This is a genomic window from Glaciecola sp. G7-5 (assembly GCF_055808975.1).
Genome location: NZ_CM147892.1, coordinates 3,517,960 through 3,575,630 on the forward strand (window position 1 = coordinate 3,517,960; position 57,671 = coordinate 3,575,630).

At 41.3% G+C, this 57,671-nt stretch carries 48 protein-coding genes and 4 pseudogenes (1 of these 52 running past the window's edge); 22 read left to right on the plus strand and 30 right to left on the minus strand.

Annotated elements, in window-relative coordinates:
- Nucleotides 1-1,464 carry the 5' portion of a copper resistance system multicopper oxidase gene (locus AC0L6H_RS15480; RefSeq protein ID WP_473390012.1) on the minus strand. It extends 375 nt beyond the left edge of the window, so only the first 1,464 of its 1,839 coding nucleotides appear in the window; it begins with the start codon at nucleotides 1,462-1,464; its stop codon lies off the left edge, out of view.
- A gap of 212 nt (nucleotides 1,465-1,676) precedes the next feature.
- Here AC0L6H_RS15480 and AC0L6H_RS15485 point away from each other — a divergent pair, with 212 nt between their 5' ends.
- From AC0L6H_RS15485 to AC0L6H_RS15505, 5 genes are all read left to right on the plus strand, one after another.
- Nucleotides 1,677-2,132 (plus strand): hypothetical protein, encoded by a 456-nt coding sequence (locus AC0L6H_RS15485; RefSeq protein WP_208805455.1) that lies wholly within the window; start codon nucleotides 1,677-1,679, stop codon nucleotides 2,130-2,132.
- Between the two features lie 63 nt (nucleotides 2,133-2,195).
- Nucleotides 2,196-3,506 (plus strand): APC family permease, encoded by a 1,311-nt coding sequence (locus AC0L6H_RS15490; protein ID WP_473390014.1) that lies wholly within the window; start codon nucleotides 2,196-2,198, stop codon nucleotides 3,504-3,506.
- Between the two features lie 193 nt (nucleotides 3,507-3,699).
- Complete coding sequence (locus AC0L6H_RS15495; protein ID WP_473390015.1) at nucleotides 3,700-4,938, plus strand: tyrosine-type recombinase/integrase; 1,239 nt, start codon at nucleotides 3,700-3,702, stop codon at nucleotides 4,936-4,938.
- Nucleotides 4,939-4,941: 3 nt separating this feature from the next.
- Nucleotides 4,942-5,637 (plus strand): hypothetical protein, encoded by a 696-nt coding sequence (locus AC0L6H_RS15500; RefSeq protein ID WP_473390017.1) that lies wholly within the window; start codon nucleotides 4,942-4,944, stop codon nucleotides 5,635-5,637.
- A 165-nt stretch (nucleotides 5,638-5,802) separates the two neighbouring features.
- Nucleotides 5,803-6,543: a glucosaminidase domain-containing protein gene (locus AC0L6H_RS15505; protein WP_473390018.1), complete on the plus strand. Its 741-nt coding sequence runs from the start codon at nucleotides 5,803-5,805 to the stop codon at nucleotides 6,541-6,543.
- 110 nt (nucleotides 6,544-6,653) lie between these two features.
- On the opposite strand, the gene AC0L6H_RS15510 is transcribed toward AC0L6H_RS15505, so the two are convergent.
- From AC0L6H_RS15510 to AC0L6H_RS15535, 6 genes are all read right to left on the minus strand, one after another.
- Nucleotides 6,654-7,025 (minus strand): hypothetical protein, encoded by a 372-nt coding sequence (locus tag AC0L6H_RS15510; protein WP_473390020.1) that lies wholly within the window; start codon nucleotides 7,023-7,025, stop codon nucleotides 6,654-6,656.
- Nucleotides 7,026-7,203: 178 nt separating this feature from the next.
- Complete coding sequence (locus tag AC0L6H_RS15515; protein ID WP_473390021.1) at nucleotides 7,204-7,830, minus strand: protein-methionine-sulfoxide reductase heme-binding subunit MsrQ; 627 nt, start codon at nucleotides 7,828-7,830, stop codon at nucleotides 7,204-7,206.
- A 6-nt stretch (nucleotides 7,831-7,836) separates the two neighbouring features.
- A complete protein-coding gene (gene msrP, locus AC0L6H_RS15520; RefSeq protein WP_473390022.1) occupies nucleotides 7,837-8,838 on the minus strand; it encodes a protein-methionine-sulfoxide reductase catalytic subunit MsrP in 1,002 nt (333 codons plus the stop codon).
- 126 nt (nucleotides 8,839-8,964) lie between these two features.
- Entirely contained in the window at nucleotides 8,965-10,290 is a 1,326-nt protein-coding gene (locus tag AC0L6H_RS15525; protein WP_473390024.1) for an anti-phage deoxyguanosine triphosphatase, read from the minus strand.
- A gap of 8 nt (nucleotides 10,291-10,298) precedes the next feature.
- Entirely contained in the window at nucleotides 10,299-12,818 is a 2,520-nt protein-coding gene (locus AC0L6H_RS15530; protein ID WP_473390025.1) for a CheR family methyltransferase, read from the minus strand.
- Between the two features lie 298 nt (nucleotides 12,819-13,116).
- A complete protein-coding gene (locus tag AC0L6H_RS15535; protein ID WP_473390026.1) occupies nucleotides 13,117-14,334 on the minus strand; it encodes a pyridoxal phosphate-dependent aminotransferase in 1,218 nt (405 codons plus the stop codon).
- A 188-nt stretch (nucleotides 14,335-14,522) separates the two neighbouring features.
- Here AC0L6H_RS15535 and AC0L6H_RS15540 point away from each other — a divergent pair, with 188 nt between their 5' ends.
- Both AC0L6H_RS15540 and AC0L6H_RS15545 read left to right on the plus strand, forming a co-directional pair.
- A complete protein-coding gene (locus AC0L6H_RS15540) occupies nucleotides 14,523-15,053 on the plus strand; it encodes a hypothetical protein (protein ID WP_473390028.1) in 531 nt (176 codons plus the stop codon).
- A gap of 149 nt (nucleotides 15,054-15,202) precedes the next feature.
- Nucleotides 15,203-16,030 (plus strand): DUF2189 domain-containing protein, encoded by an 828-nt coding sequence (locus AC0L6H_RS15545; protein WP_473390029.1) that lies wholly within the window; start codon nucleotides 15,203-15,205, stop codon nucleotides 16,028-16,030.
- A gap of 81 nt (nucleotides 16,031-16,111) precedes the next feature.
- On the opposite strand, the gene AC0L6H_RS15550 is transcribed toward AC0L6H_RS15545, so the two are convergent.
- The 6 genes and pseudogenes from AC0L6H_RS15550 to cmoA form a co-directional block, all read right to left on the minus strand.
- Nucleotides 16,112-17,887 carry an alpha-amylase family glycosyl hydrolase gene (locus AC0L6H_RS15550; RefSeq protein ID WP_473390030.1) on the minus strand — a complete coding sequence of 592 codons (1,776 nt, stop codon included), beginning with the start codon at nucleotides 17,885-17,887 and terminating at the stop codon, nucleotides 16,112-16,114.
- A gap of 7 nt (nucleotides 17,888-17,894) precedes the next feature.
- Nucleotides 17,895-19,117: pseudogene (locus AC0L6H_RS15555) on the minus strand (glycosyltransferase family protein).
- A gap of 15 nt (nucleotides 19,118-19,132) precedes the next feature.
- The gene (locus tag AC0L6H_RS15560; RefSeq protein WP_473390031.1) at nucleotides 19,133-19,957 is read right to left on the minus strand and encodes an HAD-IIB family hydrolase; all 825 of its coding nucleotides are present in this window, start codon (nucleotides 19,955-19,957) and stop codon (nucleotides 19,133-19,135) included.
- Nucleotides 19,957-20,889, minus strand: coding sequence for a kinase (locus AC0L6H_RS15565; RefSeq protein WP_473390033.1), 933 nt, complete (start codon nucleotides 20,887-20,889; stop codon nucleotides 19,957-19,959). Before AC0L6H_RS15565 ends, AC0L6H_RS15560 begins: the two co-directional genes overlap by 1 nt.
- Nucleotides 20,890-21,022: 133 nt before the next feature.
- Nucleotides 21,023-21,991 carry a tRNA 5-methoxyuridine(34)/uridine 5-oxyacetic acid(34) synthase CmoB gene (gene cmoB / locus AC0L6H_RS15570; RefSeq protein ID WP_473394558.1) on the minus strand — a complete coding sequence of 323 codons (969 nt, stop codon included), beginning with the start codon at nucleotides 21,989-21,991 and terminating at the stop codon, nucleotides 21,023-21,025.
- A 22-nt stretch (nucleotides 21,992-22,013) separates the two neighbouring features.
- Nucleotides 22,014-22,760: a carboxy-S-adenosyl-L-methionine synthase CmoA gene (cmoA, locus tag AC0L6H_RS15575; RefSeq protein WP_473390034.1), complete on the minus strand. Its 747-nt coding sequence runs from the start codon at nucleotides 22,758-22,760 to the stop codon at nucleotides 22,014-22,016.
- Nucleotides 22,761-23,012: 252 nt separating this feature from the next.
- Here cmoA and AC0L6H_RS15580 point away from each other — a divergent pair, with 252 nt between their 5' ends.
- Both AC0L6H_RS15580 and add read left to right on the plus strand, forming a co-directional pair.
- Entirely contained in the window at nucleotides 23,013-23,648 is a 636-nt protein-coding gene (locus tag AC0L6H_RS15580) for a response regulator transcription factor (protein WP_473390035.1), read from the plus strand.
- A gap of 9 nt (nucleotides 23,649-23,657) precedes the next feature.
- On the plus strand, nucleotides 23,658-24,665 hold the full coding sequence (add, locus tag AC0L6H_RS15585; RefSeq protein ID WP_473390036.1) for an adenosine deaminase: 1,008 nt from the start codon (nucleotides 23,658-23,660) through the stop codon (nucleotides 24,663-24,665).
- 37 nt (nucleotides 24,666-24,702) lie between these two features.
- On the opposite strand, the gene fadE is transcribed toward add, so the two are convergent.
- The 4 genes from fadE to purM all read right to left on the minus strand — a co-directional run bounded on the left by fadE (nucleotide 24,703) and on the right by purM (nucleotide 29,904).
- On the minus strand, nucleotides 24,703-27,171 hold the full coding sequence (gene fadE / locus AC0L6H_RS15590) for an acyl-CoA dehydrogenase FadE (RefSeq protein WP_473390038.1): 2,469 nt from the start codon (nucleotides 27,169-27,171) through the stop codon (nucleotides 24,703-24,705).
- Between the two features lie 207 nt (nucleotides 27,172-27,378).
- Entirely contained in the window at nucleotides 27,379-28,155 is a 777-nt protein-coding gene (locus AC0L6H_RS15595) for a DUF3108 domain-containing protein (RefSeq protein ID WP_473390039.1), read from the minus strand.
- Nucleotides 28,136-28,840 carry a phosphoribosylglycinamide formyltransferase gene (purN, locus tag AC0L6H_RS15600; RefSeq protein ID WP_473394559.1) on the minus strand — a complete coding sequence of 235 codons (705 nt, stop codon included), beginning with the start codon at nucleotides 28,838-28,840 and terminating at the stop codon, nucleotides 28,136-28,138. The genes AC0L6H_RS15595 and purN overlap by 20 nt, the downstream gene beginning before the upstream one ends.
- 26 nt (nucleotides 28,841-28,866) lie before the next feature.
- Nucleotides 28,867-29,904 (minus strand): phosphoribosylformylglycinamidine cyclo-ligase, encoded by a 1,038-nt coding sequence (gene purM, locus AC0L6H_RS15605; protein WP_473390040.1) that lies wholly within the window; start codon nucleotides 29,902-29,904, stop codon nucleotides 28,867-28,869.
- Between the two features lie 110 nt (nucleotides 29,905-30,014).
- Here purM and AC0L6H_RS15610 point away from each other — a divergent pair, with 110 nt between their 5' ends.
- The gene (locus tag AC0L6H_RS15610; RefSeq protein WP_473390042.1) at nucleotides 30,015-31,433 is read left to right on the plus strand and encodes a DUF2066 domain-containing protein; all 1,419 of its coding nucleotides are present in this window, start codon (nucleotides 30,015-30,017) and stop codon (nucleotides 31,431-31,433) included.
- Complete coding sequence (gene hda / locus AC0L6H_RS15615; RefSeq protein ID WP_473390043.1) at nucleotides 31,434-32,141, plus strand: DnaA regulatory inactivator Hda; 708 nt, start codon at nucleotides 31,434-31,436, stop codon at nucleotides 32,139-32,141.
- Between the two features lie 34 nt (nucleotides 32,142-32,175).
- Here the strand turns inward: hda and AC0L6H_RS15620 are convergent, their stop codons facing one another.
- From AC0L6H_RS15620 to arsC, 4 genes are read right to left on the minus strand one after another with little or no spacing between them, the layout of a single operon-like run.
- On the minus strand, nucleotides 32,176-34,161 hold the full coding sequence (locus AC0L6H_RS15620; RefSeq protein WP_473390044.1) for a hypothetical protein: 1,986 nt from the start codon (nucleotides 34,159-34,161) through the stop codon (nucleotides 32,176-32,178).
- Nucleotides 34,151-34,630 (minus strand): DUF2069 domain-containing protein, encoded by a 480-nt coding sequence (locus AC0L6H_RS15625; protein ID WP_473390046.1) that lies wholly within the window; start codon nucleotides 34,628-34,630, stop codon nucleotides 34,151-34,153. Before AC0L6H_RS15625 ends, AC0L6H_RS15620 begins: the two co-directional genes overlap by 11 nt.
- Before the next feature lie 35 nt (nucleotides 34,631-34,665).
- Nucleotides 34,666-35,259 (minus strand): NAD(P)H:quinone oxidoreductase, encoded by a 594-nt coding sequence (wrbA, locus tag AC0L6H_RS15630; protein ID WP_473390047.1) that lies wholly within the window; start codon nucleotides 35,257-35,259, stop codon nucleotides 34,666-34,668.
- Nucleotides 35,252-35,620 (minus strand): arsenate reductase (glutaredoxin), encoded by a 369-nt coding sequence (gene arsC / locus AC0L6H_RS15635; RefSeq protein ID WP_473390048.1) that lies wholly within the window; start codon nucleotides 35,618-35,620, stop codon nucleotides 35,252-35,254. The genes wrbA and arsC overlap by 8 nt, the downstream gene beginning before the upstream one ends.
- Before the next feature lie 39 nt (nucleotides 35,621-35,659).
- Here arsC and AC0L6H_RS15640 point away from each other — a divergent pair, with 39 nt between their 5' ends.
- The gene (locus tag AC0L6H_RS15640; protein ID WP_473390050.1) at nucleotides 35,660-36,139 is read left to right on the plus strand and encodes a TlpA family protein disulfide reductase; all 480 of its coding nucleotides are present in this window, start codon (nucleotides 35,660-35,662) and stop codon (nucleotides 36,137-36,139) included.
- Between the two features lie 15 nt (nucleotides 36,140-36,154).
- Here AC0L6H_RS15640 and bepA read toward each other — a convergent pair whose 3' ends face one another.
- Nucleotides 36,155-37,648: a beta-barrel assembly-enhancing protease gene (gene bepA / locus AC0L6H_RS15645; RefSeq protein WP_473390051.1), complete on the minus strand. Its 1,494-nt coding sequence runs from the start codon at nucleotides 37,646-37,648 to the stop codon at nucleotides 36,155-36,157.
- 156 nt (nucleotides 37,649-37,804) lie between these two features.
- Between bepA and AC0L6H_RS15650 the strand changes: the two genes are divergently transcribed.
- Nucleotides 37,805-38,866, plus strand: coding sequence for an AI-2E family transporter (locus AC0L6H_RS15650; protein WP_473390052.1), 1,062 nt, complete (start codon nucleotides 37,805-37,807; stop codon nucleotides 38,864-38,866).
- 59 nt (nucleotides 38,867-38,925) lie between these two features.
- Here AC0L6H_RS15650 and AC0L6H_RS15655 read toward each other — a convergent pair.
- Nucleotides 38,926-39,051 (minus strand): annotated as a pseudogene (locus AC0L6H_RS15655) (thioredoxin-dependent thiol peroxidase); the annotation flags it as partial.
- A gap of 286 nt (nucleotides 39,052-39,337) precedes the next feature.
- Here AC0L6H_RS15655 and AC0L6H_RS15660 point away from each other — a divergent pair.
- Both AC0L6H_RS15660 and AC0L6H_RS15665 read left to right on the plus strand, forming a co-directional pair.
- On the plus strand, nucleotides 39,338-40,609 hold the full coding sequence (locus AC0L6H_RS15660) for a hypothetical protein (protein ID WP_473390054.1): 1,272 nt from the start codon (nucleotides 39,338-39,340) through the stop codon (nucleotides 40,607-40,609).
- A 591-nt stretch (nucleotides 40,610-41,200) separates the two neighbouring features.
- The gene (locus tag AC0L6H_RS15665) at nucleotides 41,201-42,004 is read left to right on the plus strand and encodes a DUF5677 domain-containing protein (RefSeq protein ID WP_473390055.1); all 804 of its coding nucleotides are present in this window, start codon (nucleotides 41,201-41,203) and stop codon (nucleotides 42,002-42,004) included.
- Nucleotides 42,005-42,458: 454 nt separating this feature from the next.
- Here the strand turns inward: AC0L6H_RS15665 and AC0L6H_RS15670 are convergent.
- Nucleotides 42,459-42,581, minus strand: a pseudogene (locus tag AC0L6H_RS15670) (IS110 family transposase); the annotation flags it as partial.
- Between the two features lie 271 nt (nucleotides 42,582-42,852).
- The gene (locus tag AC0L6H_RS15675) at nucleotides 42,853-43,818 is read right to left on the minus strand and encodes an integron integrase (RefSeq protein ID WP_473390056.1); all 966 of its coding nucleotides are present in this window, start codon (nucleotides 43,816-43,818) and stop codon (nucleotides 42,853-42,855) included.
- Nucleotides 43,819-44,184: 366 nt separating this feature from the next.
- Here AC0L6H_RS15675 and AC0L6H_RS15680 point away from each other — a divergent pair, with 366 nt between their 5' ends.
- Together AC0L6H_RS15680 and AC0L6H_RS15685 are read left to right on the plus strand one after the other, a co-directional pair.
- Entirely contained in the window at nucleotides 44,185-44,559 is a 375-nt protein-coding gene (locus tag AC0L6H_RS15680; protein WP_473390058.1) for a hypothetical protein, read from the plus strand.
- A gap of 118 nt (nucleotides 44,560-44,677) precedes the next feature.
- Complete coding sequence (locus AC0L6H_RS15685; protein ID WP_473390059.1) at nucleotides 44,678-45,136, plus strand: DUF6174 domain-containing protein; 459 nt, start codon at nucleotides 44,678-44,680, stop codon at nucleotides 45,134-45,136.
- 69 nt (nucleotides 45,137-45,205) lie between these two features.
- Here AC0L6H_RS15685 and ltrA (AC0L6H_RS15690) read toward each other — a convergent pair whose 3' ends face one another.
- Nucleotides 45,206-46,540 carry a group II intron reverse transcriptase/maturase gene (ltrA, locus tag AC0L6H_RS15690; protein WP_473390060.1) on the minus strand — a complete coding sequence of 445 codons (1,335 nt, stop codon included), beginning with the start codon at nucleotides 46,538-46,540 and terminating at the stop codon, nucleotides 45,206-45,208.
- 598 nt (nucleotides 46,541-47,138) lie between these two features.
- Between ltrA (AC0L6H_RS15690) and AC0L6H_RS15695 the strand changes: the two genes are divergently transcribed.
- Nucleotides 47,139-47,501 (plus strand): hypothetical protein, encoded by a 363-nt coding sequence (locus tag AC0L6H_RS15695; protein ID WP_473390061.1) that lies wholly within the window; start codon nucleotides 47,139-47,141, stop codon nucleotides 47,499-47,501.
- A gap of 77 nt (nucleotides 47,502-47,578) precedes the next feature.
- Here the strand turns inward: AC0L6H_RS15695 and ltrA (AC0L6H_RS15700) are convergent, their stop codons facing one another.
- Entirely contained in the window at nucleotides 47,579-48,913 is a 1,335-nt protein-coding gene (ltrA, locus tag AC0L6H_RS15700; RefSeq protein ID WP_473390062.1) for a group II intron reverse transcriptase/maturase, read from the minus strand.
- A 588-nt stretch (nucleotides 48,914-49,501) separates the two neighbouring features.
- A complete protein-coding gene (ltrA, locus tag AC0L6H_RS15705; RefSeq protein ID WP_473390060.1) occupies nucleotides 49,502-50,836 on the minus strand; it encodes a group II intron reverse transcriptase/maturase in 1,335 nt (444 codons plus the stop codon).
- A 979-nt stretch (nucleotides 50,837-51,815) separates the two neighbouring features.
- Between ltrA (AC0L6H_RS15705) and AC0L6H_RS15710 the strand changes: the two genes are divergently transcribed.
- Nucleotides 51,816-52,073, plus strand: coding sequence for a hypothetical protein (locus AC0L6H_RS15710; RefSeq protein WP_473390063.1), 258 nt, complete (start codon nucleotides 51,816-51,818; stop codon nucleotides 52,071-52,073).
- Nucleotides 52,074-52,643: 570 nt separating this feature from the next.
- Here AC0L6H_RS15710 and AC0L6H_RS15715 read toward each other — a convergent pair.
- Together AC0L6H_RS15715 and AC0L6H_RS15720 are read right to left on the minus strand one after the other, a co-directional pair.
- Nucleotides 52,644-53,829, minus strand: a pseudogene (locus tag AC0L6H_RS15715) (IS91 family transposase).
- Nucleotides 53,830-53,839: 10 nt separating this feature from the next.
- The gene (locus AC0L6H_RS15720; RefSeq protein ID WP_473390064.1) at nucleotides 53,840-54,712 is read right to left on the minus strand and encodes a tyrosine-type recombinase/integrase; all 873 of its coding nucleotides are present in this window, start codon (nucleotides 54,710-54,712) and stop codon (nucleotides 53,840-53,842) included.
- Between the two features lie 397 nt (nucleotides 54,713-55,109).
- Here AC0L6H_RS15720 and AC0L6H_RS15725 point away from each other — a divergent pair, with 397 nt between their 5' ends.
- The 3 genes from AC0L6H_RS15725 to AC0L6H_RS15735 are packed head-to-tail and all read left to right on the plus strand — an operon-like array spanning nucleotide 55,110 to nucleotide 57,630.
- Complete coding sequence (locus tag AC0L6H_RS15725) at nucleotides 55,110-56,144, plus strand: protein kinase domain-containing protein (RefSeq protein WP_473390065.1); 1,035 nt, start codon at nucleotides 55,110-55,112, stop codon at nucleotides 56,142-56,144.
- Nucleotides 56,144-56,965, plus strand: coding sequence for a hypothetical protein (locus tag AC0L6H_RS15730; protein WP_473390067.1), 822 nt, complete (start codon nucleotides 56,144-56,146; stop codon nucleotides 56,963-56,965). Before AC0L6H_RS15725 ends, AC0L6H_RS15730 begins: the two co-directional genes overlap by 1 nt.
- Before the next feature lie 38 nt (nucleotides 56,966-57,003).
- Nucleotides 57,004-57,630: a hypothetical protein gene (locus AC0L6H_RS15735; protein WP_473390068.1), complete on the plus strand. Its 627-nt coding sequence runs from the start codon at nucleotides 57,004-57,006 to the stop codon at nucleotides 57,628-57,630.
- Nucleotides 57,631-57,671: the final 41 nt, after the last annotated feature.

Genomic DNA, 57,671 nt, shown 5'->3' on the forward strand with positions numbered 1-57,671 from the left:
TTCAGCACCTACTAAATCGCTATATAATAAAACCTTATGCTGAACGTCTTCTAGTCCAATGCCGGGCTCATCTAAACGGCTGGTCGGATTGCTTGCAATCATTGATGCCCCAACGCCATGACCCGAAGAATCGTGTTTGATGTCAATGCTGTCTATGGGCAGTGGTTTTTTACGTTGCGGCATATTCATCATTTCTGAATCGCCCATATCATTCATTTTTGACCTATCTGAATGCTTGCTCATGGATTTTGTTGAGCCGTTCTCATCCATATTTGGCATGCTATCCATGGAAGACATATCTCCCATTCCCATCGCTGCCATTCCGCGCTCTGGCATTTGGCGAAGTTCAGGAACAGATGCTTGAACGCCCAAATCAGTCGCTAATGTACCGCGAACATAACCACTTCTATCCATACTTTCAGCATAAAGCGTGTAGGTTGTGGCTCCTTTGGGTCTCACAATTACGTCGTAGGTTTCAGCAACGGCAATGCGAATTTCTTCGACAGTAACCGGTTTTACTGGCTGACCGTCTGCAGCAACGACAACCATCTCTAATCCAGGGATCCTGAAATCAAAGTAGGTCATAGCAGAACCGTTGATTAGTCTTAGCCGCACGCTTTCGTTTGGTTTGTACAAAGCCGTCCAGTTTGTTGAGGCGTCCCGCCCGTTCATGAGGTAAGTGTACGTTGAGGCGGTAACGTCTAAAATATCTCGTGGGTTCATGCGCATATCAGCCCACATCGCTCTCTCTTTTAGCGTATTTATGAAGCCGCGTTTTTTGATGTCGTTTACGGTGTCCTCAATGGTTCTTTGTTGATAGTTGTAATAACCTTCAGCGACTTTTAAATGTCTGAATACATCATGTGGGTTTTCGAAAGTCCAATCGCTAAGCAAAATGACGTGTTCTCTGTCGGCACCAATGTCACCATCTTTCGGATCTATAATGACTGGCCCCAAATGGCCGAGTTGCTCTTGCAAGCCTGAGTGGCTGTGATACCAATAAGTACCGTTTTGCTCAACATCAAATTGGTATCGAAACGTCGAGTTTGGCGCTATCCCAGGAAATGCGACTCCCGGCACACCGTCCATCGTGTAAGGTAAAATAAAGCCATGCCAATGTATGGACGTGCTATCGTTGAGTTGATTGGTCACATTAATGGTGACATTTTGGCCCTCTTTCAAACGTAATAATGGGCCCGGTGACGTGCCGTTTATAGTAATAGGCTGAGAAGTACCGCCTGCAATATGTTTGGCTTGTTTTGCAATCGTTAAATCGATGACCTCGCCACTAACGACGCTGTTACCAAAATTCATTGCCAAATTATTTTCATTTATGCTTTCTTTAGTATAGCCCTGAGGCATAGCCCATGGCGCTGACATTCGACTAGTTAATGCTAAACCGCCAGCGGTGTACACGGCATTTCTTAGAAATGTGCGCCGCTGATTTTGTTTTGTGTTATTCATTTACAACCTCACATTAATATCTACCGGACTTATATCTGACTTTTACATTATCGTAAATCCCGCTAAATAAAAGAAAAGCACCCAATAAAAGCCGCTATCTGACAAAGATGTAATGCAACGGTAATCTGCCTGTTATGAAGTTTGTATCTGCATCGTTTAAATTAATATGGCTGGCAGAATCATTAGTTAGCCTTCAGAACTTAAGGATATTTATGAAGATAGAAAGTATGCGCGACATACTGCACTGGACTGTAAAATTCCATGAGCAATTGGCGACATGTCTGAAACATTGCGCGCCGAGTCACTCAGAGCGTACAAAAATGGCAATGCAATACTTGCTCGCTCACGAACAGCATCTTGCGGCTTTGGTTAAAGCGTTTTCCGATAACGCTAAGTTTAGTGAATTGGAAACCTTGTTTATAGAATATTTGGAGAAAAACCCAATTTTCCTACACGACCATTGTGACGGTGATTTTGAGAATAAAACGGAATCTGAAATTGTTGCTAACGTGCTTGACCAGCATCAACAGGTAATAGACCTATACTCATACTTAAAAGAGCAGGCCATTATTCCTCATCATATAGAGCTTCTAAGCAACTTATTGAAGCTTGAAAATCAAGAAATAATATTAATGGCACAAGGCTTGAATCGTTTTCAAGATATGTAGCTTCGCTTTACGGACAAATGATGCCTCGTACTCCGTACAACATGATAATCAAGGACGTTAATAATGGCCGAACACGAACATTCAAATTATGACAAAGGCAGTTTGAGCTTAGCCGGCGCAATAGCAATGGGTACTGGCGTAATGATAGGCGCGGGCATTTTCGCACTGACCGGGCAAGTAGCTGAACTAGCTCGCGAGTGGTTCCCCTTTGCTTTTTTGGCTGCTGCCATCATATCTTCAGCGAGCGCGTATTCCTACGTTAAGCTATCTAACGCTTTCCCTTCGGCAGGCGGTATTGCTATGTTTTTAGAAAAAGCGTACGGGAAGGGCACAATAACCGCATGTTGTGCCTTATTGATGTACTTTTCTATGGTTATTAATCAAAGTTTAGTTGCGCGAACCTTTGGCAACTATGCTCTGCAACCTTTTGACATCGAGCCAGAGAGATGGATGGTACCTGCTCTTGGTGTTGCTTTACTAATTGCCGCGTTCTTGATTAATGTACTTGGAAACAAAATTATTCAGACGACGTCTTTTATCATGGGAATAGCCAAAGCAGTGGGGTTGCTGGTGTTAGCGGGCGGGGGTATTTACGTTGCTGATGCGGGTTTTACTAGCACTTTTGTTGTGCCTGCTGATACGAGCGTTAGTAACTTTATAGGCTCCGTGGCGTTGGCTATTTTGGCTTTCAAAGGCTTCACTACTATTACTAATAGCGGAGGCGAGATTGTTGATCCAAAGAAAAATGTGGGTCGAGCCATTATCATTTCAATATTCATCTGCTTTATAATCTACATGTTGGTAGCAGTAGCGGTTGGAACTAATTTATCGATAGATGAAATTGTGGTTGCAAAAGACTACGCGCTAGCTGAAGCGTCAAAGCCAGCATTCGGAAGAAGTGGCCTTTGGATCACGGTAGGCTTTGCTATTGTTGCTACAGTGTCGGGTGTTATTGCAAGTGTGTTTGCCGTTTCACGCATGCTAGCGATGTTGACTGATATGAAACTAGTCCCGCACAGTCACTTTGGCATGCCCGGCAGCGTGCAACAGCACACAGTTGTATACACTGTGGTAATCGCCATGTTACTAACAATTTTCTTTGATTTGAGCCGGATTGCATCGTTAGGCGCAATCTTTTATTTGCTCATGGACATAGCAATACATTGGGGCGTGTTTAAGCACTTGCGTAAAGAAGTTAACGCAAGTGCTGTAATCGTGTTAAGTGCAATAGCATTGGATATCGTGGTGCTAGGGGCATTTATTTGGATAAAGGCATCCTCTGATATATTGGTGATCTGGACTGCGATAATTGGCTTAGTGCTCATTGTAGGGGCTGAGAAGTTATACTTAAGCAAGTTTCGAACAGATTCATAATTTAAGATGATGCTCATTAATAGAGAACATCAAGATTAAAAAGTACTGGAATAGAATGTGTAATTAAAACTGATTTTCCAGGGGGGTAGTTATACTCCTGATATGTATCGCTATGTCTGATACTGTTCAGTATTGGACATTGGCTAGGCGGCAAGTTATATTGTAGATACACTAACTCAAGATTGCTCACGCTTTGGCCACGACTAAACCCACACCTTTGTTTCCAACCTATGCTGAACTGACTGAGTTGACTCTTAGCGACTATCCGCAGCTGTCTGAATACTTAGAGAATCAACCTAAATGGATGAAGCAACACTGGCACTGGGCAAAAGATTATCTGCTTTATATTGGTCGAAACAAATCTGAACACACGTACGTACGTTTTCGAAACGACATCGAAAAGTTTTTACTGTGGGTGTTTATGGTTAATATGCAGCCTGTTGACGATTTACGCAAAGCTGATATTTTGCGCTACATTGATTTTTGTGTCGCGCCGCCTGTTAAATGGATAAGCACTCAGTTACATGACAGATTTAGCGTAAACAACGGATTTTTTGCTTCAAACCTTAACTGGACACCATTTAGGCAAACGCCGCCAAAATATGATAAAGACAGAGTACTCGACCCCAAAAAATACAAACCGTCTCTACAGACCCTAGAATCAACATTTGTTGCGCTTAGTTCATTTTACCGACACCTGATAGATGAGGAAATTTGCTTTGGTAATCCCATCCCATTAGCGAAGCGTGATTGCAAGCACATGATAAAAGATAGCCAGGTAAAAACTATCAGCCGACTAACAGAGCACCAGTGGCAATATTTGCTCGATACCGCTGTTGAATTAGCGGATACAGACGCCCTTTTTGAACGAAATTTATTCATTATATCTACAATGAAAACCTTGTTTCTTCGGCTATCTGAACTTTCAGAAAGACAAGACTGGATACCCGTAATGAGCCATTTTTGGACGGATGAAGATAATAATTGGTGGTTTAAAGTCTATGGAAAAGGCAAGAAAATACGCGATATTACCGTACCGCAAAGTTATTTAAGTTACTTGAAGCGATATCGTGAGTGGCGTGGTCTTTCTTCGCTACCATCAAAGGGTGAGCAAACCTTATTGGTAGAGAAAGTTAGAGGCCGTGGTGGGTTAACGAGTCGACAGATAAGTAGGCTTGTACAGCAGGTATTTGATGCAGCATTTGACAAAATGAAGTCAGAAAAAGGGTTAGAAGCTGCACAGAAACTAAGTGAAGCGACGACACATTATCTGCGTCACACTGGTGCCAGTATGGAAATTGAAAGAGATCGTCCCCTGAAAGACCTGTCTGAAGATTTGGGACACTCAAGCAGTGCAACTACCGATACAGTTTATGTTCAGGTTGAACGAAAAAAACGTGCTTCATCTGGTAAAGATAGAAAAGTCGAGTAGCTAATGGGATCCAATACATGTTACATGTGCGACGCTTTAGCAACGACGAAAGAGCACATACCACCAAAAGCCATCTTTCCCAAACAGAAGGATTTGCTTGGGGAATTCAGCCTACGCAAAGAACTAATAACGGTGCCATCTTGTGAGGAACACAATAATAATAAAAGTAGAGACGATGAATATTTAGTATTTTGTCTATCTACCTGCTTTCACGGAAACGACATAAAGGAGCAACTGTTTAACACGAAGATTATGCGGGCAATTGAAAGGCGTCCTGACACGTATTCGAACTTTTTAGATAATTATCAACGTGTAATACTGAAACATCCAGATGGAAAAGTAGAACATACCGCCGCGTATTCAATCGACCTAAAACGTTTTGATAACGTGTTATCACATATAGCACGAGGCTTATATTACCATCACACTCAAACTAAATGGGAAGGACCAGCACTTGTCATGAGCAATGAATTACGTGATCTAAGCTCTAAAAATTCGGAAGAAATTAATGCAATTACTGATGATACTATTGAGCGAGTAAGTGCATTTTTATTTGATACAGAAAGTTATGGCCAAAATCCAGAAGTGTTCTCTTATAAAATTCATGACAGTAGGCCCAAGGGCTTCGTAATTCTGATGAAATTCTACTCGGCAATAACAGTAGCGGTAACGTTAGCTGAAAATAGTAAAATCAAATAATTTCGGCATATGAATTAGAGGCTTAGGCGAAATTATCGAAAATTAGTGACCTAAACGGTAGTTCAGCCAAACCTGCATGATAATTTTTCATCAAATCCACAACACTGATCTATATGGCGTATTAACGTCTATGAATATACATTAATCAAGCTTTACGGAAACACGATGATAAATACAAAAAATTTTAGAATAGTCTCTGTTATTGCTGCCATCATTATTGGTATTGCAATATGGTTTACGTTTTTTAGTCGGGTAGCGCCTCCTGATTTTAAACAGTATCCTGCAGGACCGGAGCGAAAAGCAGCATTTTTTGCGCATTTTAAACCTATTATAGATGACGTTAATCGCGAGATAAGGGCTGATCGCAGCAAAATCAGTGAGGTCTGCCAAGCTGACAGCAAAGCAAACACTCAGTTGTCTGACCTAGCGATAAAGTATCGGGTTGATAAGACCGATATTGAAGCGGAATCACTTTGCGCCGTGTTAATGCGACGCGCAGATGTAGTGCCTGCCTCATTAGCGTTAGCACAGGCAGCCAACGAAAGTGCTTGGGGCACGTCCCGCTTTGCTCAAGAAGGCAACAATTTTTTTGGGCAATGGTGCTTTGAAGTAGGCTGTGGCATTGTGCCAAACAGCCGTGACAAAGGTAAAGCGCATGAGGTGGCTGAATTTAAATCAGCCGCTGAGTCTGTTAAAAGTTACATGCTTAACTTGAATGGCCATGATGCTTATAAGCCACTACGAAAAATCCGTCATACTCTGAAAGCGAAAAATGAACAAGTAACAGGTATTGAGCTTAGCCATGGCCTGAACAAATATTCTGAAAGAGGCGAAGAATATGGTGTGGAATTGCGTCAAATGATTCGTTTCAACAAGTTGACTCAGTACGACTCGCCATCTTTATAATTTAATCCAATCAGAAGCTTAGCCAGACTACTCAATGTGAAAAGGTCGGGCTGAACGGTTAAGCTTTTCCTTGTAAAGTGTCAATTTACCCATTGACACTTTATCATTCATTAAGCTGAAATAGTTGTTACGTCTTTAGCAAAAAGGAAGGCGAGTTTTGCATGTATTAGTTCTGCACGGCTAGCGTAGTGTGTATTTCGCAAATGTGCTAATTGCTCGGGGCTTAGTTGCTCATCAAAATATATGACTCGGCAGGTATCAGCCTCAAGTAACTTACAGATTAAATCGAATTGAGAATGTTGACACGAAGATTGTATTTGCAAATACTCATGGTGTTGTTGCGAGAACACATATTGTTTACTGATATTGCAAATCCAACCGCCCCTCGTAGATGGCTGAACGCGAGTTGAAATAGGGAAATGAATGATGCCAGCATGATTACTCATGGCGTTATGTGTAGTAGGAGTAAAACTTGTATTCATATTCAAACCCTTATAAATCATTGCTGAGCGTTATTCGCTGATTAGTTTATTAGACTGCGCTCTCATTGTTTCCACAGTAGTTGTATAGGTAGTAGCTGTATACGCAGTAGCTTTATATACAGTACGTTTATACAGTGTATGGATATACAGTAGTACTGTATAAGATAAATTGCAATAACTATTTAAAGAAGTTTTTAATTTTTTGCTTTCTCAATACAAGTAAAATTAAGCCGAGCACAATGTAAATATAGGGCTGTAACTCGTTTGCTTTGATTGACCAAAGAAAATGCAATAGGCCAAGCACCAAGGCGATATAGACCCATCGATGCAATCGTCCCCATGATTTTCCCATTTTTCGTTTTACTGCTTCTAATGAAGTCAGCAGCAGCGCACTTAGTATTAGAAGCGCAGCAAAACCAACAGTAATGTAAGGCCTTTCAATTATTTCACTCGCAATGAGCGCCCACTCAAACTGCAATTCAAAAGCAATAAAGACAGAAAAATGAGCCAAGGCATACACCGCGCTATAGACACCGAGGGTTTTTCTTAGGCCTATAAGTTGGGCAAATTTAAGTGATTTGGCCGCTGGACTAACGCACAAGGACAAAAGCAAGAGATTGAGAGTACCTATGCCTGTGAAGTCTAGTAAATGTTGTACAGGGTCACCTACAAGCCCTCCTGTAAAGCCGAGAAACAGGGTATAACTCAACCACAAAAGCGAAGTTGCATGGATTAGGAGGCGAGTAGTAAAAATATACTTGGTGTTTACTCTTATCGGTCGGTCAACTAAGGCAGATTTCAACATAGTTATCTAATAGTATTTTCTTAAGTCCATATTCGAATACAAAGAGGCGACTTCGTCATAACCATTAAACATTTTTGTATCAATCCTATTTTGGTCAAACACACTACTGCCCATTATTCTTCGTTCTCTCGCTTGAGACCAACGTGGGTGATCTACTTTAGGATTTACATTTGCATAAAATCCGTATTCACTCGGGATCAGAATGTTCCAGCTGGTAGGAGGCTGTTTGTCTGTGAGGGTAATAGAGACTAATGATTTAATACTTTTAAAACCATATTTCCATGGCGTTACCAACCTGATTGGAGCACCATTTTGTGGCGGCAAGGTCTTTCCATACATGCCAACACTTAAAAAGCTTAAAGGATGCATCGCTTCGTCTAAGCGCAGGCCTTCTACATAGGGATAGTCTACACCTCCACCTACAAAGCGGCTGCGTTGACCGCGCATTTGCTCTGGCGCTTCAATCGTAGCAAAGGCAACATATTTTGCGTTGCTTAAAGGCTTCGCTTGAGCGATAATTTTACCTAACTCAAAACCAATCCAAGGAACGACCATAGACCAAGCTTCTACGCAACGTAAACGGTATATTCGTTCTTCTAATTGGAAACGAGAAAACAAATCATCGTAGTCCAAGGTGATAGGGTTTTCTACCAAGCCATTGATTTGTAACTTCCATGGATCAACCACGAATTCTTGAGCATGCTTTTTAGGATCGGATTTACCTGTGCCAAACTCATAAAAGTTATTGTAGCTAGTAGCAATAGATTCTGGCGTTTGCGTTAGTGCCTCTGACGTACTTTGCTTTTGATAGTCTAGGCCACGTTGTTCAAATATCTTTTCTTCTGACTTGAACCAATCTAGCGGACCGGCACTTGCCGATGCACTCAATAAGCCCGAGGCACCAATAAAGCCAAGCTTCTTTAAAAGATGACGACGCGAGTGGTAAACCGCTTCGTCAGTCACTTGGTTTTCAGATGTTTGAGAAGATTTTGTTGACTTAATTAGCATACTAAAGGCCTTTGTTTTTTTATATGACCGGGAAACTATGATAATTATTACGCCACATGAGCAATTTAGACCAGTTTTGTAGCATCAAACAAAACGATCGTGAAAGCATTGTTGGAACAAATATCCTTAGCGGTTTTCTCCAGCTCCATTAACTTTGGGCAAGAAAAGGGTAGAGTAAATTCTATTTGCAAACTCATCTGTCATACCTGAGATATAATCCGCAATAATACGAAGTTTTGCGTTTTCGTCTTCTGCTAGTAGCCATCTTTGACCTGTATTGCTTGGTAATAGTCTTAACGGATCACTGGCAAAAACTTCAAAAAGTGACATCACAATTTGTTGACCTTTATATTCAATTAACTGAATGTCAGGTTTTTTAATAACGTGCTTGAACACATAATATTTAAAAAGGTTAAGGCCGCGCTCAAACTCTTCGGGTAAACAAGCTTCATAATCGAGCAGGTCAGCTTCGAATATATTCTTTTTATCAATAAAAATAGCGGTAATAAAACAGTTTACCAAAGCGCCAATTGCGTTTTTTCGCCGATAAGGCTTATCGCTGAAAAGCGCATCTTCCAAAGATGTCATATTTTCAGACAACCAAGGCACATCTAAGCCAATAATCGCTTCTGTGACTTCTCCATGAAAACTGGCTAAGCTGACTGAATTCATTACTATCGCGTCTTCTAAATCATGGATTGCGTAAGCAATATCATCTGCCAGCTCCATAATTGAACAGTCAAATGACTTATGCAGGGTTTTAGCATGCTTGTTTTCAAAGCTTTCGTAGGTCATGAATTGGGTTTTATCACTAAGCGACAAGGGAGATAAAACCCAATCGAAAACTTCTCTGTCACAATCAAACAAAGACTTGGGAGGATGCCAATCACTTGCGCGTACACTTGAAAAACGGTCGCTCTTGTTTCCTACGCACAATGGATTTGTTAACACTGACATAAAATTAGGGTATTTGATAACCCCAAGTAAGCTTCGTCTGGCTAAATTCATGCCATCGTTTTCGGTGTAGGCTTCTAGTTTTGTTAATATTCTAAAGGTTTGTCCATTGCCTTCAAAGCCGCCATTGTCACTCATCATATAGTGCAGAGCAATTTCGCCACCGTGCCCAAAAGGCGGATGACCAATATCATGGGCTAAGCATATGGTTTCGATGAGGTGTTCATCTATATCAAGTTGCTTTGCTAATGTGGGATACTTTTGGCTTAATTGGGCGGCTATTCCTGTCCCAATTTGCGCAGCTTCAAGTGAATGGGTTAGGCGCGTACGATAAAAGTCACTTATGCCCACACCCATTACTTGGGTTTTTGCTTGTAAGCGCCGAAATGCAGCGCTATGCATAATGCGTGCTTTGTCGCGTTGATAGGCACTGCGGTGATCACCGTCGCGTTTCGCGACGCGGTCTCCAATTCTTGCTAATCCAAGCTTAATATCCATTTAATACATCAACCGTTTTTTTCGCGCATTGAAATTACAACACCCTGATTGTCCTTACCAATAGAATAAGGACTAATTGATATTTCTATTCCCTTAGTATCCTTAAATTCAATCACACTGTAATGAGATTTCCCCACCGTATTTACTTTATCTACTATAGCGTGAATATCATCCATTTTGAACTTTAACGACAGGTCATGAAATGGACGGTTTAGATCAAAATCCATAATATTGATAAAATTGCGGATAGGGCGGGTGTAACGTCTAATATTCAGTTCACCATCAAGGAAAAGCACAGCAAGGTCGGTGGCATTCAATAAGTTCTCTAAATCATTATTGGTTTCAGTTAATTCAACAATTTTTTGTTGATATTCTGAGTTAACCGTATAAAGTTCTTCGTTTACTGACTGCAATTCTTCGTTGGTAGATTGCAGCTCTTCATTCGCCGCCATTAACTCTTCATTAGAGGTTTGTAGTTCTTCGCTGGTTGAATCTAAGTCATCTAGGGCTTCACGATACATCCGCTGACATTCAACATAAGCGGTTTCTAACTCTATGATACGTTGCTGTGTTTGTTCATCGGGACTGTAAACATTTACGTCTGCATCATCCGAGTATTCGATGGCGGTGTCTCGTATAAAGCTCAATGCAATGTATTTTTCTGCTGATTCGTTATCCACAAACGAAAAGCAACTAATCGTATAATGTACATTGTCTTCTTTTAGAATACTTCGCATGAGTACTTTATTGCCCTCACGAATAACCTCGTGGGCTGCCGACAATACACTACTCACAATTTCAGAACGCACAATTTCAGAGACGTCGTTGGTTACTTCGCCTGGGCGTAATTTCTCGGTGAACAGCGATGTATCACCGTAGGAATAAACCACCTGCAATTTTGGATTGAGTACGAATGTGGGCGGCAAGTACGCTTCTTGAAGATGCTCAAGCCCCACCGTTTTAGATTTAGGCTTAACCATTTTTCGATTTATTCGATCCACAAATTGCGGAATAGTTTTAAGCTCATATCCGCTGCGGCGAAGCCCCGACCCAGACATTTGAGCCATAGGTATGCGCACATCACTTCTTTTTTGGTAAATACGGTTGCTAGAATCTACAGCAGGGAAATAGTTAGAGAATTTTCCTGGTGACTCTGAACTACCAAGGACTAAGAAGCCATTTTTAACAAGGGCGAAATGGAAAAATGCCATCGCTTTTTGTTGTGCTGGTTGCTGAAAGTAAATAAGTGCATTTCTACAACTTACCAAGTCCATGTTCGAGAAAGGTGGATCTTCAATCATATTGTGAATTGCGAAAACCACTTGGGTTCTCAGCTCTTTAGCGACTTGATAATCACCATCGGGAAGTTGATTAAAATATTGCGCTAGATATTCGCTGGGCAATTCATCTTGAATGCTCGAAGGATAAATGCCATTGCCTGCGTAATTAATTGATATTTGGTCTATATCACTGGCAAATACCTTAATCTCACGCACCAAATTTAACTCTTTACACACCACATCAAATAAGATTGCCAAGGAATAAGGCTCTTCACCGGTAGAACAACCTGCACACCAAACCCTAATAGCCTTGCCATTTTCGGCACTTTTCACGAGCGGAATAACCACTTCTTTTTTTAGCTTTTCCCACGTTTCAGTATCGCGGAAGAAGCGAGTTACCCCTATCAATAAATCTTGCTTTACTAATTCAATTTCTTCGGCGTTGCCTTGTATATATTCCCAATAATCACTCAAAGAAACCATATTGTTGATGCTAATACGATGTTTAATGCGCCTAGAAACCGTTGATTCTTTGTAGGCCTTGAAATCCAAGCCAGTTTTGTCTTGAATGAGGATCAATATTTTTCGTAGAACATCCGTGTTTTGCGATAAATGATATTTAAAGGTTTCTGATTCTGCGCTTGCCAATGGGTGAGAAACATAATTTTTAATGTATTGTGGCATTTCGTGGGTTAACAGGACAAAGTCCACAGCGCCGGTCCCAATAGCGTTTTGAGGCATACCATTAAATTGTGCTTCGGCAGGATCTTGGGCAATGACCAATGCCCCCATTTCTTTCATGGCAACGATACCGCGACAGCCGTCAGAACCTGTACCCGATAAAATAATGCCTATAAGTCCAATTTCAGCGTCTTTTGCCAAGTGGGTGAAGATCGCATTGATTGGCAAGCTTATTCTATTTTCTTTGGGTAATTCAGCGAGGACAATGACGCCATCTATGATGCGTAATAGCTTACCAGCAGGTACCAAAAAGACTTTGTTTGGAAGTATTTTTTGACCATTTTCCGCCTGAACAATATCCATTTTTGTGTATTTAGCAAGCAACTGGTCCATCATACTTTTGAAGTCAGGGGACAAATGTTGGATTACAATGTAGGCACAGCCTAAGTCGTCATCTACTGCATTGAAAAAGCTTTCAAGTGCTTCTAAACCTCCAGCTGAAACACCAATAGCAACTACGTGAGTCGGTAAGTGAGAGGGGGATTTTTCGTTTACTACGTCGGTCATGTATTCTTCCTTTGACTTTGGGTTGTTAAACGGTATTCCCACAGTCATATATTGAAAACGTTTTTACGTTTGTTTTTCGCTTTAGCTAAGGTATATATTTACTGCATAATTTAAATACTCTGACGGACCATATAGAATTTAAGCAAAACTGACAAGCCCTAAGTTAAGTACTTGTATAAACAAGCAATATTAGCTATACAAAAGTATAGTAACAGGACTTCTTATCGCAAGTATTGCTATATCAAAAAGAGTTATAGCGCTGTCAAACTCCTTGCTACTGCAGGAAAATATAGACCATTTATTTTTGTTTATATCCTTCAAAGAAATCATACATATCAGACAATGCCGGTTGTAATACTTCTTTATGCGGTAAAAAAACCAAACGAAAATAACAACCATCAGTCAAGTTAAATGCACTTCCATGCACCAGCAGTATTTTTTTCTCTTTTAATAGGTCTAAAATCAAATTCACATCACTACTAATATTAAATTTCTTAGCATCGACTTTAGCAAAGCAATACATAGCACCTTTAGGATTCACACAAGATATACCTGGAATTGCGTTAAGTCCGTTAACCGCAACGTTGCGCTGTGATACTAATCTGCCATTTCCATTGACCAAATCATTGATGCTTTGATACCCGCCTAAAGCCGTCTGAATAGCATTTTGACTAGGGACGTTTGAACACATTCGCATTGATGAAAGAATAGTTAAACCTTCTATGTAGCTTGTCGCAATTGCTTTGTTACCACTAACCAATAACCAGCCAGCGCGAAAACCTGCAACGCGATAGTTTTTAGATAGACCACTAAAGGTTACACAAAACAAATCAGGGGCGAGGGCGGCAATACAATTATGCTGGCTTTGATCGTATAGCACTTTGTCGTAAATTTCGTCGCTAAAAATAATAAGTTGATGTTTGCGTGCTAGTTCAACAATTTGAAGTAAAAGCTCTGTAGAATATACCGCTCCGGTAGGATTGTTGGGATTGATAAGCACAATCGCCTTGGTTCGCGGGCTTATTTTAGCGCTAATGTCCTGTATGTCTGGAAACCAATTAGCTTGCTCATCGCATCTGTAGTGCACGGCATTGCCAGAGGATAAGTTTACTGCAGCTGTCCATAAAGGATAATCAGGAGCTGGAATTAATACCTCATCACCACTGTCTAAAAGTGCCTGCATTGACATAGTGATTAGTTCGCTAACACCATTGCCTAAATAGACATCTTGGATCTTAATGTTTTCAATCCCTTTTTGCTGATAATACTGCATTACAGCGACTCTGGCGCTATAGATACCTTGGGCATCTGAGTAGCCCTGCGCGTTAGGTAATTGACGAATAACATCTTTCAAAATGTCGTCAGGTGCTTCAAAACCGAAAGGGGCAGGATTACCAATATTTAGTTTTAAGATTCGGTCTCCGGCTTCTTCCATACGATTGGCTTCAGCCAAAATAGGACCTCTAATGTCATAGCAGACGTTCTCTAGTTTTTTTGACTGTTTAATGTTTTGCATCGGGTTATTAACGCCTTCTTACGACCACTATTTAAGAAACTAAGCAGCTCGCTTAATGTCATATTTTTCAATATGCTAAGAGTAAACCAATGCCTTGCTTGTGTTAAGTAAAGTTTTGATACATTTTAGTGATTTTTGTACTTTTTATTTTGCGTTATACTCTGTAATTACTAATAAAAGGATGTCGAATGCCAGCTCCCTTAATTTGGCTTGGTGCCGCTGCGCTTGGTTTGTATAGCGCAAATCAAGCAAACACTGCTTATTTGAAACGAAAAAGAATTGTTGATGCGATGCCAGGCGAGAGTCAACATGTGATCGCACCGGTCAATGGTAGTATTGTTACGTGCGGTATTTATGGCGTATTGGACCATACCGGTATTTGGGTTGACGGCAACATTTACGAACTTGCAGGCAGTGGTTTAGTCAGATGTATATCACCAACACGTTTTATTGGTGACAGAAGCGGTAGTCAAATTTATGTAGCATGTGACGCAGATAACCAGCCTTTATTCGATACCGATGCGGTAAAGCGGGCTCAAATGCTGTTGTATACCAGTGTCGACTATCATCTACTCAGGCAAAATTGTCATAAATTTGTTGCAGAACTACTTGCCAGTAGGGATGTCGACGTGACCAGCTTTAGTGATCTAAATTCCTTCCTATATGATTTTTTTGCAAGGTCGATTCGTTGGAACTTGACTGAAATCAATTTTCGTTGAGTTTCTTTTGACCTAATTAGACAACTTGCATAGTATAGGTATTGAGAAGCTCTAAGCTTGAGCTTAAAATCGGTGATGTAGCTAAGTTGTATATATCCAATATTCATTACCTACCAATCAAGTAGTAAGATACTCTTAGGGAGATATGCATGTCTCAAAACGTTGAAAAAGTTGAACAAGTTGATGATACTAACGTTGAAACATTAGAAGAAAACGCTATTGAAAATAGTGGTATAGCACGTGTAATACCCGCCGCAACTATCGATAAATTTGCTTGTTTTAAATGGATTGCTCTGGCAATTAACGACTTTAAAAATGCAAAAGTCATCAGTATTTTTTACGGCATAATTTTTACCCTCATACCTATTGGTATTACCTTACTCATACAAGCATCTGAACTTTACCTCATTATTTTTCCAGCGATGATTTGCTTTATGTTACTTGGACCTTACCTGGCTGCAGGTTTGTACGACGTGTCATGGCAGTTCGAAAAAAAGAATAAACCTTCATTGCGTCATTCTTTAAAAGCTATGTCGAGAAATGCAGTAAACGAATGGGCTTTTGGTATCACGCTCATGGTTTTGATGATATTTTGGTTACGCGTAGCTAGTTTGATACATGCATTATACCCGTCTTACTTAGATCCGACCTTCGCTAATATATGGCCGTTTTTGATTTTAGGTACGATAGTAGGCGCCGGTTTCTCTGCGCTAGTCTTTTTCATAAGTGCCTTTACGCAACCTATTTTGTTGGAACGAAAGGTGGATTTAGCAACGGCTGTGCTAACGAGCATGAATGCTGTGTGGCGCAACAGAATGGCCATGTTCATTTGGGGTTGCGTAATTTTGTTCTCAGTGTTTTTAGGATTTGTTACCTTCTTTGCTGCCTTTATTGTGATTATGCCTATTTTAGGCTATGCAACTTGGCATGGATACATAGAAACAATTCAAACTAAGCGGGATCGTAAATTCGTATAAGGTTGACAAGCCATTATAAAAAAAGCGCCTAAAGGCGCTTTTTTTTGTTTTTATAAGCAGTGACAAATACTGCTGACTCTTTTAAAAGCGGTTACTAATCCACGCACTCTCGTAAGGTGCTAATGTAATATCCAAATGCTGTGAATGCAGTGGGGTCTGTGAAAGCAAGTCAAGCCACTCATCGGTACCAATTAAATTGATGTCAGATAAACGAATAACTTGAGATTCTTTAGAGATGTTTGAGATACAAAATATACTTTGTTTACGGTCGAGGCTTTGACGCCAATAGCCGAATACCTGTGGTCCAAGTTGCAAGGTGAATTGCGTTGCGTTTGGATGAAATGCGGCTTGTGTATTGCGGATTGCAATGAGTTGAGTCATCTGAGTCAAGACTTGATGATGCAATGAATTCGCATTATCAAGCTCTTGGACGAGACTCTCATATTGCCATCTATGTCGATTTATGGAGCGATTTTGGCCAGTATTGATAACCTTTTCATAATCGTTCGTCGTTCCCAATAATGAATGAATATACACCCCAGGAATACCTTCAAGACCTAACATGATGGTATGAGCGCATAAAAATCGTTCAAGTTGAAATTCATCAGGACCATTCATATCACCTTGTAAAGCATCTATTAGGGCGATGTTTATTTCATAAGGCTTTTGAATACCTTCAGTCCCTGTTCGCCATGATATTTTGCCACCGAATTTCTGCATGCAATCTACCAAACTGGCTATTTCATCATCACTGAGTAAGCCTTCTGCAGGACGCAAACCTATACCATCATGTGAGGCTATAAAATTGAAATAAAAGGTACCGTTTTGCGCAGGTGGCATACTCATCAGCCAGTTTTTTAAGTAACTGCAGTCACCACTAACTAAAGTGTTAAGTAATAAAGGCGGTAAGGAAAAATTATATATACCGTGAGCTTCGTTAGCATTACCTAAATAGGTTAAGTTTTCTTTATTGGGAATGTTTGTTTCGGTAATAAGTAATGTGTTTGGTGATGCATGCTCAATAAGTGTGCGCATTAACCTGACAACTTCATGAGTTTGCGGAAGATTAATACAATTAGTCGCATACTCCTTCCATAAAAACGCAATCGCATCCAATCGAAAAATGCGGGTTCCTTTGTCTAAATACAAACGAATAATATCTATAAATGCGAGTAAAACCTCGGGATTACGAAAATCAAAATCAACTTGGTCGTGACTAAAGGTGCACCAAACATGTTGTGTACCAGTAATGGTTTCAGTTGGTCGCAATAAGTCACTTGTGCGAGGGCGGGTAACTAGTGACGTGTCAACAGTCGGGTCAATCACAAAGAAAAAATCTTTGCCCGGCGATTGTTGCTTAATGAAATTCTCAAACCATACACTACGCGCACTACAGTGATTTACAACTAAATCAACCATAAGTCCAAAATCTTCCGAAATATTGAATACATCATCCCAATTTCCTAATGATTGATTTACCGTTGAGTAGTCAATAACAGAAAAACCATCATCAGAACTGTAAGGGAAAAAAGGGAGTATATGAACATGATTAATGGCACTAGAACAATATTTAGATAAAAAATGGTGCAGTGTTTGTAAAGGTGGTTTTTTCATACCTTCGGCTAGTTCAGCACTGGGCTCTATTATCGAATCACCATAGGTAATAAGCACAATATCTTTTTCCGACCACAAATTTGTATGTACTAGCGGTGTATGTATATCTTCCTCATGTGCAATTCGCATACTATTTAGTAAGCTTTTCGTGACGTCGTCGATATCTCCAACGAGAGGAATATCTTGATAAATAATATCTAGATGATGGCGTACTTTTTCTGTAACTGCGCTCAACTTGTCCATTTTTTTGCTACCTCGAAAACTCGTTGAAATCTTCTTCAACTGCAGATTTTAAACACTCAAGCACATCAGGTTTTGCGCTAACAACACGGTTCCAACTGGGAATAAAAGGAGTGTCCATAGGATTTTCAAGGAAAGATATTCCTGCTTTCATAATATTCTGAGCAAATAGTTCGACTGCTTTTTCTTCAGAGTGAATATCAAGTTTTAAACCATTCATAATCGCATCATTGTGATAGGTTTCTACAAAATCCAAGGCAATTCTAAAATAGGTTGCTTTAATCGTGCGAAAAGTCTCATTACTAAAAATGGTTCCCTGTGTAGCGAGTTTTCTAAATAATGCTTTGGTGATGTCTATCGACATTTTAGACAAACCACCTTGGTCATTATTCAAAGATAGATCTTGATGTTTGTGGTCATAGGTATGCGCTATATCAGATTGACATAAACGATTGTGAGAATAGTTCCTATGCATTTCAGACAACACACCAATCTCCAAGCCCCAATCACTGGGTATCCTTATGTCATTTAGTACGTCACGTCTGAATGAAAACTCACCCGCTAAGGGATAACGAAAACTGTCCATAAACTCTAAGTACTCATTGGCTCCAAGAGTATGCTTTAGCGCTCTTAGCAGCGGAGTTACAAGTAACCTAGATACGCGACCATTAATTTTGCCATCAGCGACACGAGCGTAAAAACCTTTACAGAATTCATAATTAAATTGTGGATTAGCTACCGGGTAGATAAGTCTGGCTAAAAGAGAGCGGTCGTATGTCAGAATGTCACAATCGTGCAAGGCAACGCTTTCTACCTTATTTGATGCGAGCACATAACCCATGCAATACCAAACATTGCGGCCTTTACCTAACTCTTTAGGGGCTAAGCCTAAACTTTGTAATTCTTCATCTAGGGCTTTGAGTCGTGGACCATCATTCCATAACACGCGATAGTGTTGTGGCAAACCTGAAAAAATTCAAGCGCATATTTAAACTGAGACTCAGAAGCTCTGTCTAAGCCAACAACAATTTGATCTAAATAGGGGACTTTTTTAATGTGTTCAATTGTTGCAGGAAAGGCCTTACCTTCTAGTTCTGAGAATAAGCTAGGTAAAATCAGTCCCATCGGTCTGTGTTTTGCAAACTCAACGAGTTCTTTTTCTAATGCCTCAACCGGCCTGTTCTCCAAGTTATGAAGCGTAGTTACTATACCATTTTGATAAAAATCAGCCATTTATATTCCTTTGGTTTATGTAGCAGGAATGAGTTGGTCCATAATTTCGCGCCACCCTTGTGGTCCTGTAGCCACACTTGTATAAACTTCTTGCGTACGTTCAAGTTTGGGGGGAGCATGGACAGGCGACGCAATTCTTACTGCTATGTCCGCCACTTCTAGCATATCTATATCGTTTCCACCGTCTCCTAAGGCGATGCTGCATACCTTGGTATCGGGATGTTGCCGTTTATATTCGTTTTGCAGCCATAGTAGCGCTTTACCTTTATTACTATCACCACAAATATGTAAAAAACGACCGCCAATAAGCGGTTTTGCACCAAGTTTTCTGGCGCTATTAATAAACTGTTGCTGTTCTAGTGCAGTTCCAAGCCATAGTAAAGGCTCCCCAAACTGTCGCTGTGAGGCTAACTCTGCGCTTTTTTCATCGAGTCCGGTTACGCTCGCAATGTCTTTTATGGACATATCAGAAAAACTTTTAAATTCGCCTTGGTGAGTCGGCCTTAATTTATTGATGAGTAGCTGCCAATGCTCTCGTTCTTGCGCAAAACACTTAAGCCAATAACCATCTTGGAACACAGTCCCTTTGGGTTGATGGGGCAAAAAATTCTCTGGTATATAAAGGGCTGCACCATTTTCTACAATTAGCGGTGTATCAAGCTCCATTTTACAAAGTAGCTTTTTGACCTCTGCAAAAGTTTTACTTGTGTTTGCCATAATGGGGATATTTTGTGCTTTAAACCTTTCTATGCAAGGTTTTGCCGCATCAAAACTATAGCTATAGTGATCAAGCAGAGTACCATCAAAGTCACTAAAAATAAGTATTTGTTTATTTGTCATTACGTGTACCGACCAGACTGTATTGCGCGTTTAGCATCTAAAGTAAACACAACATCACACTTTGCTGGCATCGTTTTCAGTGAATGTTCGGTTAAACGTTGATAATACTGAATAAACTGATAAATCTCACTATCTGACATTAACGCAACGGGTGGAGTCGATGAGGCGTCTAGTTTGCTGTTCTGCTTGATTCGTTCTGCTAATTTATGCTCTTGTTCACATCGCCAAGCATACACTTGGTCAAATGAAGGCGCCTTTAACATCACCAAATAGTCGATGGCAGAAAACACTCGAGCATAATCAATGGACAATACGTCATTGACATATTGTCGCCAAATACCACTACTGTCCTCAACTTCTTCAAGCTTATTGACCGGTTTGATCAATGCCGAACTAACTTGGCTTTGCAGTCCAACACACCAACCTTCTAGAATGATGACTTTTGGTTTCACTGTCGTTTTTTGCCAATCACCGATACTTTTGACATCATCAATTGACTTGTCAAAACTCGGTATCCTGCATTGTTCGCCTTCAACTAGTTTTTTCAATACGTCTTCAAGGAGCGAAATGTCATGCGTCCCGGGAACGCCTCGCGTCGCAAACAGGGGATGAATATTTGAGGCGAGCGCCTGTCTGGCCTGTTTCGATAAATAAAAGTCATCGATTGAAAAGCCAATGCTTGGCGTATCAAACGCTTTGTTGAGTAAACATAAAAGAAGATTCGTCAATGTGGATTTGCCCGATCCTTGGCATCCATTAATACCGACTATGATTGTTTTATTTGCACTAACTTGGTGCTCTATAATCTTATTGGCTAAAGGGATGAACCAACGTTGTGCAACTTCTTTATATTCAAGTGGCAAATTTTGCTCAAGCAAAAATTCATCGATTATGCTCTGTAGCTCAGCATTTAGTGCTTTATGTGCAGTCACATCTACCTCTTCAAAATAATAATAGTAAGCCCATACTCAAAGTAAACAAGACGATAGGACAGTTACACTATTCGCTTATTCAAATATGATGCCAATAAAGAGTCTGTGGCTTTGTTATTGCCGTTAAACCACTTTATTTCACACTTGCCACTAATACTGCGCGTTTTGGTGCAGGATAACCTTCAATGGTTAAAGACGAATTTTGTGGGTCTAAAAAGTCTACTAAGGAGTGATTTTGCATCCATTGTGTCGCGCGTTGTTCTTCAATGCTTGTAATATCAACATCTACACATTTGATATTAATAAAACCGACTCGTTGCATCCAAATCGTCAAGGCCTCAATTGATGGTAAATACCACACATTCCGCATTTGAGCGTAACGGTCCTTTGGCATTAATACGGTGTTTTCATCGCCATCAACAATGAGCGTCTCAAGCACCAATTGTCCGCCACTGCGCAGTTGGTCTTTTAGCTCTCGTAAAAATTTGATTGGATCATGACGATGATATAAAACGCCCATGGAAAAAACAGTATCAAAATGATTGCTTGGCTTTAGATCTTCAATACCAAGCGGTAAATAGTGGATATTTAGGTCTTTTATATAACGAGCAAAGCAGTGAAATTGGAAGAAGAAAAGGGGAGTAGGGTCTATACCAATCACTTGCGAAGCGCCTTCTTCTTTCATACGAAAAAGGTGGTAACCGCTGCCGCAGCCAACATCTAGTACCGCTTTATTGCTTAGGTCATTTATATGGGGGACAACTCTATCCCACTTCCAATCTGAACGCCATTCCGTATCGATGTCTATGCTGAAAAAAGAAAAGGGTCCTTTGCGCCATGGCATAAAGTTTTTAAGCACAGCCGTTGTTTTAGCAATTTCCCCTTGGCTTAAAGGCTCTTTACAATCTAAGTTAACGCGATTATCAACAGTTAAGTTGGCATCATCTATTCTAGGTAATTGCGTTAACTGATTTTGCCAGCGCTTAAGATCTTTTGCTGGTAGGGTGGACTCCCAATCGTTTAGTTTGGAGGCAAAGTCAGCAAGTAAAGGTTCAAGCCCCGTTTGCAGAATACTTTGAAAGAACGCGCTTTTCCATGACATGGTCTGCATCTTTTTTCCTTCACTATTTAATGGCGACTATCGAGACAAAGTTAAAATGTTGGTACCAAACGCAACTACTTGAAAACCCAGCTTGTTGGAGTCTATTTCTGTGTACATCAATTGAATCTAACTTCATTACATCTTCAAGAGCGCTGCGTTTTTGACTGATTTCTAAGTCTGAATATCCGTTTTCTCGCTTAAATGCATGGTGTAAATCTATTAATAAAGCGTTTAGTTGTTCTTCAGGAACATCTATTTTTTCACTTAAAACAAAAATACCGCCAGGATTTAACTGCTGATAAATTTTACTTATAATGCCTTGTCGTAATGCTGGCTCGATAAATTGAAGCGTAAAATTAATCACGGCCATGTCACAAGCTTTTAAGCTAACATCAACTAAATCACCTTGTTGCAATGTGATGTTGCTTGCGAAACTAAACCCATCAATATGTTGCTGACAACGTTCTAGCATCGCCTGAGAGTTATCGATCCCAATAATTTTTGCATTTTTTGACGCAGCACATTTTGCAATACTTAAGCTAACGTTACCCAACGAGCATCCTAAGTCATATATCAGTGGGTTTTGTCCGCACAATGTATCTGCTATTTTACCAATTCCTTCGATGATATTCTGATAACTAGGGACTGAGCGATTTATCATATCGGGAAAGACGTCAACCACTTGTTGATTAAAGCTGAATTTCCCCACAACATCTAATTCAGTTGCATAAATCGTATCTTGTGAATATGCTTGTTTCGATTTCTTCATATTATAAGTAAACTTAAGTTGTAAAAAAAGTCGCTCTTTGGCGTATACTGATTAACACAGCCTATTTGTTGCCAAGTACCTTACAGACAACATTACGGCAGACAACATTATGGTATCGCAGTTGTTGATGTTTTGTGTAATGTTTTGTGTAAAAATGAAAAATAGATAATAAAATTGCACTGTACTTTACTGACTTGCTAGTTAACAAAGAAAACATGTGTTGCTACAAAAAAAACTAGGAACCAAATAACTATGTTAAAGTTTTTAATTGCAGATGATCATCCGCTGCTTCGCGAAGCACTCATTAGCGCTCTGCAAACTGTCTACAAAGACGTTAAATATATAGAGTCTGACTCTTTTACGACAACGTTAAATCAACTTAGACGCCACCGCAATGTCAGTATTGTTTTGTTAGATTTAGTTATGCCCGGTTGTGATAACTACTACGGACTTTTACGTATCAGACAAAACTATCCCAATTTACCTATCGCCATCGTATCTGCTACCGATGATGCTGAAACTATAGCTGAAGCGATGGAGTTTGGCGCTACCGCGTACATCCCGAAAATACTGCCAAGAGCAGAAATAATAGAGGCCGTTACTAAAGTGCTAGCGGGCGAAAATTGGTTCCCACCCCATATGGCAGATGACATTGCAAAAGTGAGTGGTGATAAAGTAGAAATTGCAGAAAAGGTTCGCAAGCTCACACCGAAACAATTCAAAGTATTGAGACTTGTGAAGCAGGGATTAACGAACAAGGACATAGCACAACAGTTAAACGTCACCGAAGCCACGATTAAAGCGCACGTTAGTATGCTATTTAAAACCTTGGGCGTTAAGTCGCGGACGCAAATATTGGTCGCTATAGAAAAGCTAAGATTGGATTAAACCCTCTACATGGTAAAAACTATACACAATGGGCCGTTAATCGACTTACATCGCCACTTAGATGGCAACATTCGCTTGAAAACAATTATTGACCTAGCTGACAAACATGGCATTGTTTTACCCTCCACCGATGAAACTGAGCTTAAGTCGCATGTGTATATTCAAGATAAAACCTCTGATTTACTCGCGTTCCTCAAAAAAATTGATTTAGGTGTTTCGGTACTTGCTACGCTAGAAGATTGTGAGCGAGTGGCCTATGAAAATGTTGAGGATGCACTTTGTGAAGGCTTGGATCACGTTGAATTGAGGTTCTCACCTTACTACATGTCAAAAGCATATAATTTGCCCTTAGAAGGGGTTGTTGAAGCTGTAGTCACTGGCGTTAAGCGAGCCAACCAAGGCTTAGGTTTTAACGCAAAGCTTATTGGCATATTAAGTCGAACCTTTGGGGTAGAAAAATGCCAACAAGAACTACTCGCAATTTTGTCAGCCAAATCCAATATTGTGGCACTGGATTTAGCCGGTGATGAGGGCAATTTCCCAGCTAAATTATTTTCTCAACACTTTAAAAGTGCTCGCGACAATGGTCTTCAAATTACAGTTCATGCCGGAGAGGCAGCTGGTCCAAATAGCGTATGGGATGCAATCAATTTATTGGGCGCTTCGCGCATTGGCCATGGTGTTGCGGCAATTGAAGATAAATCCTTGCTTGACTATATGGCGAAACACAAAATTGGTATCGAAACCTGCATTCTATCAAATTACCAAACAGGCACATGGACCGATGTAAAAAACCATCCAGTAAAAACCTTTTTGAGAAATGACATAGAGGTTTGCCTAAATACCGATGATCCCGGAGTCTCGAATAATACACTTCAAAGCGAATATGACTTGGGCGCGTCGATATTGCATTTACAAGAAAAAGACATTGCGCGCTTAAAGGCAAACTCACTTTCCCAAGCATTTTTAAGCCCCGCAGAAAAAAACGCTATCAAGCTGAAACTCAATAGCGTTTAGACTCACTGTTCTCATAAACTTATGAGCATATGCTGTTTTAAGCCGCTTTTACCGCTCGTTTACGTTTTGGCTTTGCGACTTTCTTACTAGTTGCTGCAAGTAACTCTTGTGGGTCAAAGTCATCAACGTTTATGGTACGTAATCGACCCGCTTCAGTCTCTATCATCAAGTCTGCTTCTTGTTGGCTAACAATGTTAGCTTTTAGTGCTTGTTCAGCCAATAAGTCAAGCTGTGTCATTGGTAGTTTTTTACCTAAAGAGCTACAAATACTTTCAAAAATTGGCTCAACTTTCACAATATTTTCTAAGGTCTGTTCTAAATCACCTAGTAAACTGCCTTCAGTCCTTTCAATATATTGACCATCACCAAGGCGGTCACGAGCGCTCCCTGGCTTTTGCAAAATATGCGCAATTTCATGTTCATTTTTGTCACTTGGTTTGTCGTTTACTTTACCATACGGTTGCACGACAACGCGTAAAAATGCAGCAACGGGGAGAGAAGGGAAGTTACGAATAAAGTCATCTATCGCAATATCAATTTTACTTAAGCAATCCTGCATTGCCCAATGTAAAAATGGCAAGTCCTCTTTGATACGCCCTTGTTCGTCGTAACGTTTAAGTGTCGCAGACGCTAAGTATAAATAACTTAATACATCGCCAAGGCGGGCAGACAACCGTTCACGGCGTTTCAATGAACCGCCAAGTACGCCCATAGAGACATCGGTGAGTATAGCTAAATTAGAAGAATAGCCTTGCAAGCTTTTGTAGTAGGTCGCTGTTTCGTCTTTAAACGGTACTGAACTAAACCAGTTTCGAGACAACGAAAACCATAATGAACGCACGGTATTACTAACAGCAAAACCGATATGCCCAAACACCGCCTCGTCAAAGGTTTCTAGCTGCTCGGTTGAATCTTCAATTTGAGCTGCATATAACTCTTTCAACACGTAAGGGTGGCACCTCATCGCGCCTTGCCCAAATATCATCATATTTCGGGTAAGTATGTTGGCACCCTCAACAGTAATTGAAATAGGTACACCTTGATAAGCACGCCCTAAATAATTTGTTGGGCCTAAACAAATACCCTTGCCACCATGGACATCCATTGAATCGTTAACGATTTGACGCATTCTTTCGGTCAAATGGTATTTACAAATTGCTGAAATAACAGAAGGCTTTTGTCCCAAATCTACGCCCGCAGTTGAAAAGCTAGTGACCGCATCCATCAAGTAGGCATTGCCGCCAATTCGACCAAGCATTTCTTCAACGCCTTCCATCTGACCGATAGGTAAACGGAACTGGCGCCTAATACGCGAATACGCACCGGTTGCCAAAGCAAGCTGTTTTGCGCCACCTGCAGCAGAAGAGGGCAAGGTTATACAGCGCCCAACCGACAAGCATTCCATTAGCATTCGCCAACCTTTGCCCGCCATTTTCTCTCCACCAATGATATAGCTTAATGGTACAAACATGTTCGTGCCTTTAACTGGCCCATTGTGGAATGGCACATTTAATGGAAAGTGTCTGCGTCCTATCTCTAGTCCTTTCGTGTCTCGGGGAATTAACGCGCAGGTAATACCTAAATCTTTTGTTTCACCAAGTAGGCCGTCTGGATCTTCTAGTTTGAAGGCAAGACCAACGACTGTGGCCACGGGAGCCAAGGTGATATAGCGTTTTGAAAATGTCAGGTTCATACCCAACACTTCTTCGCCTTCAAATTCACCTTTGCAAATTACGCCGGTATCAGGAATAGCGCCAGCATCTGACCCTGCTTCAGGGCTGGTGAGGGCGAAACAAGGTATTTCGTCACCGGCTGCCAAACGTGGTAAATAGTAATCTTGTTGTTCTTTGGTGCCATAGTGTTGCAGAAGCTCACCAGGACCGAGAGAATTTGGAACCCCAACGGTAGACGATAATACTGCGCTAACGCCAGCAAGTTTTTGTAGAACGCGAGATTGGGCATAGGCTGAATACTCTAGCCCGCCATAACGTTTTTCAATGATCATGGCAAAAAATTTATGCTCTTTCAGGAAAGCCCATATTTCGTCCGGTAAATCTGCGTCGACATGGTTAATTTGCCATTCGTTAACCATGGCACAGACTTCATTACAAGGGCCATCTAAAAATGCTTGTTCTTCGCTACTAAGCCTTGGTCTTGAAATACCATGCAATTTTTGCCAATCAGGCTTACCGCTGAACAAATCACCATCCCACCAGACGGTTCCTGCGTCAATGGCTTCTTGCTCAGTACTTGAAAGCTCGGGCGTGACTGATTTGTAAAAGCCTAATAAGCGAGAAGAAAGTAATTCGAGGCGAAAAGGCCTATAGGCTAGCGGTACCGCTAGCAAAGCAAACAGTATCCATCCCAGTAAACCAATGCTACCAAATATGCTACCAATCAGCATAGTTACAGTAAGGATCGCTACTGACTTATGCAAATTGTAGCGCTGGTAAGCGACAATACCAAACACTGCTAAAAAAATTAAAAACCAAATTAAATCGGACATATCTTCTCCTGAGGTCAGACCAGAGGTCTTGAGCTTAGAAAGGTAACTCAATCACCCATAGTAAATCAAGTGCTAGTTGTTAACATAGCGTGATAAATATTAACAAATCTTTACGCTAATTACTTATACGTAGGATCGTTATTATAGTTTCATAGTGTAGATTACTTGGTTTACCTTCACAAAGGCCCCGAGAGAAGCTGCAGATAGCTAGTCTAAATAAGCAAATGTATCTAACTGCATATCGCCTTGTTCTTTTTCATTTTTAAACTGCTGAAGACGTACAAGGTTGTAGTTTAGGCTTGGCGCAAACCATGCGTAAGTCACGCGTGTACTCGATTCGCGGCCAATGAGGACTTTAATCGCGGTAATTTGACCATAAGGCAATGACAAATTATCGGTGTCAACAACCTCGAGGGTATATTGTCGTTTTTCGCCGCGATAGTTAATGAAATCGTATTGCAAACGTTTTATACCTTGAGCTAACTTTTTGGGGAAATCGACTCTAAACAGCTGATTATCAAACTCACCGTGCCATTCAAGTTCATCTTTATCCATAATAATTTTTTGTTTGGATTCATCAAATGTGATCGACAATGCCTTGTTTGGGCCGGTTCCAGTGCGCTTATAGTCGTAATTTAACGGTACTAAGTTACCTTCCTTGTTTATAAAGCGTGTTTTTTCATAACGCTTGTCAGACAAGAAAAATTTAGACACTTTGGACTCATAAGTCAGCTCATATTGGTTGTTGGATAATGGTTTTAATTCAAGAAGGGCACTTCCAACGTCTTTACCAGAACGAAAAGCAACGTAATTCGCACTGAAAGGTTTTAGTGCTTTGATGTCGTTGTTGTTGAGTGATGTGCTAACTGAGGTGGTGCTGGCAACTTGAAGTGATGTGAGGTTTTGGGGATTGGCTGCCCAAGATAAGCGACTCATCGCTAACATGAATAGAATAGCAACTGCGCTAATTTTGTTCCTCGTCATTTTGAAAACCCTTATTATTTATTTTTATTGTACATCCTGCTGATTTAGCATCTCGCAGTAAGGTAAAATCTAGTGCTCCATTAAACAATACTTGGTCTTGCTGAATACGTAAAGCTTCTTGACAAAACCACTTAACAGCAAGTGGATAAATCAACCACTCAGTTGCCGCTAACTTCGTTTGCAGACTAGCAGGTGTATCTTCATTTTTAATATCAATTACTGACTGTAAGACTACAGGACCGCCATCTAGTTCAGCGGTAACAAAGTGTACTGACGCTCCATGCTCTTTGTCTTTGTTTTCTATCGCTTTTTTATGGGTATTTAAGCCTGGATATTTTGGTAACAAGGAGGGGTGGATATTGAGGATCTTGCCGGCAAACTGCTCAACAAATTGTGCGCTCAGTATCCGCATAAAGCCGGCAAGAACAACTAAGTCAGGAGAGAAGGCCCTAATTTTTCTGGCAAGCTCCCCATCAAAGGTTTGTCGGTCATTGTAGTTTTTGTGTTCAAGTACCACACTTGGGATGTCAAACTTTCTGGCGCGTTCTAATGCATATACATCAGCGACGTTGGAAATTACGCCAACGACTTCGCCATTAATGTGTCCCGCTTTGCATTCGTCAATGATGGCTTGAAGGTTACTTCCTGAGCCCGAAACAAGCACAACAATTCGTTTACTTTCCAACGCTTTATGCATAAAAAAACCAGTAATTATTCTATAACGACAGATTCATCGCCAGTTTTTGTAATTAAATCGCCGATTACCCATGCATTCTCACCCGCCTTTTTCAAAAAGCTTAAGATTTCGTCTGCGTCTTCTTGATTTACCGCGAGTAATAAGCCAACACCGCAGTTAAATGTGCGGTACATCTCGTGGGTAGTCACATTACCTTTTTCTTGTAAAAAGCTAAAGATAGTAGGCCATTGCCATGAACTAGCGTCAATTCTGGCGGTAACACCAGCAGGTAAGACACGAGGAATGTTTTCCCAAAAACCGCCACCTGTAATATGCGAAATTGCATTTACATTATAGTTTTCAAGCAAGGCAAGAGTGTTTTTGACGTATATTCTGGTAGGTTCAAGTAAATGCTCAATTACTGGTTTGCCTTCTAATTCTGCTTGCACATCCACTTTCGCAACGTCAATAATCTTACGAATCAAAGAGTATCCATTCGAATGAGGTCCTGAAGAGCCTAGCGCAATAAGTACGTCGCCTTCTTTCACTTTGCTACCATCAATGACTTCGCCAGCTTCAACCACGCCAACGCAAAATCCAGCAACATCATAGTCGTTGCCATGATACATGCCAGGCATTTCAGCAGTTTCACCACCAATTAATGCGCAGTTTGACAGTTCGCAGCCTTTGCCTATGCCGGTAACCACTGCTGCTGCAGTGTCAACATCTAACTTACCCGTGGCATAGTAATCTAGGAAGAATAAAGGTTCTGCACCTTGCACAATTAGATCATTGACGCACATTGCGACCAAGTCGATACCAATCCCGTCATGTTGATTATTGTCCATGGCTAAGCGTAATTTTGTGCCTACGCCGTCAGTACCAGATACCAACAAGGGTTGCTTATATTTCTGTGGTAGCGAACATAATGCCCCGAAGCCGCCTAAACCACCCTTGACTTCTGGTCTATGGGTTGCTTTAGAAACAGACTTAATCCGTTCTACTAATTCATTTCCAGCGTCTATATCGACACCTGCATCTTTATAACTCAATGAATGGCTTGAATCTGACACGTATATTCCCTACCTTAAAATGGCTAACTAAAACGCGCGATATGTTACCAGTATGGCGCATTAAAGTGTATTGAAAACTTAACTAAAATTTTAATGCAAAACGAAGATAAATGTTCGACAATAGCGTTTTAGCTTTAGTCGTACTCAAAGAGGGTAGTTACCTGAGAAACTTAACCATTAATTGTTCATTGGAAGTGTCGCGCAGCAAAAAGCGGATCACCGCCTTTAGCTTGTTGTTGCTTTGTTTATTGAATATCGCTACTTTTTCGAGTGTCGCGGGCAATATTGAACATATCAACATAGGGCGAATTGCATTAGATGATCAATCTATGAATAGCCAGCAAGAAGCAGGAAAACAAGCTTTAGCGCAAGTTTTCATAAAGTTAAGTGGAAACAAAAATGTTGGACAAGAGCCCGAGATAGCTAAGGCAATTGATAATTATGAACAATTTTTGATCTCAAGCAGTTTTATACAGCAAAACAATGCTTTGCTTTTTGAAGCAAGCTTTAATCAAGCGAAGATAGAAAATCTACTTTTAGCTAGCGGACTAAGTGTTTGGGCTAGTTTGCGACCTTCGGCCATAATATGGTTAGCAATTGAAAACGAAAATCAGGATAAAATTCTGCTTACTCAACATTCAGCAAGCCAAATCATTAACGAAATTGATAGGCAAGCTTTTGCCCGTGGCGTAGAAGTGATTGCGCCAATGGGGGATTTGGAAGACGCAATGAATATCTCGGTTTATGACGTTTGGAACCAATTTATTTCAAAGCTTCAAGATCAAAGTTTGCGTTACGGTTCTGATTATTTAATTAGTGCTACCGTACAAACATACAACGGCGAAGACGCGCTGCTTGACCAACGCAGCAATGCTTCGTTTTTTAACCAAGACTCTGCACTATTAGACGATGAAAAAAACGGTGATGACGATACTCTGTCTGTTGAGCTTGGCGATGACTATGTAAATAATGAACTTGAAAACAATGATTTAACTAATATTACTGGCACCGACAACCCAGAGTTAGAAGATATTGCTTTACAACAAGTACAGGCGCCAAAAGAGAGAGTGCGCTTGGCTAATATTCCCGTACCAGAAGGTACCAGCCACAAACTAGACTATGTGATTACACAGGTGGATTATAACCTATCCAAGAAAGTAAACACCGGAAGAGTTTTTGGTGAAAGTGAAGACGACGTCATCCTCAAGTTAGTTGATATTTATGCTGACATGCTCGCTAAAGAGTATGCTTCAAATGCACGACTAGAAGGGCATGAAGAATCAATTGTTGTTAGTATTAGTGGTATTGATTCTTTAGAAGATTATGTCAATGTGCTGGCCTTAATGCGCTCCATTCCAGCCGTTGATGACGTACGTTTGCTTAAACAGGTCAACGACATTGCAATACTCTCGCTTGAACAGAAAATCTCGATTTCACAATTAAAATCCATACTCTCGCTTGATAGTCGATTGAGTAGCGAGTCACCAACCATCGATAGTGCTATATCGTTTAGGTGGCAGGGCGAATAAATGCAGTTAGTATTGCCAGTTTCCTTTCGAAAACAAGATAGTTTAGAAACCTTTGTTGAGGGAGAAAATGCTCAACTTATCAGCCATATTCAAGATGTATTAAATGACAAAGTCAGCTATCCAAGCACCTCACAACGTATTAGTGTAGTCAATGGTAGTCAGGGTTCAGGCAAATCACATCTATTATTGGCGACCTGCGAACATGCGGCCACTTTGGGCTTATCCCAACAATATTTGGATTTAGCGCAAATTATTAACATGCCACCTGAAATGTTACTTGGCTTAGTAAACAAAGACGTCGTTTGTATTGATAACCTTCAAGTCGTTAGTCAACAGGCAAAATGGCAAACCGCTGTTTTTGATCTAATCAATCAATTTATAGAGTTAGACGCCGTTTTGCTGTTGATTGCAACAAACAAAAGCATAGATGAGATAGAATATACTTTACCTGATTTACGCACGCGCCTGTCATGGGGAACGAATTTCACATTACAGATGCTCAGTGATGATGATAAACAACGGGCCTTAGAAAACCATTTAAAGGTATTGGGGATAAGCTATACTCATGATGCGGTTAGTTTTTTGCTAAATAGAATATCGCGTGACATGCATGACCTAAATGCAGCCATCTCGGCTTTGGATAAAGCAAGCCTAGCAAATAAACGTAAGATCACGATTCCGTTTATAAAGGCCACGCTCGCCATTTAAATCATACACATTATTTATATTTGTCGCTTTTGTGCTAATTAGAGCGCTTGGCGTCGTGTATTGCCGTGCTGTCTTTTTCTTCTTGTTCTTTCAGCTGTTTTGCAGTCAAGCTCTCTCTTAGTTTCTTAGCTGGGTTAATCAGTTTAGTAAGTGCAGCATTGCTAAACACATTTTGGTCTACCGGTGATATTTCTAAGTTCTCAAACCAACCCTGATTTGGGGTCATTAGAATAGGGCTCGGCAAATCGCGTAAGGCTGTGCGAATATTCCCTAATTCAGGATATACGCGACTAACCGCATATACGGTTCTGTCTTCTAAACTATCTTCACTTATTCTATTGCGTTGACCCCATACAACAAGTGCCTCATCGTCGGCTGTGCGCCCATCGATAATGGCAACATCTGCTTCAGCGTCTAAGCGATATAACATTAAGAAACGCTCAACGAGTGTTGCAAAATCTTCACGTTCATTTAAATAAGAGTAAAACGAAGCTGCTATATCAGGCTCGAAAAAGCCCTCTATATCAGTCCCCCGGTAAGCTCGTTGACTTGCGGTGGCCGTCTCATTATTAAATCTAACCTGGGCAAGCGCGTGCATTTCATCGGAGCGCAAGGGAAAATTATTTTTCAAGGTGACCGAACTAATCCTTGTGTAATTATCTTCAAAGAAGCGCAGCGGAGTAGTCGACCTCGCTATAAATGCCCATGCGTCAGGTGGGAAAAAATCATTTGCATGGCCAAGCTCATGATACATCAAATAAGAAATGCTAGCTTCTAGATCAGCAAAGTCACGGTTAACTCTGTTTTGTTTTTCAATTCTTGCTTTCGGATAATACTCATTATCTTTGGTATAGCGCCAATAAACGCTAAACTGAAGGTCACTACCAAAGTCTGAGCGGTAATCGGGTTGATCGTTTAAAGTATCCCTTTCGGCGGGCGACTGCCAAAAGTTGTTGGCATCCAAATAAATAGCGCCTGTTTTAACCCAGTAAAAGGAGGGCCTGACGTCGTAAGAAATAACGACGGCAGTTACTCCTCGCAATAAATTTAGAATATCAGGCCCGGCCGCTGAGTTCTGTAAATAGTCAGCGAAACGGTCTCCCATCCATTGATGAGATACTAAGGTTCGGTTTAACACATCTTCTACACTTGGCGTCACCGTACTCATGCCAAGCAAAGGTAATTCTTGAAACGTACATGTTGGTCTATTAGGGATATTGTTACCATATACGCAGCGTTCTAGCGCCGATTTAAACGGGCTATTAGAACGGTATGCATGCATATCTTCAGTTATTATTGTACTGTCAGTATAGAATAATCCACTTGTATCAAAGCTAACATTTTTTACGGTCACTAAGACCTCGTCAGACTCGCTCGTACCGTCGGTATACTTCACCTCAGCACGGTATAAAAGCACAGAATCTGCTACTACTGATGGGGCGTTAAAAAATAAATACGCATCTTGTTCTTCAACGTCTTGTGCCTGCGGGCCAGCAAGTTGTGTCCATGTTACACTCTCTATGCTTTGGTTTTCAGGTATCCCCACGTGCAGCGACACTTTAGAAAGTTCAGTAGCCGTGTGGTCAAGTCGCACTGAGGCTCGCGCTGACCCAGTGTCTGCAGAAAAATCCACGCTGTAAGTGTTCGCTTGAGATTCTCCCTGCATTTGTACGCTGACGCTTAGCGTATAGTTACCGCTTTGAGGAACATCAAACCCCACCGTTTGGCTATTTGCGGCGAGTATGGTGAGCGCAGGCCCACTTGTTTGTTCCCATCTAATTGACGCAATTTGCGCCTGTGCTTTAGGAATAACAGCGAAACCTGCGGCGCTTCCCGCTTGCACTTCTGAAGCACCATAAATCTCAACATTTGTGAAGTCGAATAAAGGGTCTAGGTCACCCGTTGATGGCGCTGGGGTAGTTGGCGGTAAGTTAGGACGCGATGAATCTGAACTGCCAGAACCTCCGCAAGCGCTCAATGTTATAGCAATAGCAAATGTAGCAAGTAGTTTACTTTTCATTGTCAGCAGCTCTCTCAAATGATGCTTTCTCGTGCTCCATCACTTTACTCAATTTAGGTAAGCCCGTTCCTAATTCCTGTCCTCGAAGTCTCGCAAACATTGCACACCCGACAAACATTAAAATGACAAAAATCATTTCAATGCTGGCGTACAACCAATATTCTGGTTCCACATACATCGTGGTGACACTGTGCATAAAATACCATAAAACAATGAAGCACGACCATGCATGAGTGTATGGTTTAGCCTTAATGATGCCGTGAAGCGGCAATAACAAAGGTAACAAAAAGATGAGAAATACAAAGGCTAAAGAATAATCCCGCGCGGTAGGAAGCGCTAAATACCAAATACACATCCACAAAAGTAAGCCTAGATGACCGCATAATGCTAGGTACCTGAAGGTGCGAACTTTAGGCGACATTGACCACGGGTTCATATCTACAGATTCATTGGAATGATTATTTTGCATTTCTTTTCCCATTTTTACGCGATAACACTATTATTCTACGCCTCGGATAATTTTTCAGCATGTCGAGCTAAACGTTCACCCATTTTAAGGCTTAAGACAATTTCATCTGAACTGAGTTCATCAGCTCCACTAATTTGTACACTAGACACGCCATAAGGACTACATCCGCTAGTTGTTGTATGTAATTCAGGTTCAGAATATGGCAAGCCAAGTATACACATACCATGGTGAAACAAAGGAAGCATCATCGATAAGAGAGTTGTTTCTTGCCCTCCATGCATACTCGCACTTGACGTAAATACGCAGGCAGGTTTATCGACAAGAGCACCTTTAAGCCAAACATCGCTTAAAGAATCAATGAAAAATTTCAGTTCAGAAGCCATGTTACCAAAATGCGTCGGGCTACCTAATGCCAATCCATCGCAGTCAATTAGATCTTGTTTGCTAACGTAAAGATCTCCTTGTTCAGGGATATCACGTGTTGATGTATTTGATGTTGTCAGGCAAATTTTTGGCACAGTGCGCAAAATGGCTTGTGCGCCTGCTTTTTCGATACCTGCGGCAATTTTGTTAGCTAGGTGTTTAGTTCGGCCATGTTTTGAGTAATAAAGTACTAGTATTTTAGTCATTAACTAATGCTTCTATATTCGCTAGTGGCCGACCTATTGCCGCCAATTCATTTTTTAATAGAATAGGGCGCTCTAATAACTTGGGGTATTCTGCAATTGCTTTTAGTATTTGTTCGTCGCTTGCATTTTTACTCAGACCTGCTGCAGCAAACTCGGCTTCTTTGGGTCTTATCATTTCGATTGCGCTGGTGATTGCATTATTCTCTTTTAACGCTTGATAAAGCGTTTTTATTTCATCAAGCTTAGGTGCTGTTTTCAAGTATTCAATAATGTCGAGGTCAATATTTTGTTCGACCAAATATGCCAACGCTTGGCGACTTTTGGAACATCTAGGGTTGTGATACAAAATGGGATTAGGCATTATTGTGATTCCTTATTTACTATAACGATATAAAAATAAATGGCGATTAAATCTAAAAAGATAACTTTGTTCATGCTTTGCTTTGTGGCGCTTGTTGCCTTTTGTGCAGGCTTATTTACCTACCAGTCATTCACTTACGATTTTAAAACGTTAAGCCAAGTAAAATACAAGCACTCGGACTTAAAGGGATCTGTTGTTATCGTCAATTATTTTGCAGAATGGTGCGCACCATGCTTACGAGAAATACCTGAACTCAATGAATTTTACCACCAAGCACCAGACAAGGTGAAACTATTTGCTGTTAGCTTTGATTCGCTTAGCCATGAAAAACTCGCCGAATTAAAATTAAAATACAATATAGAATTTCCACTTATTTCTGAGTTAGTAAACGATTTTTCTTTTGAAAAACCGCAATATTTACCTGCCACTTTTATCATTAAACCTTCAGGGGAACTCGCGGGCCAGTTGCTTGGTGAACAAAGTGCTAAAAGCTTACACGAAGTCATAGCCCATTATTAAATTTGCTCAATTGGCTTAAATACTTAAACTCATCATCGACGCTTGTGCCGCTCTAAATTGAGCAATACGACCTTTAATTCTTTGTTTCTCAAGCGTATCAGCTCCTACTTTGTTATACGCAAATTGCAGCTCATCGATTGCTAATGGATAAGCAGAAATTAAGGCATATATTTCTGCCTGCACCATGTGTGCTTCTTTTTTCATTTGGTTTTGATTGTAAGCATCATAGAGCAATTGATAGGCGATAAAATTCTCTTTATTTACTAACAGCAAATCTCGTAACATCTCGATAGCAGGCTCATAATTTTGGGCGCTAATGTAGGCATTCGCAAGATTGAGTGTTAACACCGAATTCTGCGGCTTATTTATCCAAAGCGGGTTGAGCAAAGACACCGCCTTTCGCGGATTGCCCTGTTTAATATGGATATCGGTCATCAAATCTAGGTAAAAAAGGTTTTCTGCATCAGCCGCGAGGAGTTTGTCTAGAACGGCCTTAGCATCAGCGTATTGTTCTTTTTCAAACAAACTAATGGCTAAGCCATAATGTGCTGCCGTCTTTTCAACCTTGTTACCGCTATCTAATTGGCTAGAAAATAAGGCTACGTTGCGTTCAGGCGAGCCCATATAACGTCCTTGAATTCGTGCCTTGGCCAAATGAAAATCGAGGCTTGGGGCTAATTTTTTACTTCCATAACTACGCGCACGCGTAGTTGTTTGGGAAACACGGTCTGCGGGAAGCGGGTGAGTCTGTAAGAAAGCGAGTTGGCTAGAACGACCTCTCGATTGTGCCAGTAGCTTATCAAAAAAATCAGGTGCACCTTGAGGGTCAAAACCAGCACGATATAAAATATTGATACCAATGTTGTCGGCTTCTTGTTCGTTGTTTCGAGTGAAATTTATTGTCGCTTGTTGCCCAGCAGCGGTTCCAGCTTGCATCGCGGCTATACCCGCTTCCGGATCGGCAATAGCGAGTAATAAGCCACCAATAAGGCTTGCAATTTGCAAAGGCGAATTACGCTTTTGCATCTGCGCTCGCCTAGCCAAGTGGCGCTGCGTAACGTGGGCTATTTCGTGGGCTAAAACAGACGCTAATTCGCTTTCAGTATCCGAGGCTGCCAACAGGCCCGAATGGATCCCAATATGACCGCCGTAAAATGCAAACGCATTTAAAACGGGATTGTTTATCATGAAAAACGTAAAAGGAAATTTGGTATTGTCAGCGTTGATCACCAAACGGTTGCCAATGCTTTGAATGTACTCTTGTAAAACGGGATCCTGCACAATGGGTGCTTGCCCGCGTAACTGACGCATAATAATGTCGCCAATCAGCTTTTCTTTGTCCAAGGTCAACGCATCTGATGCAACAACACCGATTTCAGGCAATTGGTTGCGGCTATTTTCAATTGATTGCGCAGTTGTCTGCGCTTGAGTAAGGGAAGTTGTAATCCCTAGCAATAACAAAATAAGCAATTTGTTATAAGCGTTTAATTTTTTACACAATAACTTCATCTAAATTAGTTACTTCCATCTTTGACTATATAATTTATACTATGTATAGACCGTTATTGGTCATCTTAGTTTCGTGTTAAGTCAATATAGCGTGAAAAACATTTCATCTCCATATCAAGAAGATAATTAATCGGTACGCATTTAAGGATAAACTCCATGTTAGATGTCTTTGGCAATTGGTATAGGCGCAAGTTTTCTGATCCCAATGCGCTTATGCTTTTGTTCTTTATTATTATTACAGTCGTTGTACTCTATGTTTTTGGTGGCCTAATAATGCCGGTGCTGGTGGCTGTCGTTATTGCTTATTTATTAGATGTACCAGTCACAAAAATGGAAAAAATGGGTACACGAAGATGGCTTGCAACTAGTTTCACCTTAGTTATCTTTTTCGTGCTGAGTTTCATATTGGCGATAAGCCTTATTCCTATAGTAACCAAACAAAGTATCAATCTGGTTAAAGAGATCCCATTGATTTGGGGGTCTGCACAAAACTGGCTGATGAGTCTGCCAGAGAAATATCCTTCACTCATAGAAGTAACCTATATTCAGTCGGCAATGGAGGGTGTAAATGAACGCCTAGTCTCATTTGGCGAACAAATCTTATCTGCTTCCTTCAGTTCTATAGGCAATTTAGCGGCTTTGCTCATTTATATAATTTTGGTTCCGCTAATGGTTTTTTTCATGCTAAATGATAAAAAAGCATTCATGCAGAGCATCTCTTCTATCCTGCCAAAAGAACGCCGACTCATTACCCAAGTAGGCGAAGAAATGAACACGCAAATCGCCAACTATATTCGTGGTAAGGTCATTGAGATTGTTATTGTAGGGGCGGTGAGTAGTATTGCGTTTAGTATTTTAGATTTACGCTTTGCCGTGTTACTCGGGGTTTTAGTAGGCTTTTCAGTCTTAATTCCTTTTATTGGGGCTGCTGTGATCACCATCCCCGTAGCGATTGTTGGTTTGTTTCAATTTGGTTTCACCTCAACGTTTGGCTATTTAATGATTGTATATTTTATTATTCAAGCATTAGACGGTAATGTATTAGTGCCAATACTGTTTTCAGAAGCGGTGAGTTTGCATCCACTCTACATCATTGTAGCGGTTCTATTGTTTGGCGGTTTATGGGGGTTTTGGGGGGTGTTTTTTGCTATTCCCTTGGCGACGTTAGTCAAAGCACTAATCACCGCTTGGTCAAATCCTGTGGGCGAAGATGACTAACAAGACCAGTTAAAAACCCAGAGCAAACACGATTGGCGCACTAACTCTGGGTTTTGAATTTACAGCTGCGCGAGCACAACTTCGTGATGATCTTTAGTTTTGAACTTGTCAAATACGTGAACAATTTTTCCCGACTCGTCAATTAAGAAACTGAGTCTGTGTATACCATCATACTCTTTGCCCATGCCTTGCTACCCTTGTTAAAAAATTATGACAAAAACCAATTCGGTTTTATAAAAACTATAGCTATAACAACGGGTTGAGTAAATTTATTTTTTTGCTGCACAGTAAATATATCAGTTGTCATAAATTTTTGTCAAATTATCTATAATAGCTGATTTTTCAGATGAGATTCTGTCATAAAAACCTAATTAATGTATCATCGAAAAACATTTCCTTAGATGTAAGTGGCAAATATCATCTAAAGTAAATACTAAACACATAGTTTAGAAAGAGGATTAGGCATCAAATATGAGAATCGGTGTAACAAATAGACGGCAAATTCCGCGTCAACGAACAAAAATAGAACTGCTACGTTACGTTGATCCTGAGAAGGTAAAACGCCTTCTCGGTAACGTTTTTGAATACAGTCTCCTAGCCAAACTGATTGATGTAGATCTTGTTGCACTAAATCAAGAAGCAGTTGTTCGTATGGGAGGGGGCGGTGTAAAGCCCCTGTACCTGCCTGACGAACACAAAAGTACAGTGCTTGGTGTAGTGGATAAGATGGAAAAATACAATCAAAAGCTAATATCGAATCCTCAATTAATGCGGGAGCTCTCTTTTTATCCGGCTCCTTTTGACCTGACTATTAGAAATGGATTTGAGAGAGACATGCCAAAATTTCAAGAAGGTTGGAGCAAGCAAACATCTTTAGAATCAACAATTCAGGTATATAATATCAGTGATTGCAAATGCAGATCTTGCTATAGACCGCCAGAAGAGCATCGAGCAGTGCTTCACCTTTACAAAGCAACTTTTAAGGGACATGTGTGGCGTATATCAGTTCCTATTCAGTACCTAATGAAAGGGTTCCCACTAAAACCTAAGGGCCACATGGGTTACTATCACAGCTTTGTAGTTCAGCATCCAGAATCCTATGTGCGTGAATGGATTAATAAAGCTGGCACACTCGAAGGACTTCCAGAAGAACCACGTTACAGTTATGTTGGTATTACATCCCGAAGTTGGTTGGTGAGAATGAAGGAACATATACACGGCATCGAATCAGGCAAAAATAAAACGTTTTACAACGCTTGGAGACAATTCGCAAAAGATGAGCGTGTAGATTTTATGTCAGAGCTAATAGTGGCTAATCAGTCTTACGTTGACATAATGGCTTGGGAAGAGGCTAGAGTCGATATTGAGATGGAAAAGGGTAGATCTCTCAATATGATTCCGGGTGGCTTCAAAGGTATACGCGAGTTACATAAGCTTGGCTGTCTGAATAAGGGAAGACCGTCGTTAAAAGAGCGAAGAGCATCAATTGAAGCAGCGGAACGTTTGAACCCAATGAAAGGTGTGCCGAATTTGCTTCTTTCAGAAATGTGGAAAGATGACGATTATGCAGCAAAAATAATTTGTGGAGCCGATGACCGTTTGACGGTCGAACAAGTTCGTACAGCTCGAGACCTCAATAGAATGGGTTTGCCAGTTGAAAAGATTGCGGAAAAAATTGGCGCTCTTAACGTGCTTCAGGTGCAAAGGCTCTTGGATGGACACACATACTCACGTATTCACTAATTTTTTCAAAATTGTGTAATAGCGCTTGAAATCTTGTTCTTCAAATCTCTCTAATTATTGAGTTAAATTTATTAGATTAAAAACTATCTGGTCAGTTCAAATTAGGCGTCCTAGCTTGCTTAACAGTCTCTTATATAACTTTAAGCGGGCATAGAGATTTGGAAGTTTTTAAAAAGTTGTACGTTTATAGTCGCATTCTTTGACAGGCAAGTTTACGGCAATTGCAGACATTCGCCAAATATTATTGAGGGGCTTTGGAAAAGTACTTAACAAGTTAGAGTATTGAGAACCTTTTAACATCAACATAACCCCCTTAGCAGAAAAGCGGACATTCTTCGAAGCACCCTTCTCAATAATTTATATTCAATACCACTAAAAATCACCGGTTAGGCCAGCTAATCCTTATGTTCAAAACGGTTTTGCAGGCTTTTGTTACTATGCCGTCACAGTAACAACAGAAAAAGTGGTAGTAATTATTATTAAAAAGTTGGTAAGGTATTTAAAATAATAAAGTATGGAGAGTCTAGTAAATGACAGTAACCCGTCGTTACTATGAAGTCTTCATAATAGAAGATAAGTGCCTTCTGAAGCATGAGTAACCTTCAAGAATTAATAAAAGATTTTGATTTTATAACTGAGATAGCATATGACTTGTCTCAGCAATTTGATGGTGTTCAAACTGAAGATAGAAAGAAGAAAATATCAACATACTATTTGGCGAAAGTTGTTCCAGAGTGCATGTCACTAGTAAGAGTTCTCCCAGGCTCAAGGTTCACTGATGCAGAAGAGCTATTCGATTTTCCATCTTTTTGCTCAATTTCTAGGAGCCTGATTGAAGCGGCTAACCTGCACTGGTATTACTGCATAGAGAGCATTGACAATGATGTCTCGAACTTTCGATTTTATCTTTACGATTTTCATGATAACAAATCTACAATGCAGATTTCGAAGTTTATTGGTGGCGAAGAGCAAGGCTTCGATTCGCTCCAAGAAAAGTGCGATGAGCTTAAACGTAAAATTAAAGAATGCGCTAAATTTAAATCCCTTTTGCCTGAGGTTCAAAGGCAGATCCTCAAAGGACGAAAGTGCTCGGATATGAATCAAACTGAAATATGCGAAAGTCGTGGTCTGGATGTGAATACGTTTAATGGTATTTACAAAATCCTATCTACTAATACTCACTCCACGCCTTCGGCGATAAGTGCCATAGTTCACTCTAGAATTCATGGCAAAGATTTACATGAGGCATTTGCAGGTCTAGTTCTTTCATATGTTGCTTCATATGTTGCAGATATGGTGAGAACAATTGGTGAAATATGGTGCTTAGAGTTCGCCAAAGATGAGTCTGAAGCAATAATAGGTTTATACTCTGAGGGCTTGAGTGAGAGCACATAACACATATGAGCCTCTGGCCTGTCAATGAAAAAAGATATCCCATTGATCACTTTTTCAAGATCAAGCTAAATTCTTTTATCGAACCTGATTACTTCGTCTGTCATGGTTGATGTTAGGCAAATTGCCTACGTCAAACACATATAGAGGCTCTTTATGTTGCACTTTTCAATTCCATCTGACGGGCAACGGCACTAGACATTCATCGGTTAACCTTCCTCTGTCCTATTCAAAACTAAGTGGCTATTGATTATTCCAGTTAGTGCGGGGCTCAGTGAAGGTGTAAGCAAATTCGAATAAAAGCTTTAGATTGCGCTACTTTGGCCTGTCTAATCAAACGCAAGTGGTTTAGGTCTATTGGTATCGTTATTGAAGCTGCTCACAGCAGAGGTTTGTGCAATAACTAGATACTCGCCGTTGTGCCAGTTAGACGCTATAGCTCATGCCAAAGAGCGACTTACCCATTTAAAAAACGCTCTTCATCAAACACCTGTTGGTTTTTCAACATAAAATACACACACCTTCCGATTTTATGAGCGAGTGCGGATAATGCTTTGGCTTTACTCATACGTTTTTGCAGTGTCGTGTCCAACGATAATAAAGTTTGATAAATTATAATAATGTTTGATATTTCTTAATATAGTTTCATAATTTTGTTCAGGTTTCATCGGTGAGTTTCAGTTTTTCGACTGGCAAGTCCCATCCAATAGCAGACTTACGCAATTCAATTTAGATTAGTTAAAATTTTTACAACAACCTAGATTGAAAGTTTCTAAACATATTGAGTTTCAACAAACTCCTCTCTGCAATATCATCGTTAGTGAGAAAAAGCGGACAGTCGTCCGCTTTCATTAATCAATATCAAATGGGCTGACTGCCCCTGCTGAATGCTGTCCAATCACGTGGGTATAAATTTGAGTTGTTCTCAAGTCGTTATGCCCCAGTAGCTCTTGCACTGTGCGAATATCAGCTCCGGCAATTAGTAGTTGAGTAGCAAAAGAATGCCTGAATGTATGGGCAGTTACATGCTTTGTAACACCCGACTTCTTAACCGCTAGTTTTAATGCCTTTGCCAAGGCAGTGCTGTGGAGATGATGTCGGCAGTAATATCCATCATAAGGATGTTCGCAACGGCTCGTGGATGGGAATAAGTATTGCCATTTGAACTCTTTCACAGCGTAGGGGTACTTTCGGGCTAGGCTCGGCGGTAAACTTGTCATTCCATTGCCTTCGGCAATATCCTTCATGTGTATGGCGCGTACTCTTTCTATCTGTGCTTTTAATGGCTCTATCAACTTCTTAGGTAACATTGTGGTGCGATCTTTGCCGCCTTTTCCTCGAAATACAAAGACAGTTTTAGCCTCTAAATCGATATCCTTAATGCGTAATTTTAGTAATTCCGTTTTGCGCAGTCCGCTGCCGTATAGCAATGAAAACATCAGTCTGTACTTGGGCGTCATTAATTCAATGACAGACAGCGCTTCTTTGTGTGAAAGCACGGTAGGAACCCGAGTAGGCGCTCTCGCTCTTACTGCATCAGGTAGCAGTGTTAACTCCCTATCGAAGATATGCTTATACATAAATACAATGGCGCACAACGCCAAGTTTTGAGTAGAGGAGGTAACTTGTCGATTAACCGCGAGGTGAGTCAGGAATTGGGTCACCTCTTGCTCACCAAGGTCTTTAGGGTGGCGTTTCTGATTGAACAAAATAAAACGCTTTATCCATAGAAGATAGGTTTTTTCGGTTTGAATTGAATAGTGCTTCGTTCTCATGACATGTCGAATACTTTCTAAAAATGGTGAATTAGCCATCATTGACTCCTTTTTAGTATGATGTGGTTACTGAAAATGCTCAGCAATCCACATCTTACAAAGATGGAAATAAAGCTACAGGCTATATAAGACAGGGGTTTAGCTTAATTTAATCACTGTTGTTACTATGAATTCATTGTAACAACAGTGATTTACGAACTTACTTGCTTTAGGCTATTGTTTTATATCGATTTATGAAGAAACAGTGTGTGCGGTTACTATGAATTCATAGTAACCGCAGAAAAAGTGGTGGAAATTATTATCAAAAAGAGGGTAAGCTATTGATAATAAATAAGTATGGAGAGTTTACAAAATGACTACAGCCCGTTGTTACTATGAAGTCTTCATAATAAGTTGTTAGCCATACGAATGAAGAATTTACTATTTTTTATTATTTTTTGCTTATACGGCTGTGATTCTGGAACTCTGTGGGAGCATCATCCCTATGAGGTTCACTGGATCGATGGCAATGTCACGCTAGCAAAGAGGTTTGACGATCAACCACATTCCGTAACTATCGGACGGGTACCGGCAAACGTCATTGCTGTCGGAATTAATGACCGTTACGTTGTAGCAAAGCAGAAAGAACCAGATGATGATCGGGTATTCTACTTCTATATAGATAGAGTAAAAGATAGTGGGTACGCGAACCTAGATGAGATTACGCAGGGACCAATGTCAGAAAAAACGTACCTAGACCTTAAAATAAAATACGGTTTCCCTGAATTTAGTAAGGAGTTCTAAGTGGCTAACAAGGTTGTCAAATTGACAGTTTTTCCGTCGCTCCTTTTTGTGCTTAGTAGCACAAACGGGCTCCTCCAAAACTGCAATTTACAACGGCGTTAGATTTCTAGAGGTGTTATTGGACTCACGTAATCCTATTACAATTGCGGCAATTATCATCCTTACCATTTTCCTTTTGGGAGCATGGGTTATTTTTCATTTGGATGAAAGTTACAAGGTTAAACTTTCAGAGTTAGCGTTGAATAAAGAATTATGGAAACAAACCCAGCCAATATCGTATCACTATACAAGTACTTATGGCTGTATGATGCTATTTTCATATAAGATTGAACATGAAAAAGGTCGTGATTTTGAGTTTCCGATTGGGCAAACACCTGCAAACGAATCGTTAAAAATTGACGATGTTTTTGCGCAAGCAGAAAAAGCGATTAGGCTGTCATATAGCGCAGAAGTTAAATATCACCCATACTTTGGCTTCCCTGAATTAATCGATGTTGATTGGGATAAGGATACTATTGATGACGAATGCTTTTTTAAGATTAGTGAATTCGAGGTTTCTGCTGCAACCGAAATCTAAATCGGGTAGCCAGAGGTTTCTAACCTCCAGCCCCCACAACACCCTGCATGCGGCTCCGCACAGGGCGTTTCACTTAGAATGATGAAGTGGAATCCAACCATCACGCAGCGAATAAAGCCCTTCAGATTTTAAGTAATCAAGCGATAATGCTTGATTGATCCCTGGAGATTTAGCGCTACGCCATGGCCCTTTGCTGGTAGTGCCACTCGCCACTGCGGCGTTTATATTTGCGCCCAACTTCAATAGCATACTTATTTTGGTGCGTGGTTTTCGCCACTGTCGCCAGTAGGCCATTCTTACTCTGCGCCTGATCCAATGATCTAGATCGACGCATCGTTGATAGCCACTCGCTATTCCAAAATAATTTATCCAGCCTCGTAAATATTGGCTGAGTTTATAAAGTTGGTAACGCATCGACACGCCCCAGTTGCGGTTCGTTAACCTTCTGACCTGTTGCTTAAACTTCAGCACGGTCTTGGGATGCCAATGAATGTGTCCTCCCTTGAATGTGAATCCAAGGAACTTGCTTTCATTGGTCTTAACGACGTGGCTTTTGACCGAGTTAACGATCAGTTTCAGGTGGTGACTCAGGAATCTGCTGATGCTGCCCAGCACGCGTTCACCCGCACGAGGTGACCTTACCAATATTGTGAAGTCATCCGCGTAGCGGGCAAACTTGTGACCTCGTTTCTCAAGTTCTTTGTCCAAAGGGTCGAGCATGATGTTCGCTAAAAGCGGCGATAAAGGACCGCCTTGAGGGACACCTTCTCGGCTTTCACTATAAAACTGGTTATCGATAACCCCAGCTCGCAAGTAGCGTTTAATCAATTTAAGCAATCGCTTATCCTTAACTTTATAGCCAAGGTAAGTCATGAGTAAATCGTGATCAACGCGGTCAAAGAACTTAGACAGATCGACATCAACTGCAAAACGGCGTCCCGTTTTAATAATGCCCTGTGCCTGTTTCACCGCTTGTTGCCCATTTCGCTCCGGCCTAAACCCAAAACTGTTGTCTGAGAAGGTTGGGTCGAAAATAGGCGTTAGCACTTGCGCAATTGCTTGTTGGATAACCCTGTCGATGACGGTAGGAATACCCAATTGGCGTTTACCGCCATCGGGTTTATCAATTTCCACGCGCCTAACAGGTGAAGGTTGGTATTGTTCTGAACGAAGCTCAGTCATAATACGTTTCCAATTACCCGCTTTTGCCCAAGTCGGGAAGTCATCAATGGACATACCATCAATGCCAGCGGCTCCCTTATTGGCTCGAACCCGTTTCCATGCAGACAGAATATTGTCTGCTTGAAGAGTACGTTCAAGTAAATCTACACCAAAGGCTGGCTGCTCATCAATACGCTGAGTCACGTCGCTACCGTTCGGCATTCGTGTGTTCAAGTTTAACAAGGCTCCTCCTTTATTCTATGTGTTTCGGCCTTCACCGTGTCCCAACCATTACGATGGGCATTTGGCTACTATGCCGTCTGCTGACTTCTGCTTAATCACCTTCAAGGTTGCCCCTAAAAGCGCTGTCGGTTTTCATCTTTTCGCTTTTACTAGTCGATGACGCTAGTAAACCTAGGCACTTATATACCAGAGCCTGACTGGTTATTTACCGATCGCTTGTTAAGCAGATCTCCCCAGATAAGGACGTGAACTTTCCCTGCACTGCTGCATCATTTACGGTGGCCGTTAAATCACATGGCTTCGATATCTTTGGCTATCTCGCCTCCAGCCTACGCCTCATATGATGTTCTTGTTCATCAGCTCGCAGTTTTGCGTCCGGCTTCCTTCAGACAATCCCTCGCGGTTTTGCCCTTGCCATTCGCTAGTAGTTAGCGTTTAATAACAATCAAGTTAAGTAAACGGTGACTTTCCTACAGAGGACTTTCACCTCATTAGTTCACGCCCATGCTGGGCGTACCAAAAACTTCAAGCGGACAAAAATAAAGAGCAATTTTCGCCGCTTAAGTGGGTGTTATGCATTGCAAAGCTGTGAGTTAAGATGAAATTTTTGCTACTTTTACTGAGCCCTTTTTTAGTTAGTTCCTGTGTTTTCCATAGTAGCTCAATTTCCAATATTGTCGAAACACCGAATATATTGTCTGAAAAAATTGAACGCAATTTATCGGTAGGAGATGACAGAGAAAAAATAGAGTTGTTTATGACCCGTGAAAACTGGGTGTTCGGTTTCGATAGATTTAACGATAGATATCAGGCACGAACTCAAACCGGTATGTCAACGTGTGAAAAACTATCAATTGTTCAAGAGAGTCTTTTTGACTGTGATTTGCAAATTTATATAGAGGTAGATTCAGATTATCGATTCATCAACTATAGCATTGTGCAGATTTTATCAGGCCTGTAAGATGCATAATCGGGTAGCCAGAGGTCTCTAACCTCCAGCCCCCACAACACCCTGCATGCGGCTCCGCACAGGGCGTTTCACTTAGGATGGTGAAGTGCGATCCAACCATCACGCAATGAATAAAGCCCTTCGGATTTTAAGTAATCAAGTGACAAAGCTTGATTAACTCCCGGAGTTTTAGCACTGCGCCATGGCCCTTTGCTAGTGATACCACAAGCAACTGCGGCCTGAACATGCACACCCAATCTTATTAAATTTCTCACTTTAGTACGCGGCTTTCGCCATTGTCGCCAGTAGGCCATTCGGACTCTGCGCCTGATCCAATGATCTAGATCTACGCATCGTTGATACCCACTAGCGATGCCAAAGTAGTTTATCCAACCACGTAAATATTGGCTGATTTTAAAAAGTTGATAATGCATCGACACGCCCCAATTGCGGTTCGTTAATCGTCTGACCTGTTGCTTAAATTTCAGCACTGTCTTCGGGTGCCAATGAATGCGGCCTCCCTTGAATGTGAACCCAAGGAATTTACTTTCACTGGTTTTAACGACGTGGCTTTTGACCGAGTTAACGATCAGTTTCAAGCGGTTGATCAGGAATCTGCTGATACTGCTCAGCACACGTTCGCCGGCACGGGGAGACTTTACCAAAATGGTGAAGTCATCCGCGTAGCGAGCAAACTTATGGCCTCGCTTCTCAAGCTCTTTGTCCAAAGGGTCGAGCATAATGTTCGCCAGAAGCGGCGATAAAGGCCCGCCTTGAGGAACACCTTCTCGGCTTTCACTATAGAACTGGTTATCGATAACCCCAGCTCGTAAGTAGTGTTTAATCAATTTAAGCAATCGCTTATCCTTCACTTTATAGCCAAGGTGGGTCATGAGTAAATCGTGGTCAACGCGGTCAAAGAACTTGGACAGATCGACATCCACAGCAAAACGGCGTCCCGTTTTAATGATGCCTTGTACCTGTTTCACTGCTTGTTGCCCATTTCGGTTTGGCCTAAACCCAAAACTGTTGTCTGAGAAGGTTGGGTCAAAAATGGGCGTTAACACTTGAGCAATAGCTTGTTGGATAACCCTGTCGACGACCGTGGGAATGCCTAATTGGCGTTTACCGCCATCGGGTTTATCAATTTCCACGCGTCTAACAGGTGAAGGTTGGTATTGTCCTGAGCGAAGCTCAGTCATAATACGTTTCCAGTTACCCTCTTTTGCCCAAGCGGGGAAGTCATCAATGGACATGCCATCAATGCCAGCGGCCCCTTTGTTGGCTCGGACTCGATTCCATGCAGCCATAATATTGGCTGATTGAAGTGCGAGTCCGAGTAGATCGGCACTAAAGGCTGGCTGTTCATCAATACGCTGAGTCACGTCATTACCGGTCGGCATTCGTGTGTTCAAGTTTAACAAGGCTCCTCCTTTATTCTATGTGTTCTGGCCTTCACCGTGTCCCAGCCATTACGATGGGCGTTTGGCTACTATGCCGTCTGCTGACTTCTGCTTAATCACTTGCAAGGTTGCCCCTGAAAGCGCTGTCGGTTTTCATCATATTCGCTCCTTTGAGTTGATGAGACCCAAAGACCAAGGCACTTGTATACCAGAGCCTAACTGGTGGTTTACCGATCGCTTGTTAAGCAGATCTCCCCAGATAAGAGCATGAACTTTCCCTGCACTGCTGCATCATTTACGGTGGCCGTTAAGTCACATGGCTTCGTCGTCTTGTGCCAACTCGCCTCCAGCCTACGCCTCATATGATGTTCTTGTTCATCAGCTCGCAGATTTGCGTCCGGCTTCCTTCAGACTATCCCTCGCGGTTTAGCCCTTGCCATTCGCTAGTAGTTATCGTTTAATAACCAATAAGTTAAGTAAACGGTGACTTTCCTACAGAGGACTTTCACCTCATTAGTTCATGCCCATGCTGGGCGTACAATCGGGTAGCCAGAGGTTTCTAACCTCCAGCCCCCACAACACCCTGCATGCGGCTCCGCACAGGGCGTTTCACTTAGAATGATGAAGTGGAATCCAACCATCACGCAGCGAATAAAGCCCTTCAGATTTTAAGTAATCAAGCGATAATGCTTGATTGATCCCTGGAGATTTAGCGCTACGCCATGGCCCTTTGCTGGTAGTGCCACTCGCCACTGCGGCGTTTATATTTGCGCCCAACTTCAATAGCATACTTATTTTGGTGCGTGGTTTTCGCCACTGTCGCCAGTAGGCCATTCTTACTCTGCGCCTGATCCAATGATCTAGATCGACGCATCGTTGATAGCCACTCGCTATTCCAAAATAATTTATCCAGCCTCGTAAATATTGGCTGAGTTTATAAAGTTGGTAACGCATCGACACGCCCCAGTTGCGGTTCGTTAACCTTCTGACCTGTTGCTTAAACTTCAGCACGGTCTTGGGATGCCAATGAATGTGTCCTCCCTTGAATGTGAATCCAAGGAACTTGCTTTCATTGGTCTTAACGACGTGGCTTTTGACCGAGTTAACGATCAGTTTCAGGTGGTGACTCAGGAATCTGCTGATGCTGCCCAGCACGCGTTCACCCGCACGAGGTGACCTTACCAATATTGTGAAGTCATCCGCGTAGCGGGCAAACTTGTGACCTCGTTTCTCAAGTTCTTTGTCCAAAGGGTCGAGCATGATGTTCGCTAAAAGCGGCGATAAAGGACCGCCTTGAGGGACACCTTCTCGGCTTTCACTATAAAACTGGTTATCGATAACCCCAGCTCGCAAGTAGCGTTTAATCAATTTAAGCAATCGCTTATCCTTAACTTTATAGCCAAGGTAAGTCATGAGTAAATCGTGATCAACGCGGTCAAAGAACTTAGACAGATCGACATCAACTGCAAAACGGCGTCCCGTTTTAATAATGCCCTGTGCCTGTTTCACCGCTTGTTGCCCATTTCGCTCCGGCCTAAACCCAAAACTGTTGTCTGAGAAGGTTGGGTCGAAAATAGGCGTTAGCACTTGCGCAATTGCTTGTTGGATAACCCTGTCGATGACGGTAGGAATACCCAATTGGCGTTTACCGCCATCGGGTTTATCAATTTCCACGCGCCTAACAGGTGAAGGTTGGTATTGTTCTGAACGAAGCTCAGTCATAATACGTTTCCAATTACCCGCTTTTGCCCAAGTCGGGAAGTCATCAATGGACATACCATCAATGCCAGCGGCTCCCTTATTGGCTCGAACCCGTTTCCATGCAGACAGAATATTGTCTGCTTGAAGAGTACGTTCAAGTAAATCTACACCAAAGGCTGGCTGCTCATCAATACGCTGAGTCACGTCGCTACCGTTCGGCATTCGTGTGTTCAAGTTTAACAAGGCTCCTCCTTTATTCTATGTGTTTCGGCCTTCACCGTGTCCCAACCATTACGATGGGCATTTGGCTACTATGCCGTCTGCTGACTTCTGCTTAATCACCTTCAAGGTTGCCCCTAAAAGCGCTGTCGGTTTTCATCTTTTCGCTTTTACTAGTCGATGACGCTAGTAAACCTAGGCACTTATATACCAGAGCCTGACTGGTTATTTACCGATCGCTTGTTAAGCAGATCTCCCCAGATAAGGACGTGAACTTTCCCTGCACTGCTGCATCATTTACGGTGGCCGTTAAATCACATGGCTTCGATATCTTTGGCTATCTCGCCTCCAGCCTACGCCTCATATGATGTTCTTGTTCATCAGCTCGCAGTTTTGCGTCCGGCTTCCTTCAGACAATCCCTCGCGGTTTTGCCCTTGCCATTCGCTAGTAGTTAGCGTTTAATAACAATCAAGTTAAGTAAACGGTGACTTTCCTACAGAGGACTTTCACCTCATTAGTTCACGCCCATGCTGGGCGTACCAAAACAATCAAGCGGATTTTGGCAAGAGCGGCCAAAACCGCTTATTGTAAGTGTTGAGGCTGTAGAATAAACCCCAAGTAAAAGTTGCATTAAAAAGTTGTACGATTAATATACAAAAAATAGGCGTGTACGTGAATTTCAGATAGGAAAGAGCATTGAACTTACAAAAAAACAACACAGAGCACGGCTTTATTTTTGCTTTTTAGTTATTCTACAGCCTCGTTAACTGCACAAGGAGGCTTAGTGCTTAAACTATACAAATTTTCAGATTCAAAGAAAGAATACTGGGAGACATGGGATAACGACGATGGCTCCCATACAGTTCACTGGGGTGAATTGGGCACAACTGGCGAAAGCAAGAATGTAAAAAACTCTCTTTTAAAAAAGCCGAAAAGGTAATCCAAAAAGAGATTGATAATAAAGTTAATGACGGGTTCTCACCTAGCGATGATGAGTATATATTGCTCGTTGAATATGCCGTTGATGGATTTGGAACATCTGAAGATTTGGATAAGCGTAACAGACTGATTGACAGATTGAATGAAACTTTAGGTTGGACTGGTTTGGGCCATTGCGATGGTGGCAGCATAGGAAGTGGAACCATGGAGGTATGCAACTATGTTGTCGATTTTGAAGTTGCTAAAAGAGTCATAGAAGCTGATCTCAAGGGAACAGAGTTTGAGAATTATACAAGAATCTATGATGAAGAAGCAGAGTAAAGTGCAGTTAACAAACGCATTAAAGTGGACGCCTAACAGTTGGCTGGCGCTCATTCTTCGCTAAGTTTAGCCAACTGTTATCCGCCATTTATGCGGAGCGTTTGAGTGTCCGCTAACGAGAAGATACTTAATTCACCAAACATTCAAGTATCTTCAATCAATAACCCTATTTGATCCAGCACTTAACAAATACTAAATCAATCTACCGATTTTTTAACGTCCGGTATCTTGTAGGTTATCTGCTAACTGTCCACCTACTAAACACAAGCCCACCTAGCTGCTTAAGGACAGATGGCGGATAATGGCAGAAGGACGGAACCGCGGTGGGTTGCTAGTGATGTGTAGCTATGGGGATTTCGGTTTGACATTGTAGACGTCTCAGTAGGCTGATTGTTTGTACTGATTTTTTATGCGTCATTTTGTCGTTTTTCTTCATTTTCCTTCGTCGTTTGGCGACTGTGATTTCTCATCGTTAATTGCTATATATGGCTTTTCCTATGTTTTAGCACAGCAGCACCCTTACCTAGGTAATTGGCAATTTAGTTTCTCATGTTAACACTTCCATTTGCCCTAATTCGGTGGTGCTCTAGGGCGATACACTGCACCAGTGAGACCTGTTATTGTCAGTGGTAAATGGCAGTCGCGGCACATAAACGGTGCTGATGGTTTGTCCGTTTCTTTCGTTATTTCTTCAGGCGCTGGCTCGGCTGCATCCAGTAATTGCCTTGATTGCTTGAGTTTAGCCTTGCTGCTTAACAGGCCATAATGCCTAATACGATGGAAGCCACTAGGCAATATGTGCAGCATAAATCGGCGAATGAACTCGTCAGTGCCGACTTTCATCAGCTTGTGCATGTTGTTACCTTTGCGTCGATAGTCCTTGTACTTGAAGTGAACATGTTCGTTGTCCATCTTTTGCAAACGACTATTGGCAATCGCGACTCGATGCGTATACCGAGAGAGATAAGCTAACACAGCTTTAGGGCCAGCGAAGGGGCGTTTTGCATACACGACCCATTCTCGATCTTGCTGCGCATGCGTCCATGATGGGAACTTATCTGGATTGTCGAAGCTGGCAGTATCTAGCAGTTTACCGAAGCACTGCAACTGTTTAGCTTCATACAACTCTCTCACACCTTGCATATACAACCGCCTAAACAGTCGTGATAACACCCTAACCGGTAGGAAGAAGCCTTTCTTTACATGACTTCCAACTGTGCTTATCGAGACTAATACCACCACCAGGCACGATACAATGCACATGGGGATGATGCGTCATTGCAGATCCCCATGTGTGCAACACCATGGTACTGCCGATATCCGCGCCCAGATGCTTAGGGTCTTTTGCAATGGTACTGAGCGTTTGCGACGCAGCACTAAAGAGTAAGTCATACATCTTCGCTTTGTTGTAAAACGCCAACTGCGCCACTTCTTCTGGCAGCGTAAATACTACATGGTAATACTCAACCGGCAGCAGTTGCGCTTGCCGAGCTTTAAGCCATCGCTTAGCCGCTGACGACTGGCACTTAGGACAATGCCTGTTTCGACAGGAGTTGTAAGCAATTAAGTCTGTTTCGCACTTATTGCAATGCAGCTCATGCCCACCTAACTGTGCCGTCCGGCAGCGCTCTATCGCTGACATCACTTTAAGTTGATTTAGGCTGAGATGACCTCGTTGTTTGGCTTTATACTGCGCACCATAAAACCGAAACACGTCTGCCACCTCAAGCGCAGGTCTTGATGATGGATTGTCCATAATCCATTACTCATTGTGACAGTGCATCAAGCGGACTGACAACCGTTTGCAACAATCTAGTTGCCACTTGCGTATAGGTCACCGTTGTTTCAAGGTTACTGTGGCCTAACAGTACTTGAATCACTCTAATATCGACTTTATCTTCCAACAAGTGAGTAGCGAAGCTGTGCCTGAGAGTATGCATAGAGACGCGTTTTTTAATGCCTGCCGCTTCAGCCGCCGCTTTACACCCTCGGCTAAGCTGTCGAGTCGACATATGGTCAATGGCTTGTTGGCCAGGGAAGAGCCAGCCGCCTTTTAACATCAAGTTGTTAGCATGCGCATATCGCCACCATTCTCTTAATTGTTTTAACAGCACGGGTGACAAAAGGGCGTTACGGTCTTTTTTGCCCTTGCCTTGCTCCACACGTATTAACATGCGTTTACTATCGATATCGGAGACCTTTAAATTGACGACTTCGGCAATTCGTAATCCAGCACCATAGGCAACCGACAACGCCGTTCTATACTTCACGCTGGTTGTCGCTATCATTAGTCGTTTTACTTCTTCAACGCTCAGCACATTTGGTAACTTGCGAGGCTCTGGCAAGGTACTGGTCTTGCGCATGACCTTTGGACGTTTGAGTGTATGGCAATACAACATCCTCAAGCCTTGCAAGGTGGCATTGATGGTGATGTTCGATGTGCCTGTTTCGGCCAACATGTATTGGAATTTTCTCAATTCTTCTGCGGTAGCGTCTTCTGGAGAACGCTGTAAAAACTGCGTCAGTTTCCTCAGTGCTCTTAAGTATTGCGTCTGTGTTTTCGGCATTAGTTTCCGCATGGTCATTTCTTCAATCATGCGTTGGCGAAGGGGAGAACCTATTTCATTTTGTGGTGACATGACATCACTCCTAAGTGAGTTCAGGGCGAAATTGCCCTTCATTCAGCTTAGAAGCGGAGAGATAAGTTTGATATACACGGTAAGTCTAATGCGGCAATACTACCGCGGAGCGGTTTAGTCCAACTGCCTCTAAGGGGACTTAATTCATCTAAACTGCTACGTTACCAACTGCCCATTTTGCCTGATCATGTAAGGCAGCCTAACGGCCATTGCGGTCATACGCACCCCAAATTATGCGAAAATCCATACTGCATTTTGTTTATTAGAATTGGAGCCTTTATAGGCACCTTAGGAGCTAAATGCTGACATTTTAAACTCATAAATTGAATAGTTAAGTAACAACTCAATATCATGTTAGGATATGTCAATTTAGTAAAGTATTTTGATTAGGGATGTCATGTCGGCTGAAAACTTGGTTGGTTTAATTACAGACTGTGGATGGGAAATATTCGAGAAAATAACGTCTAAAACGTTCTCAGGTGGAAATTTCTGTGTTCGCTACTTAGCTAGAAATGCGACAGGAAAACGAGCATTCGTTAAAGCGATGGATTTTAGTAGAGCATTTAAAGAAAAAGATAGGATAAAGGCTTTAAAGGATTTAACTACAGAATACCAGTTTGAAACTACCATACTTAATCTTTGTAAAGACGAAAATATGACTAAGGTTGTCGTTCCACTATCCTCTGGAACGCTCTTTCTCAATGATCAGGTCCCCCCACTTGATCAGGTCTATTTTATTGTTTTTGAAGAAGCTGAGTCTGACTTAAGGCAAGCTTTTATAAATACACCACCTAATGCTTGGTACAACTTCTTTAGAGCCATAAAACATGTTTGTATTGGGCTTGAGCAGCTTCATAGAGCACGTATTGCACATCTTGATATCAAGCCTTCAAATATCCTTAACTTCGATAACAATGTAAGCAAAGTAGCAGATCTGGGTCGAGTTATAGACGAGGCAGGTACATCTCCATTCGCCACAAGCTATTTCTCTGGCGACCCAAGGTATGCTCCAATAGAATACCACTTCCAAGTTCCCGTTTATGAATTTCAAGAAAGGTATTTGGCCGATTTGTATGGCGTTGGAAGCTTGATTTATCAAACATTCATGAATGTCCAAATCACAGCTGCACTCTTTGCAGATGCTATGCGGATATCCCAGAACATAAAGACGATGCCTTTCCATGTTGCATTACCGATTTTTGAAACAGTTTTCTACACTCTAATGGACAGGCTCCAACAAGAATGCAAACATCGTTTCAATGATCAAGTTGCGACATCGATAGTTTGCATAGTAACTGAAATGTGTCATCCAAATAATCAGCGGCGAGGAAACCCTAAAGCTAAGAGTTTAGGAACTAGAGTGAGTTTCCGTAGATACTCAAGCAAGGTCAATAGTATTCTATGCCAATTAAAAATTGGGGGGTATTTGTAATGTCTAATCAAGTTTTGTTGATGGACAATAGGCAGCTAATACCTCGTTGGCATACATCTCGCAAAGGAATGTCTCTTCAATTCCCGACTTTAGGTAAAACTTCTGTTGACCCTGAAGATTTTATTGATGATGAGTCATTGGCTGAAGCTCGCGAAGCTTGGCACGAAGAGCAAAACTACTTCACCGGAATGGAGTTATACACCGCACTATTAGTTAACAGCTTGTTTAATGATAGTGATTTCGACGAAACTCTAAATTTCTTACTTAGTATGGGTAACGCGCTCCCGAAAGGTGCTATCGACTTAATAGCACCGGATAATAAATATATAGATAAAGAGTTAAAATATTATACTTACGCGCCAGATCGAGTTCACAAAATTATTGCCAGGCTCAGAACTATCGTAAGAAAATTTCCTCATGATTATATGACTTGGAATGATATTGCTTTTTATTATACGGTCTTAGGCTTAGATAAAAAAGCGGCTGAGTCGATTGAAATAGCTTGGCTCTTATGTAACGGCCATCCTTATATCGCAAGGAGTTATAGTCGATTTCTTATTCATAAAGGTGAGCCTGAAAAAGCAATTTGGATATTAAAAAAGAGCGGTGGGCTTTATCATGACCCATTAATTACAAGTGCAGGACTTGCTATCGGAAATGCTTTTGACATACCAAGTGTGGATGTAGTTAAATCTAGGTCGTTACTTCAATATTTCAATGGATTTAAGCCCTTTACATCTGAACTTAATGCAACATTAGGAACTCTTGAATTTAATAATGGCAGAAAGAAGAAAGCAAAAGAATTTTTTCTCGTGCACTAGAGCTGCCTTCAGAGAATGCTCTATCTCAATATAAATGGTTGAGTTCGAAGTATGGGTTCTCAATAGATGAATCTGTATCTACAAATATATTGACTCCAGAGGGAAATGCAAACAGCCTGTATGTTGATGGAAAATTTCAGGAATGCCGTGATAAATTACTAGAGCTTTTTAGTTTCCAACCAATTTCTGATGGACCTATTGAAGATGCTGGCTACATGAGTATTGTTGGGCTCAATGATCCTGACTTCGTCATTTCTCTTTCAGAAACCAGAGTTCCTAAAACGCATATGTCGTTTGGTGAGTTAAATAATCTTATTGTTGCTAAGTTAATGAAAAACGACCTAGCAAGTGCGGAAGTTGATCTGAGGCTACTGGCACGAAAGGTTCAAAAAGACAAAGTTGCTTCGAAAGGTATATTTTTGGCTACATCTGGCTTTGTGATGTTCAAATTAGGCGAAGTTCAAGCTGGGAAAGATTTATATGACAAATCAATCAAACACTTTGAATCAATAAGGCAGCCACGTTCAGTTGCTCTCGCAGAGTACTTTTTGTCTGAAAACTTGAGATTAGTACATGACGCGGATTACCCTATCCTTAGGGAGAAAGTGAGCTCAAAAGCTAAAACTCTTAAGATGAAAGAACTAGAACTGAAAACAGAAGAGTAATTATTTCGAACTTAGAAAAAAACAACTTAACCGGTACTATT

Coding starts and splice junctions, on each gene's coding strand:
- AC0L6H_RS15650 (WP_473390052.1), top strand. CDS start 37,805: ATGTTAGATGTCTTTGGCAATTGGTATAGGCGCAAGTTTTCTGATCCC.
- AC0L6H_RS15485 (WP_208805455.1), top strand. CDS start 1,677: ATGAAGATAGAAAGTATGCGCGACATACTGCACTGGACTGTAAAATTC.
- AC0L6H_RS15545 (WP_473390029.1), top strand. CDS start 15,203: ATGTCTCAAAACGTTGAAAAAGTTGAACAAGTTGATGATACTAACGTT.
- AC0L6H_RS15510 (WP_473390020.1), bottom strand. CDS start 7,025: ATGAATACAAGTTTTACTCCTACTACACATAACGCCATGAGTAATCAT.
- AC0L6H_RS15540 (WP_473390028.1), top strand. CDS start 14,523: ATGCCAGCTCCCTTAATTTGGCTTGGTGCCGCTGCGCTTGGTTTGTAT.
- fadE (WP_473390038.1), bottom strand. CDS start 27,171: ATGTCCGATTTAATTTGGTTTTTAATTTTTTTAGCAGTGTTTGGTATT.
- AC0L6H_RS15525 (WP_473390024.1), bottom strand. CDS start 10,290: ATGGATATTAAGCTTGGATTAGCAAGAATTGGAGACCGCGTCGCGAAA.
- AC0L6H_RS15695 (WP_473390061.1), top strand. CDS start 47,139: ATGAAATTTTTGCTACTTTTACTGAGCCCTTTTTTAGTTAGTTCCTGT.
- AC0L6H_RS15535 (WP_473390026.1), bottom strand. CDS start 14,334: ATGCAAAACATTAAACAGTCAAAAAAACTAGAGAACGTCTGCTATGAC.
- AC0L6H_RS15625 (WP_473390046.1), bottom strand. CDS start 34,630: ATGCAAAATAATCATTCCAATGAATCTGTAGATATGAACCCGTGGTCA.
- msrP (WP_473390022.1), bottom strand. CDS start 8,838: ATGCTAATTAAGTCAACAAAATCTTCTCAAACATCTGAAAACCAAGTG.
- add (WP_473390036.1), top strand. CDS start 23,658: ATGGTAAAAACTATACACAATGGGCCGTTAATCGACTTACATCGCCAC.
- AC0L6H_RS15720 (WP_473390064.1), bottom strand. CDS start 54,712: ATGTCACCACAAAATGAAATAGGTTCTCCCCTTCGCCAACGCATGATT.
- AC0L6H_RS15505 (WP_473390018.1), top strand. CDS start 5,803: ATGATAAATACAAAAAATTTTAGAATAGTCTCTGTTATTGCTGCCATC.
- wrbA (WP_473390047.1), bottom strand. CDS start 35,259: ATGACTAAAATACTAGTACTTTATTACTCAAAACATGGCCGAACTAAA.
- bepA (WP_473390051.1), bottom strand. CDS start 37,648: ATGAAGTTATTGTGTAAAAAATTAAACGCTTATAACAAATTGCTTATT.
- cmoB (WP_473394558.1), bottom strand. CDS start 21,991: ATGTCATGGAAAAGCGCGTTCTTTCAAAGTATTCTGCAAACGGGGCTT.
- AC0L6H_RS15610 (WP_473390042.1), top strand. CDS start 30,015: ATGTTCGACAATAGCGTTTTAGCTTTAGTCGTACTCAAAGAGGGTAGT.
- AC0L6H_RS15680 (WP_473390058.1), top strand. CDS start 44,185: ATGAAGAATTTACTATTTTTTATTATTTTTTGCTTATACGGCTGTGAT.
- AC0L6H_RS15550 (WP_473390030.1), bottom strand. CDS start 17,887: ATGGACAAGTTGAGCGCAGTTACAGAAAAAGTACGCCATCATCTAGAT.
- AC0L6H_RS15560 (WP_473390031.1), bottom strand. CDS start 19,957: ATGACAAATAAACAAATACTTATTTTTAGTGACTTTGATGGTACTCTG.
- AC0L6H_RS15725 (WP_473390065.1), top strand. CDS start 55,110: ATGTCGGCTGAAAACTTGGTTGGTTTAATTACAGACTGTGGATGGGAA.
- AC0L6H_RS15660 (WP_473390054.1), top strand. CDS start 39,338: ATGAGAATCGGTGTAACAAATAGACGGCAAATTCCGCGTCAACGAACA.
- AC0L6H_RS15640 (WP_473390050.1), top strand. CDS start 35,660: ATGGCGATTAAATCTAAAAAGATAACTTTGTTCATGCTTTGCTTTGTG.
- AC0L6H_RS15515 (WP_473390021.1), bottom strand. CDS start 7,830: ATGTTGAAATCTGCCTTAGTTGACCGACCGATAAGAGTAAACACCAAG.
- arsC (WP_473390048.1), bottom strand. CDS start 35,620: ATGCCTAATCCCATTTTGTATCACAACCCTAGATGTTCCAAAAGTCGC.
- AC0L6H_RS15730 (WP_473390067.1), top strand. CDS start 56,144: ATGTCTAATCAAGTTTTGTTGATGGACAATAGGCAGCTAATACCTCGT.
- AC0L6H_RS15530 (WP_473390025.1), bottom strand. CDS start 12,818: ATGACCGACGTAGTAAACGAAAAATCCCCCTCTCACTTACCGACTCAC.
- cmoA (WP_473390034.1), bottom strand. CDS start 22,760: ATGAAGAAATCGAAACAAGCATATTCACAAGATACGATTTATGCAACT.
- AC0L6H_RS15500 (WP_473390017.1), top strand. CDS start 4,942: ATGGGATCCAATACATGTTACATGTGCGACGCTTTAGCAACGACGAAA.
- AC0L6H_RS15675 (WP_473390056.1), bottom strand. CDS start 43,818: ATGATGGCTAATTCACCATTTTTAGAAAGTATTCGACATGTCATGAGA.
- AC0L6H_RS15595 (WP_473390039.1), bottom strand. CDS start 28,155: ATGACGAGGAACAAAATTAGCGCAGTTGCTATTCTATTCATGTTAGCG.
- hda (WP_473390043.1), top strand. CDS start 31,434: ATGCAGTTAGTATTGCCAGTTTCCTTTCGAAAACAAGATAGTTTAGAA.
- AC0L6H_RS15490 (WP_473390014.1), top strand. CDS start 2,196: ATGGCCGAACACGAACATTCAAATTATGACAAAGGCAGTTTGAGCTTA.
- AC0L6H_RS15580 (WP_473390035.1), top strand. CDS start 23,013: ATGTTAAAGTTTTTAATTGCAGATGATCATCCGCTGCTTCGCGAAGCA.
- AC0L6H_RS15620 (WP_473390044.1), bottom strand. CDS start 34,161: ATGAAAAGTAAACTACTTGCTACATTTGCTATTGCTATAACATTGAGC.
- AC0L6H_RS15665 (WP_473390055.1), top strand. CDS start 41,201: ATGAGTAACCTTCAAGAATTAATAAAAGATTTTGATTTTATAACTGAG.